General features: G+C 70.2%; 45 protein-coding genes and 1 pseudogene. 14 read left to right on the forward strand and 32 right to left on the reverse strand.

Translation table 11 applies throughout. The features are described from left to right. The 6 genes and pseudogenes from O3X23_RS36750 to O3X23_RS36775 form a co-directional block, all read left to right on the forward strand. Positions 1–2,284, forward strand: a pseudogene (locus tag O3X23_RS36750) (hypothetical protein); the annotation flags it as partial. A 103-nt stretch (positions 2,285–2,387) separates the two neighbouring features. Beyond that, the gene (locus O3X23_RS36755; protein ID WP_138357149.1) at positions 2,388–3,326 is read left to right on the forward strand and encodes a cellulose-binding protein; all 939 of its coding nucleotides are present in this window, start codon (positions 2,388–2,390) and stop codon (positions 3,324–3,326) included. A 113-nt stretch (positions 3,327–3,439) separates the two neighbouring features. After that, entirely contained in the window at positions 3,440–4,456 is a 1,017-nt protein-coding gene (locus tag O3X23_RS36760; RefSeq protein WP_269277227.1) for an ABC transporter ATP-binding protein, read from the forward strand. A 2-nt stretch (positions 4,457–4,458) separates the two neighbouring features. Further along, on the forward strand, positions 4,459–5,232 hold the full coding sequence (locus O3X23_RS36765) for an ABC transporter permease (protein WP_269277230.1): 774 nt from the start codon (positions 4,459–4,461) through the stop codon (positions 5,230–5,232). 120 nt (positions 5,233–5,352) lie between these two features. Further along, positions 5,353–6,639: an ABC transporter ATP-binding protein gene (locus tag O3X23_RS36770; RefSeq protein WP_269277233.1), complete on the forward strand. Its 1,287-nt coding sequence runs from the start codon at positions 5,353–5,355 to the stop codon at positions 6,637–6,639. Next, a complete protein-coding gene (locus tag O3X23_RS36775; protein WP_269277237.1) occupies positions 6,636–7,529 on the forward strand; it encodes an ABC transporter permease subunit in 894 nt (297 codons plus the stop codon). Before O3X23_RS36770 ends, O3X23_RS36775 begins: the two co-directional genes overlap by 4 nt. Before the next feature lie 12 nt (positions 7,530–7,541). Here the strand turns inward: O3X23_RS36775 and O3X23_RS36780 are convergent, their stop codons facing one another. Continuing rightward, positions 7,542–7,868, reverse strand: a complete 327-nt coding sequence (locus O3X23_RS36780; RefSeq protein WP_269277240.1) for an ATP/GTP-binding protein — start codon at positions 7,866–7,868, stop codon at positions 7,542–7,544. Positions 7,869–8,053: 185 nt separating this feature from the next. Between O3X23_RS36780 and O3X23_RS36785 the strand changes: the two genes are divergently transcribed. Then, positions 8,054–9,082, forward strand: a complete 1,029-nt coding sequence (locus O3X23_RS36785; RefSeq protein WP_269277243.1) for an LLM class flavin-dependent oxidoreductase — start codon at positions 8,054–8,056, stop codon at positions 9,080–9,082. Positions 9,083–9,122: 40 nt separating this feature from the next. On the opposite strand, the gene O3X23_RS36790 is transcribed toward O3X23_RS36785, so the two are convergent. Then, positions 9,123–9,515 carry an SCO5389 family protein gene (locus tag O3X23_RS36790; RefSeq protein WP_138357354.1) on the reverse strand — a complete coding sequence of 131 codons (393 nt, stop codon included), beginning with the start codon at positions 9,513–9,515 and terminating at the stop codon, positions 9,123–9,125. Positions 9,516–9,739: 224 nt separating this feature from the next. Between O3X23_RS36790 and nucS the strand changes: the two genes are divergently transcribed. Continuing rightward, on the forward strand, positions 9,740–10,402 hold the full coding sequence (gene nucS / locus O3X23_RS36795; RefSeq protein WP_269277248.1) for an endonuclease NucS: 663 nt from the start codon (positions 9,740–9,742) through the stop codon (positions 10,400–10,402). A 94-nt stretch (positions 10,403–10,496) separates the two neighbouring features. Here the strand turns inward: nucS and O3X23_RS36800 are convergent, their stop codons facing one another. From O3X23_RS36800 to O3X23_RS36815, 4 genes are all read right to left on the reverse strand, one after another. After that, positions 10,497–12,872: an ATP-binding protein gene (locus O3X23_RS36800; protein ID WP_269277251.1), complete on the reverse strand. Its 2,376-nt coding sequence runs from the start codon at positions 12,870–12,872 to the stop codon at positions 10,497–10,499. Positions 12,873–13,085: 213 nt separating this feature from the next. Further along, the gene (locus tag O3X23_RS36805) at positions 13,086–13,385 is read right to left on the reverse strand and encodes an STAS domain-containing protein (RefSeq protein WP_138355950.1); all 300 of its coding nucleotides are present in this window, start codon (positions 13,383–13,385) and stop codon (positions 13,086–13,088) included. Between the two features lie 130 nt (positions 13,386–13,515). Beyond that, positions 13,516–14,364 (reverse strand): 3-hydroxyacyl-CoA dehydrogenase family protein, encoded by an 849-nt coding sequence (locus tag O3X23_RS36810; protein WP_269277254.1) that lies wholly within the window; start codon positions 14,362–14,364, stop codon positions 13,516–13,518. A gap of 80 nt (positions 14,365–14,444) precedes the next feature. After that, complete coding sequence (locus tag O3X23_RS36815; RefSeq protein ID WP_269277258.1) at positions 14,445–15,146, reverse strand: TetR/AcrR family transcriptional regulator; 702 nt, start codon at positions 15,144–15,146, stop codon at positions 14,445–14,447. A 79-nt stretch (positions 15,147–15,225) separates the two neighbouring features. Here O3X23_RS36815 and O3X23_RS36820 point away from each other — a divergent pair, with 79 nt between their 5' ends. Genes O3X23_RS36820 through O3X23_RS36830 form a run of 3 tightly spaced genes read left to right on the forward strand, consistent with a single transcriptional unit; the run spans position 15,226 to position 17,403 of the window. Further along, positions 15,226–16,011 (forward strand): ABC transporter ATP-binding protein, encoded by a 786-nt coding sequence (locus O3X23_RS36820; protein WP_269277261.1) that lies wholly within the window; start codon positions 15,226–15,228, stop codon positions 16,009–16,011. A gap of 13 nt (positions 16,012–16,024) precedes the next feature. After that, the gene (locus O3X23_RS36825; protein ID WP_269277264.1) at positions 16,025–16,816 is read left to right on the forward strand and encodes an ABC transporter permease; all 792 of its coding nucleotides are present in this window, start codon (positions 16,025–16,027) and stop codon (positions 16,814–16,816) included. Positions 16,817–16,830: 14 nt separating this feature from the next. After that, complete coding sequence (locus O3X23_RS36830) at positions 16,831–17,403, forward strand: cob(I)yrinic acid a,c-diamide adenosyltransferase (protein ID WP_269277267.1); 573 nt, start codon at positions 16,831–16,833, stop codon at positions 17,401–17,403. A gap of 22 nt (positions 17,404–17,425) precedes the next feature. On the opposite strand, the gene O3X23_RS36835 is transcribed toward O3X23_RS36830, so the two are convergent. Beyond that, positions 17,426–17,971 carry a hypothetical protein gene (locus O3X23_RS36835; RefSeq protein ID WP_269277270.1) on the reverse strand — a complete coding sequence of 182 codons (546 nt, stop codon included), beginning with the start codon at positions 17,969–17,971 and terminating at the stop codon, positions 17,426–17,428. Between the two features lie 165 nt (positions 17,972–18,136). On the opposite strand from O3X23_RS36835, the gene O3X23_RS36840 reads away from it, so the two are divergent. From O3X23_RS36840 to O3X23_RS36850, 3 genes are all read left to right on the forward strand, one after another. Continuing rightward, complete coding sequence (locus O3X23_RS36840) at positions 18,137–19,348, forward strand: sensor histidine kinase (protein ID WP_269277273.1); 1,212 nt, start codon at positions 18,137–18,139, stop codon at positions 19,346–19,348. Beyond that, the gene (locus O3X23_RS36845) at positions 19,345–19,995 is read left to right on the forward strand and encodes a response regulator (RefSeq protein ID WP_269277276.1); all 651 of its coding nucleotides are present in this window, start codon (positions 19,345–19,347) and stop codon (positions 19,993–19,995) included. The genes O3X23_RS36840 and O3X23_RS36845 overlap by 4 nt, the downstream gene beginning before the upstream one ends. Before the next feature lie 150 nt (positions 19,996–20,145). Then, the gene (locus tag O3X23_RS36850) at positions 20,146–22,167 is read left to right on the forward strand and encodes a glycoside hydrolase family 18 chitinase (RefSeq protein ID WP_269277279.1); all 2,022 of its coding nucleotides are present in this window, start codon (positions 20,146–20,148) and stop codon (positions 22,165–22,167) included. 109 nt (positions 22,168–22,276) lie between these two features. Here O3X23_RS36850 and O3X23_RS36855 read toward each other — a convergent pair whose 3' ends face one another. From O3X23_RS36855 to O3X23_RS36975, 25 genes are all read right to left on the reverse strand, one after another. Beyond that, positions 22,277–22,729, reverse strand: a complete 453-nt coding sequence (locus O3X23_RS36855; RefSeq protein ID WP_269277281.1) for a DUF2550 domain-containing protein — start codon at positions 22,727–22,729, stop codon at positions 22,277–22,279. A 98-nt stretch (positions 22,730–22,827) separates the two neighbouring features. Continuing rightward, the gene (locus O3X23_RS36860; protein WP_269277283.1) at positions 22,828–23,202 is read right to left on the reverse strand and encodes a F0F1 ATP synthase subunit epsilon; all 375 of its coding nucleotides are present in this window, start codon (positions 23,200–23,202) and stop codon (positions 22,828–22,830) included. 164 nt (positions 23,203–23,366) lie between these two features. Further along, a complete protein-coding gene (gene atpD / locus O3X23_RS36865) occupies positions 23,367–24,809 on the reverse strand; it encodes a F0F1 ATP synthase subunit beta (RefSeq protein WP_269277286.1) in 1,443 nt (480 codons plus the stop codon). Between the two features lie 5 nt (positions 24,810–24,814). After that, positions 24,815–25,741 carry a F0F1 ATP synthase subunit gamma gene (locus tag O3X23_RS36870; protein ID WP_269277289.1) on the reverse strand — a complete coding sequence of 309 codons (927 nt, stop codon included), beginning with the start codon at positions 25,739–25,741 and terminating at the stop codon, positions 24,815–24,817. A gap of 2 nt (positions 25,742–25,743) precedes the next feature. Next, positions 25,744–27,315, reverse strand: coding sequence for a F0F1 ATP synthase subunit alpha (atpA, locus tag O3X23_RS36875; RefSeq protein ID WP_269277292.1), 1,572 nt, complete (start codon positions 27,313–27,315; stop codon positions 25,744–25,746). A 124-nt stretch (positions 27,316–27,439) separates the two neighbouring features. Then, a complete protein-coding gene (locus tag O3X23_RS36880; protein ID WP_269277295.1) occupies positions 27,440–28,255 on the reverse strand; it encodes a F0F1 ATP synthase subunit delta in 816 nt (271 codons plus the stop codon). Continuing rightward, positions 28,252–28,797, reverse strand: coding sequence for a F0F1 ATP synthase subunit B (locus O3X23_RS36885; protein ID WP_269277346.1), 546 nt, complete (start codon positions 28,795–28,797; stop codon positions 28,252–28,254). Before O3X23_RS36885 ends, O3X23_RS36880 begins: the two co-directional genes overlap by 4 nt. Before the next feature lie 35 nt (positions 28,798–28,832). Beyond that, complete coding sequence (gene atpE, locus O3X23_RS36890) at positions 28,833–29,084, reverse strand: ATP synthase F0 subunit C (RefSeq protein ID WP_269277298.1); 252 nt, start codon at positions 29,082–29,084, stop codon at positions 28,833–28,835. Positions 29,085–29,159: 75 nt separating this feature from the next. Further along, positions 29,160–29,969 (reverse strand): F0F1 ATP synthase subunit A, encoded by an 810-nt coding sequence (gene atpB, locus O3X23_RS36895; RefSeq protein WP_269277301.1) that lies wholly within the window; start codon positions 29,967–29,969, stop codon positions 29,160–29,162. A gap of 222 nt (positions 29,970–30,191) precedes the next feature. Beyond that, on the reverse strand, positions 30,192–30,605 hold the full coding sequence (locus O3X23_RS36900) for a hypothetical protein (protein WP_269277305.1): 414 nt from the start codon (positions 30,603–30,605) through the stop codon (positions 30,192–30,194). A 260-nt stretch (positions 30,606–30,865) separates the two neighbouring features. Continuing rightward, entirely contained in the window at positions 30,866–32,170 is a 1,305-nt protein-coding gene (locus O3X23_RS36905) for an MraY family glycosyltransferase (protein ID WP_269277309.1), read from the reverse strand. 159 nt (positions 32,171–32,329) lie between these two features. Further along, on the reverse strand, positions 32,330–33,631 hold the full coding sequence (gene glyA, locus O3X23_RS36910; RefSeq protein ID WP_269277311.1) for a serine hydroxymethyltransferase: 1,302 nt from the start codon (positions 33,629–33,631) through the stop codon (positions 32,330–32,332). 146 nt (positions 33,632–33,777) lie between these two features. Further along, on the reverse strand, positions 33,778–34,425 hold the full coding sequence (locus O3X23_RS36915) for an arsenate reductase/protein-tyrosine-phosphatase family protein (protein WP_269277315.1): 648 nt from the start codon (positions 34,423–34,425) through the stop codon (positions 33,778–33,780). Next, positions 34,422–35,069 carry an L-threonylcarbamoyladenylate synthase gene (locus O3X23_RS36920; protein ID WP_269277318.1) on the reverse strand — a complete coding sequence of 216 codons (648 nt, stop codon included), beginning with the start codon at positions 35,067–35,069 and terminating at the stop codon, positions 34,422–34,424. The genes O3X23_RS36915 and O3X23_RS36920 overlap by 4 nt, the downstream gene beginning before the upstream one ends. Positions 35,070–35,130: 61 nt before the next feature. Beyond that, a complete protein-coding gene (gene prmC, locus O3X23_RS36925) occupies positions 35,131–35,976 on the reverse strand; it encodes a peptide chain release factor N(5)-glutamine methyltransferase (RefSeq protein WP_269277321.1) in 846 nt (281 codons plus the stop codon). A gap of 66 nt (positions 35,977–36,042) precedes the next feature. After that, on the reverse strand, positions 36,043–37,131 hold the full coding sequence (gene prfA, locus O3X23_RS36930; protein ID WP_269277323.1) for a peptide chain release factor 1: 1,089 nt from the start codon (positions 37,129–37,131) through the stop codon (positions 36,043–36,045). A gap of 108 nt (positions 37,132–37,239) precedes the next feature. After that, positions 37,240–37,467: a 50S ribosomal protein L31 gene (gene rpmE / locus O3X23_RS36935; RefSeq protein ID WP_138355974.1), complete on the reverse strand. Its 228-nt coding sequence runs from the start codon at positions 37,465–37,467 to the stop codon at positions 37,240–37,242. A gap of 211 nt (positions 37,468–37,678) precedes the next feature. Further along, positions 37,679–38,758 carry an LCP family protein gene (locus tag O3X23_RS36940; RefSeq protein ID WP_269277328.1) on the reverse strand — a complete coding sequence of 360 codons (1,080 nt, stop codon included), beginning with the start codon at positions 38,756–38,758 and terminating at the stop codon, positions 37,679–37,681. A 253-nt stretch (positions 38,759–39,011) separates the two neighbouring features. Further along, positions 39,012–41,117, reverse strand: a complete 2,106-nt coding sequence (rho, locus tag O3X23_RS36945) for a transcription termination factor Rho (RefSeq protein WP_269277330.1) — start codon at positions 41,115–41,117, stop codon at positions 39,012–39,014. A gap of 373 nt (positions 41,118–41,490) precedes the next feature. Beyond that, positions 41,491–42,414, reverse strand: a complete 924-nt coding sequence (thrB, locus tag O3X23_RS36950; protein WP_269277334.1) for a homoserine kinase — start codon at positions 42,412–42,414, stop codon at positions 41,491–41,493. Between the two features lie 264 nt (positions 42,415–42,678). Further along, positions 42,679–43,743, reverse strand: a complete 1,065-nt coding sequence (gene thrC, locus O3X23_RS36955) for a threonine synthase (protein ID WP_269277349.1) — start codon at positions 43,741–43,743, stop codon at positions 42,679–42,681. A gap of 57 nt (positions 43,744–43,800) precedes the next feature. After that, positions 43,801–45,093 carry a homoserine dehydrogenase gene (locus O3X23_RS36960; RefSeq protein WP_269277337.1) on the reverse strand — a complete coding sequence of 431 codons (1,293 nt, stop codon included), beginning with the start codon at positions 45,091–45,093 and terminating at the stop codon, positions 43,801–43,803. A 112-nt stretch (positions 45,094–45,205) separates the two neighbouring features. Further along, entirely contained in the window at positions 45,206–46,597 is a 1,392-nt protein-coding gene (lysA, locus tag O3X23_RS36965; RefSeq protein WP_269277340.1) for a diaminopimelate decarboxylase, read from the reverse strand. Positions 46,598–46,611: 14 nt separating this feature from the next. Beyond that, positions 46,612–47,628: an ArgS-related anticodon-binding protein NrtL gene (gene nrtL, locus O3X23_RS36970; protein ID WP_269277343.1), complete on the reverse strand. Its 1,017-nt coding sequence runs from the start codon at positions 47,626–47,628 to the stop codon at positions 46,612–46,614. 153 nt (positions 47,629–47,781) lie between these two features. Continuing rightward, the gene (locus tag O3X23_RS36975; RefSeq protein ID WP_443048089.1) at positions 47,782–48,234 is read right to left on the reverse strand and encodes a response regulator; all 453 of its coding nucleotides are present in this window, start codon (positions 48,232–48,234) and stop codon (positions 47,782–47,784) included. Positions 48,235–48,335: the final 101 nt, after the last annotated feature.

Here is a 48,335-nt window from a genome sequence, read left to right on the forward strand (position 1 = left end):
GGAGTACCGGGCCAAGACCGTCGACCTCCAGGCGGCGGCGCGCAGGCTGCGCGGCGAGGCCGAGCAGCTGCGGGCCGACGCGGTCGCCGAGGGCGAGCGGATCCGCGGCGAGGCGCGCCGAGAGGCCGTCCAGCAGATCGAGGAGGCCGCCAGGACCGCCGAGGGCCTGCTGGCCAAGGCGAAGGCCGACGGCGACGAGATGCGCCAGGGCGCGTCCACCGAGTCCGACCGGATGCGGGCCGAGTCCACCGAGCGTGCCTCCGCGCTGAACAAGAAGGCCGAGGAGGCCCTGGAGCGGGCCCGCGCCGAGGCCGAGGTGCTGCGCGGCGAGGCCGAGCAGCAGGCCGGCCAGGTCAAGGACGACGCGGAGGCCGAGGCGCAGCGACAGCGCGGCGAGGCCGAGCAGACCGTGCTGCGGCTGCGCGCCGACGCCGAGGCGGACCTCGTGCGGCTGCGCGAGGAGGCCGAGCAGCGCGTCACCACCGCCGAGCAGGCGCTGCGCGACGCCCGCGGCGAGGCGGAACGGCTGCGCCGCGAGGCTGCCGACGAGGCGGAGCGGCTGCGGAACGAGACCGCGGAGCGGGTCCGCGTCCTGCAGGAGCAGGCCGAGGCCGAAACGGTACGGCTGCGGGACGAGGCCGCGTCCGACGCGTCGCAGACCCGCGCCGAGGCCGAAACCATCGCGGTGCGGCTGCGTACCGACGCCGCGACCGAGGCCGAGCAACTGCGCACCGAGGCGCAGGAGACCGCGGACCGGCTGCGCGCGGAGGCCGCCGCGGCGGCCGAGCGGACCGCCACCGAGGCCGCCGAAGCGCTGGCCGCCGCCCAGGAGGAGGCGGCCCGCCGCCGCCGCGAGGCCGAGGAACTGCTCGCGGCAGCGCGCGGCGAAGCCGACCAGGAGCGAGCCCAGGCCCGCCGCGAGAGCGAGGAACTGCTCGCGTCGGCCCGCACCCGGGTCCAGGAGGCCGGGGTCGAGGCCGACCGGCTGGTCGCCGAGGCCGCGTCGCGCGCCACCGAACTGGTCACCGCGGCGGAACAGACCGCCCAGCAGGTTCGCGACGCCGTCGCGCATCTCCACGAGCAGGCCGACGAGGAGATCGCCGGGCTGCGCTCCGCCGCCGAGCACGCCGCCAACCGGCTGCGCACCGAGGCCCAGGGCGAGGCCGACCGGCTGCACGCCGACGCCAACTCCGAGCGGGAGCGCGCCGCCGAGGACGCCGCACGGATCCGCCGGGACGCCAAGGAGGAGACGGACGCCGCCAAGTCGCTGGCGGAGCGCACCGTTTCCGAGGCGATCGAGGAGTCCGAGCAGCTGCGCACGGAGTCCCGTGACGACGCCAACCGCCGCCGCACCGAGGCCGCCGGCCAGGCCGACCAGCTGATCACCAAGGCCCGCGAGGAGGCCGAGCGCCTCGGCATACTCGCCAAGGACGCCCTGGAGAACGCCGAACGCGAGTCGGAGGCGACCCGCACGGAGTCCGACCGGATCCGCGACGAGGCCCGCGAGGATTCCAACCGCCGCCGCAGCGAGGCCGCCGAGCAGGCGGACGAGCTGATCGCCAAGGCGCAGGCCGAGGCGGTACGGATCGGGGCGGCCGCCGAGGAGCAGTCCGACACGATGGTCGGCGCCGCCCGCGCCGAGGCCGAACGGATCTTCGCCGAGGCGACGCTGGAGTGCAACGGCCTGGTCGAGCGGGCCCGTACGGACGCGGACACCCTGCTCGCCGAGGCGCGCCGGGACGCCACGTCCATAAGGGAACGCACCGAGGACCTGCGCACGCGCGTCGAGTCCGAGGTCGAGGAGCTGCACGAGCGGGCCCGCAAGGAGTCCTCCGAGCAGATGCGGACGGCCGGCGAGCGGGTCGACAAGCTGGTCGCGGCCGCCACCGAGCAGCTCACCGAGGCCGAGGCGAAGGCCGAGGAGCTCAAGTCCACGGCCTCGTCCGAGGCGAGCAAGGTACGGATCGCCGCCGTGAAGAAGGCCGAGGGGCTGCTCAAAGAAGCCGAGCAGAAGAAGGCCGACGCGGAGCGGGAAGCGGAGCGGGTCAAGGGGGAGGCCCGGGCCGAGGCGGAGCGTACGGTCAACGAGGGGAAGCGCGAGTTGGAGCTTCTGGTGCGCCGCCGACAGGACATCAATGCCGAGATCTCCCGTGTCCAGGACGTCCTGGAGGCGTTGGAGTCATTCGAGACCCCTGGTGCCGGGAAGAACGCGGTGACCGCCGGCGCGGGGGCCGGAACCACTCGTTCGGGGGGCAAGCGCAACGACGATGCTCCACTCGATTGAGCGGACATTCTGCATACCTAATAGGCAATGGCTCGGTGACACGCCGTCCGGGCCCCTAGGATTCCCTCTATCACCTCACCCGGTCTGAATTGACAGGAACCCCATGAGTGACACCTCCTCCCCCTTCGGCTTCGAACTCGTTCGGCGCGGATATGACCGCGGTCAGGTGGACGACCGCATCACCAAGCTCGTCGCCGACCGTGATAGCGCACTGACCAGGATCACCGCCCTCGAGAAGCGGATCGAGGAGCTACACCTCGAGACCCAGAACGCGCAGGCGCAGGTCAACGACGCCGAGCCGTCGTACGCCGGCCTCGGCGCCCGCGTCGAGAAGATCCTCCGCCTCGCCGAGGAGGAGGCGAAGGACCTTCGTGAGGAGGCCCGCCGCGCGGCCGAGCAGCACCGTGAGCTGGCGGAGTCCGCCGCCAACCAGGTGCGCAACGACGCCGAGACCTTCGCCGCGGACCGCAAGTCCAAGGCCGAGGACGAGGGCGCCCGGATCGTCGACAAGGCGAAGTCCGACTCCACGCAGCTGCGTGGCGAGGCCCAGAAGGACGCGCAGGCCAAGCGTGAGGAGGCCGACGCCCTCTTCGAGGAGACCCGTGCCAAGGCCGCCCAGGCCGCGGCCGACTTCGAGACGAACCTGGCCAAGCGCCGCGAGCAGTCCGAGCGTGACCTGGCGTCGCGTCAGGCCAAGGCCGAGAAGCGCCTGGCGGAGATCGAGCACCGCGCCGAGCAGCTCCGCCTGGAGGCCGAGAAGCTCCGTACCGACGCCGAGCGCCGCGCCCGCCAGACGGTGGAGACGGCTCAGCGCCAGTCCGAGGACATCGTCGCGGACGCGAACGCGAAGGCCGACCGGATCCGCAGCGAGTCCGAGCGCGAGCTGGCGGCGCTCACCAACCGCCGCGACAGCATCAACGCCCAGCTGACCAACGTCCGCGAGATGCTGGCCACCCTCACCGGTGCGGCGGTGGCCGCGGCCACCGGCCCGGCCGACGAGGAGCCGATCTCCCGCGGCGTCCCGGCGCAGCAGAGCAGGTAACACCACGAAGCGGGCATACCCACCCCGCTGATTCCCCGTCACACCAAACCCCCGTCCTCCTCGGATGGGGGTTTGGGCGTGACGGGGGTCCTGGTGAACATTAGGTTGGGACCATGATTGAACTGCAGGGGCTCACGAAGCGGTACGGGGACAAGACCGCTGTCGACAACCTCACGTTCACCGTGCGCCCCGGCGTGGTGACCGGCTTCCTCGGGCCGAACGGCGCGGGCAAGTCCACGACGATGCGGATGATGCTGGACCTGGATGCGCCGACGGGCGGCAGCGTCCTCATCGACGGTCAGCACTACCGCGAGCTCAGCGAGCCGCTGAAGTACATCGGCGCGCTGTTGGAGGCCAAGGCCGTGCACGGCGGCCGCACCGCCTACAACCACCTGCTGTGCCTGGCGCAGTCCAACAGGATCCCGGTCAGCCGGGTCGACGAGGTGCTGGATACGGTCGGGCTGACGTCGGTCGCCCACAAGCGCTCGAAGGGCTTCTCACTCGGGATGGGGCAGCGGCTCGGCATCGCGGCCGCGCTGCTCGGCGACCCCGAGATCCTGATGTTCGACGAGCCGGTCAACGGGCTCGACCCCGAGGGCATCCACTGGATCCGCAACCTCATGAAGGATCTGGCCGCCAGGGGACGTACGGTCTTCGTCTCCAGCCACCTGATGAGCGAGATGGCGCTGACCGCCGAGCACCTCATCGTCATCGGCCGCGGCCGGTTGATGGCCGACACCTCGATGGCCGACTTCATCGACAAGAACTCCCGCTCGTTCGTCCGGCTCCGGACCCCCGACCAGGAGAAGATGCGCGACGCGCTGGCGGCCGCGAACCTCACCCCGGTGGTGACGCAGGACGGCGCCTTCGAGATCCAGGACGGTGACGCGGCGCAGATCGGCGAGCTGGCGGCCCGCCATCAACTGGTCCTGCACGAGCTGAGCCCGCAGCTGGCCTCCCTGGAAGAAGCGTTCATGCAGCTCACCGCCGATTCGGTGGAGTACCACGCGGGCGGGAGCGCGGGAAGCCCCGACGCCGCGGTTCCCGGCCCCGAGGCCGGCGCACCGCAGTGGGGCGCCGGCTGGACCGACGGCTCAGGCAAGGCCCCCCGTACCGGAAAGGACTCCTGACCATGGCGTCACCCAGCGCTGTCCTGCTGTCGGAGTGGACCAAGGTCAAGACGGTCCGCTCGACGGTGTGGACCCTCATCGCCGCCCTGCTCGTCACGCTGGTCATCAGCGGGCTCTTCGCCCTGATCACGAACAATCAGTGGCACACCCTCAGCGCCCAGGACCGGGCCACGTTCGACGCGACCAACCTGAGCTTCTCCGGCCTGTGGCTGGGCCAGCTCGCGCTGATCGTCTTCGGGGTCCTCGTCGTGACCAGCGAGTACAGCACCGGAATGATCCGGGCCTCGCTCGCCGCGGTCCCCCAGCGCGGCCTCTTCTTCTTCGCGAAGATGGTGATCACGACGGGTCTCGCGTTCGTCGTCGGCATGGCCACCAGCTTCATCTGCTTCTTCGTGGGACAGGCGCTGCTGGGCGACCACGGCACCACGATCGGCGCACCGGGCGTGCTGCGCGCGGTGTTCGGCGCAGGCCTCTACATGACGATGATGGTCCTGTTTTCTGCGGGCGTGTCCATGATGTTCCGCAGCCCGATGCTGTCGCTCGGCATCCTGATGCCGTTCTTCTTCCTCATCTCCATCATTCTCGGCAACGCGCCGGTCGTGAAGAAGGTGGGCAAGTACCTTCCGGACCAGGCGGGTCAGAAGATCATGCAGGTGGTGCAGCCTACCGACAGCGACGTCCCTTACGGCCCCTGGGGCGGGATGGCCATCATGGCCGTCTGGGTGATCGCCGCGCTGCTCGGCGGCTACCTGGTGCTCAAGAACCGCGACGCGTGAGCGACCTGCGAGCGTACCGGCAGGGGTACCGGAAGGACACCCCTGCTGGAACCGTTCACGCCCCTGTAGCCTCCTAAACCTCACGGGGGCACGTGCCCCGGTTGAATGCGAGGGGCAAGCATGATCGAGGCAACGGGCCTCACCAAGCGCTACGGCGCGAAGACGGCTGTGTACAACCTGTCGTTCCAGGTCCGATCGGGTGCCGTGACCGGCTTCCTCGGACCGAACGGCTCGGGCAAGTCCACCACCATGCGGATGATCCTGGGCCTGGACGATCCGTCGGCGGGGCACGTCACCATCGGCGGCCAGCCGTACCGGCAGCTGACGAACGCCCCCCGCAGGGTCGGCGCCCTCCTCGACGCCAAGGCCGTGCACGGCGGCCGCAGCGCGCGCCAGCACCTGCTGTGCCTGGCGCAGTTGTCCGGCATCCCGGCCCGCCGGGTGGACGAGGTGCTGGGCGTCGTCGGGCTCCAGGACGTCGCGTCGCGCCGTTCCAAGGGCTTCTCCCTCGGCATGGGCCAGCGGCTCGGCATAGCCGGCGCCCTGCTCGGCGACCCCGAGGTGCTGCTCTTCGACGAACCGGTGAACGGCCTGGACCCGGAGGGCATCCTCTGGGTCCGCAACCTCATGCGGAAGCTCGCCTCGGAGGGCCGCACGGTCTTCGTGTCGAGCCACCTCATGAGCGAGATGGCGCTGACCGCCGACCACTTGATCGTGATCGGCCGCGGCCAACTGCTCGCCGACATGAGCGTCAAGGACTTCATCGACCGCAACTCGACCGCGCACGCCACGGTCCGCACCCCCGATGACGCCGGGATGCGCGACAAGCTGTCGAAGGCGCTCAGCGAGGCCGGCGGCCACGTGCAGCCCGAGCAGGACGGCACGTTGCGCGTCACCGGCCTGGAGCTGCCGCGGATCAGCGACCTGGCGCACGAGATCGACGTACGCCTGTGGGAGCTCTCGCCGCACCAGGCCTCTCTGGAAGAGGCGTACATGCGGATGACGAGCGGCGCGGTGGACTACCGCTCCACGCAGGACCCGCGCCAGGGACTGCAGCAGCCCGGCCCGCACCCGCAGCAGGGCTACCCGCCGCAAGGCCCGTACCCGCCGCAGGGTTACCAGCAGACCGGCTACCCGCAGCAGGCGCCCGGCGGCTGGGGCCAGCCCCCGGTGCACCAGGCGCCGCAGCAGCAGTACGCGCAGCCGCAGCCCTACGCCCAGCCGTACGGCCAGCAGCCCGCGGGACCGCCGCAGCAGCCGCAGCCGTACGCGCCGGCCAACGCCCTGCCCGCGCAGCCGCCGGCCGCTCCGGCCGCACCCGCCGCTCCGGCCGCTCCGGCCGCGCCTCCCGTGGCTCCCCCCGCCGCTCCCAGCCTCAACAAGTCCGACAGCGAGGACGCCCGATGACCGCCCCCGTCCCCGCCCCCGGCGCCCCCTACACGTACGCCCAGCAGTACACGTCCCCGATCGCGGTGCAGAACACCACGCTGGTGCACGCGCTGAAGTCCGAGTGGACGAAGATCCGCACGGTGCGCTCCACCGTGTGGACGATCAGCGTGATGCTCGTCGTCGTCATCGGCATCGGCATGCTGGTGACGTGGGCGATGAGCCAGGACGACTACGTCGGGGCGCCGCTGCTCAGCGGTGGCCTGTTCGGCCTCATGCTCGGCCAGCTCGCGGTGATCACCCTCGGCGTCCTGGTGGTGACGTCCGAGTACAGCACCGGCATGATCCGTACGACGTTCACCGCCTGCCCGAGCCGCTCCCGCGTGCTGACGGCCAAGGCGATCGTCTTCTTCGGCCTGTCGTTCGTGACGACGACCGCGGCCTGCGGGATCACCGCGCTCATCAACTCCGCGGCCCTGTCGGACCAGCGGGTCCCGGAGTCCGACTTCGACGACTCGGCGATGCAGGGTTCGATCGAGGCCGGCAAGGTCGTCGCCCACGCGGGCCAGTGGCTGGGAGCCACCGTCGGCGCCGGTCTGTTCGTGGCGCTTCTCGGCCTGCTCTCGCTGGCGATCGGCACGCTGCTGCGGCACTCGGCGGGCGCCATCACGGCCATGATGGGCGTGGTGCTCCTGCCGCTGATCCTGGCGCTCTTCATGTTCGCGGACAGCATGCACCCGCTGCGCGACTTCCTGATCAAGTACTCGGCGCTCAACGGACTCGCGTCCATGTACCGCATCCCGATGGACGGCGGCACCAGCACCGGCTGGCCGGGGCTGGGGCTGCTCGCGATCATCACGGCCGTCGCTCTGGGCGGCGCCTACGCCGTACTGGCCAAGCGCGACGTCTGACACCCGCTCCGCTCAGTAGCGCGGCGCGTTACGGGACCGCTGCACCCTCGTGGTGCGGCGGTCCTTCGCGTTCCAGCACGCCCGGTGCCAGTGTCTGCGGTCGTCCACGCCACCGCCGTACTCCGGCCAGGCCACCAAGTGGCCGACGGCGGGCGGGATCTCCTGGTCGCATCCCGGGCACCGGTAGCTCTTGCCCGCGGCGCTCCCCGCGATCGGCCGCACCGACCACTCCTCGCCCTGCCAGGTCTCGGTACGCTCGGAACCCCGGCCCGGACCCGGTTCCCCGGGACGGTCGGCGGAGCTGTCACCACCGCGCGGGTGGTTTCGACGCGGCGACATGGGACACCTCGCGGTTCGTTCGGTCGGGGCAGCTCATCCCAGGGTACGCGGCAGGTGAGGGGAGGGTCGTACCCCCGATTCCGCCCCCGGCCCGGCCTCTGTTGCCGAAAATCATGAAATCGCTGCGGCTGGCCGTGCCTTTGGCACGTGTCAAGCGTTAGTGCCTGTAGAGGAGGGAGTGACCGATGCGCGTTGGGACTTTTGTTCTCGCAGCTCAGTTTCCCGGTCAGGGTCAGGGGGAGGTGCTGCACCGGGCGGTGCGGTCGGCCGAGCTGGCCGAGTCCGCGGGGCTGGACGCCGTGTGGCTGGCGGAGCACCATTTCGTTCCCTATGGAGTCTGCCCGTCCGCGGTGACGCTCGCGGCGTTTCTGCTGGGCCGTACCAGCACCATCGGGGTGGGCACGGCGGTCAGCGTGTTGCCGACCGCCCATCCAGTGGCTCTCGGCGAGCAGGCGGCCCTGCTGCACATAACCTCGGGCGGCCGCTTCACCCTCGGCGTCGGGCGAGGAGGCCCGTGGGTGGACCTGGAGGTCTTCGGCGGCGGCATCGAAGCCTTCGAGCAGGGCTTCCCGGAATCACTCGACCTGCTGACGCGCTGGCTGCGCGAACCCCGCGTCGGGGCGGACGGGCCCCGCTACTCGTTCCGCGAGGTGCCGGTCGTACCGCGCCCCGACGAGCTGGACGAGCCGGGCCCGCCGGTCATCGTCGCCTGCACCTCACCGAACTCCGTCCGGCTGGCCGCGGAACGCGGTCTGCCGATGCTGCTCGGGATGCACTGCGGCGACGAGGAGAAGGCCGGGATGGTCGAGCTCTGGCAGCTCACCGCGCGGGCCGCCGGGCTCTCCCCCGAGGTCATCGCGGCGGCCGGCGCCGAGCACGTGTCAGCGGGCGTCGTCCAGATCGCGGACAGCCGTGCGGACGCCGTGGAGGCGCTGGTGAAGTCGATGCCCGGCTGGCTGCAACGCGGCCTCGCGGCCCACCAGACCGTGGACGGCAGTGCACGCGCTATGCGAAACCCGCTCAGCTACACGGAGTTGCTCTGCGATCTCCACCCGGTGGGCACGGCACGGCTCTGCGCCGACCGGCTGGCGGCCACTTCCGAGCGGACGGGGATCACGCGCTTCGCCCTGCTGGTGGAAGGTTCGGGAGATCTGGCTGTCACCGAGGAGAACGTGGTGCGGCTGGGCAGCGACGTGCTCCCGCAATTGGCCTGAACTTGAGAGCGGGAGCACGCGGACCGCTGTCACAAATGGATCAGCAGTCCCTGAATTCCGGTGACTGGTTGAGCAGTTGGGAGCGCACGGAAGTAAACTTTCCGTAACTCCCGTCAACGGCCGGGTCGAGCGGGAATACCGCTACCCGGTGGCAGTTCTGAAACGCGAGTCGGACCCCGAAATGACGCTGCAGGGCACCCCGTATCGCGTCACTCGCCAGAGCGCGCAAGAGCTGTCCGCGCGCCTGCTCGTCCGGCGGCGGCACCTGGTTGTCGGCGAAAGAACCCCCGTCAACCTTGAGTTGCGCCACCAGTGAACTGATCATCTCCCATGCGTACGGCAGGGAGGTCCGGACGCAGTCGACGAATTCCTTCTCGTCGACCTCGCCTCGCTCGGCCTGTTCGAGGAGGGCCGGTGAGACGTCGAGCGACATGGGTACTCCTCTCGTGACCCCGCGATGTGCGGAGCCAGACGGACATGGACCGGAAACCGTCCGAGCTTCTCCCGCACGACGGCTTCCACATACAACGGTAGGCGGCGGGGTCCTGAGGCACCAGGAGGTAGCGCGCACAACCGGCCAATTTTCAACAGTGGCCCTGACCCGTCTGTTGAGGGCGAATCGCGCGCGGGGTGGGGTGTCGAGTAGCGTTGCGCACCATGCGCCTCGTCATTGCCCGCTGCTCCGTGGACTACGCGGGCAAGCTCTCCGCCCACCTCCCGTCGGCGACCCGTTTGCTCCTTGTCAAAGCCGACGGTTCGGTCTCCATCCACGCCGACGACCGCGCCTACAAGCCACTCAACTGGATGTCCCCGCCGTGCACCCTCAAGGTGGGCGACGACGGCGTCTGGACCGTGGTGAACAAGGCCGGTGAGCAGCTGATCATCACCATCGAGGAGGTCCTCCACGACTCCTCGCACGAACTCGGGATCGACCCCGGCCTCATCAAGGACGGCGTCGAGGCCCACCTCCAGGAACTGCTCGCGGACCGCATGGAAGTACTGGGCGTGGGATGGACCCTGATCCGGCGCGAGTACATGACGGCGATCGGCCCGGTCGACATCCTCTGCCGGGACGCCGAAGGCGGGACGGTCGCGGTGGAACTCAAGCGGCGGGGAGACATCGACGGCGTCGAGCAGCTCACCCGCTACCTCGAACTCCTGAACCGCGACCCGCACCTCGCCCCGGTGAAGGGCGTCTTCGCCGCCCAGGAGATCAAGCCCCAGGCCCGCGTCCTGGCCACCGATCGCGGCATCGGCTGCGTCGTCCTCGACTACGACGCGATGCGCGGCATCGAGGACGACAAACTCCGCCTGTTCTGATCGCAGCCCATTCCGCTCCCGAGCGGATCACGCTAGGCGCGTTACGCCCCGGCCCGCGGATTACCAGCGGGCCGGGGTTTGGCGTTGGTCGGCGCTAGCCGCCGGCGGGCGGGGTGATCGGCGGCGTGGTGGTCTCCGTGGGGGTCGCACTAGTTGACGTCGACGCGGACGGAGAGGTGGACGCTGTCGGGGAAGCGCTCGGAGAACCCGTCGGGCCACCGGTCGACGTCGACGGGGGCTTCGTGTGCCCCGTCGAAGGCGACGTCTGCGTGCCCGTGCCCGGTGCCGTCGAGGATCCGCCCGGCTTGCCGGACTTCGCGGGTACCCCGCCCGGGGTCGTCGCCGCGCCCGACGTCGGGGTGCCCGGCTTCGTGGACGTGGTGCCGTCCGTCGTCTGCTGGTCGGCGGGGAGGCCCGCGTTCTGGTCGTCCGGCTGGGCGGACTCGACCGGCTTCACGTTGTTCGGCACGTTGCGGTTCTCGCTGCCGCCACCACCCGAGCCGAGCGTGACGACCGTGCCGATGACCGCCGCCAGCGCGGCGGCCGCGCCCGCGGCGAGGATGTTGCGGCGGGGATTGGCGAGGGCCGCCCGTACGGTGCGGCGGGCCGCCGGTGCGCCGCCCGCGGCGAGTCGCTTGCTGATGACGGTGACGGGCGGGTCGTAGGTGTCGCGGGGAGCGGCGGAAGCCGCGAGGTGCGAATCCGGGCCCGCGCCGGGTATCTCCAGGCCGGCGACGGCCGGTACCAGCGCCGCGGAGCCGCTGGAGCGATCGTTGACGAGCGCGAGGGTCCGTCGGCCCACCAGGGTGCCCTGGCGGTCGGCGAGCGCCCCGCGCAGGGCTATGGACGCTTCCAGTTCGGCCCGCGCCCGGTCGAGGCCGCCGGTGCAGAGCGCGAGGACGCCCAGCTCGTGATGGAAGTACGCCTCTTCGGCCACTTCGCCGGCCAGCCGGGCCGATTCCTGCCCGATCCGCAGCGCCCGCTCCCAGGCGCTCCAGTGCAGCGCGCCGGCGAACGCGGGGGCTGCCGTGCGGGCGAGCAGGACGGCGTTGCTGGGGTGCCCGGCGTCGCGGCACGCGGCCATGGCGGCCAGGATCGCTTCGGCCTCGGAGGCGGCCCGCTCGGGGGCGACCGAGGCATGGCCCGCCCACCAGGTGTAGTGCTGTGCCGCGGCGAGTGCGCGGGCGGTGTCCTCGGTCTCGGTGGCGAGTCCTGCGGACAGTTGCTGACGCACCCCGGCGGCGAGCCGGTAGTGCGAGGCGACGGGGACGGCGAGGCCGCAGGCGGCTATCTCGCCGAGTGCGGCGTCACCGTGGGTGTCGCCGACGAGCGCGGGAAGGTGCGAGGGGTGCGGGCATTCGCCGTCGAGCGCGACGGCGAAGTCCAGCGCCTGCTGGGCCGCCTCGCTGAGCCGGGACGCGAGCAGTTCGGCGGGCGCGGCGCTCTCGGCGAGCGACGGCAGCGGTACGCGGTTGGCGGGCTCGGCGTCGAACGGTCCGCCGGTCTCGGGGTCCGACGTCCAGACGGAGTCGTCCCACTCCTTACCGGCCTCGATCGGGTTGCGCAGGACATCGCGCTGCCGCAGCAGCGCACCGGCCTGGAAGAAGCGCAGCGGCAGGCCCTCGGATTCGAACCACAGGTCAGCTGCCCAGGCGGCTTCCTCCTCGTCGAGCGGGCGCTTCACTACGTGCTCCAGCAGGGCCAGGCACGCGACGCGGGTGAGGCCGGGCAGGAAGACCTCCTCGATCTGCGAGTCGGAGGCCGGGGCCGCGACGTCGGGCGTCGCGGTGATCAGGAAGGCGCACTCCGGCACGGCGTTCAGCAGCTCTTCGAGCGCGGCGCCGCCGAATTCCAGGTCGTCCAGGACGACGATCGCGCCGACGTCGCTCAGCAGCTCCAGGAGGCGCGGGCGGTCGGGGCGGTACCCGTCGGCTTCGTAGACGAGGGAGAAGAGGTCCTGCAGCAGGTCGGCGGAGGTGCGGCGGTAGCCGGACAGCCGCAGTATCCCGTCGGGCGCGAGGTCGGCGCAGGCTTCGGCGACGACGTCGAGCAGCGAGCTGCGGCCGGCGCCGGACGGGCCGGTGACGCGCACCGAGCGGCCGCGGGCGAGCAGCCGGATGAGTCGCTCCCGCTCCTCGTCGCGCTCCAGCAGGGGCAGCTCGGGCGCATGCGGGCCCGGGGGCAGGGGCGGGCGGCGGGCCTCGGTCTGCCGCTGCCGGTCCTGCGCGCTGCGGAGTACGGGTGAGCGCCGCTCCTCCGGCGGGCACTGTGCGACTTCGCTGCCGTCCACCGGGTTGACGGTGAGCAGGAAGTCGCCCGCGACCACTTGGACGACCCGGGCGGGGCCCGGGCGTCCCGTGTCCCCTTCGGGCCACAGGGTCTCCCCGCCGAAGACGGGGGCAGGCTCGCGCGGCGGGCGCGGTATCCGCGCCAGCGCCATGGTGTCGTCGGCGGCAACCGGCTCGGGCACCGGTGCCGCGAGATCGTCTGGTCGACCGGAGTGTGGGTCCATCGTTTCCGCCCCCCATATGCGTCGCGTACGGGGTCGTGTCGGACCACCGTACGTCCGCTCGTCGGACCGGCCCGGTTCCCCTCCTCGACCCACCGTGTAGCGGGCCGGAAACCGAACTCTAAAGCCCCGGACAGTATTGCCGAAGGGCAGGGGCGCTGTGCCGCCCTTACATCACCTTTCAGCCTCGATCGCCAGGATTCGATGCAGTCGTGTGGCTACGAGCAGCCGCTGCATCTGTGGCGGGACGCCCCGCAGCACGAGCCGACGGTTGACCCGGCCCGCTCTTCGGTGCGCTCCCATGATCACGCCCAGTCCCGCGGCGTCCCACGAATCCAATGCTGTCAGGTCCAGCACAAGATCGCCGCAACCGGAGTCCACGGCGGTGTGCAGGACGGTACGGGCGTCCGCCGCACTGCGGACGTCGAGACGGCCTCCGACGACCAGCTCGGCATGGTCGCCCTGGATATGCATATATCGCTCCCGGTGGAGTGATGGCGTGATGGATTCCGCGATGGCTCACCACAACTGACGGTTCGTCGCATACAAACGTTGCCGTCCGTGAGGGAACCGCTACCGAATTCACTCCTGGGAGTGAATCGGGTTAGTACGTGTAGAAGCCCTGTCCGCTCTTCCGGCCCAGGTCGCCGGCGTCGACCATGCGGCGCATGATCTCGGGGGCGGCGAACTTCTCGTCCTGCGACTCGGCGTAGATGTTGCCGGTGGCGTGCAGCAGGATGTCGACCCCGGTCAGGTCCGCGGTGGTCAGCGGGCCCATCGCGTGGCCGAAGCCGAGCTTGCAGGCGATGTCGATGTCCTCGGCCGATGCGACCCCGGACTCGTAGAGCTTGGCCGCCTCGACGACGAGCGCCGAGATCAGCCGGGTGGTGACGAAGCCGGCCACGTCGCGGTTGACGACGATACAGGTCTTGCCGATCTCCTCGGCGAAGGCCTTGGCCGCGGCCAGCGTCTCGTCACTGGTCTTGTAGCCGCGCACGAGTTCGCACAGCTGCATCATCGGGACCGGCGAGAAGAAGTGGGTGCCGACGACGCGCTCCGGACGCTCCGTGACCGCCGCGATCTTGGTGATCGGGATGGCGGAGGTGTTGGAGGCGAGGATGGCGTCCTGGCGGGCGATCTTGTCGAGCGCCCGGAAGATCTCCTGCTTGACCTCGATCCTCTCGAACACCGCCTCGACGACGATGTCGGCGTCGGCGACGGCTTCCAGCTCGGTGGTGGCGGTGATCCGGGCGAGCGCCGCCTCGGCGTCCTCCGCGGTCATCCTGCCCTTGGCGACGAACTTTCCGTACGAGGCCTGGATGCCGCCGAGACCGCGGGCGAGCGCCTCGTCCGTGACGTCACGCAGCACCACGTCGTAACCGGCTGCCGCCGATACCTGGGCGATGCCGGAGCCCATGAGACCGGCTCCGATGACGGCGAGCTTCTTCGCCACGACACACACCTTTACGTTCGGGGATTCTGGCCGGACCTTAACGCCCGCTCACACCCCGGCGCAGTAGGAAGAGAGGCGGGTCACTCTGTGTCTTTCGTCGCATAGTTGAGGATCTCGTCGCTCAGCAGGGCTTCCATGACGTCCAGTTTGACCAGGACCACCCGCGAGACCTCGTTGGGTTCGCCGTCGCCGGCCATCGCGCGGCCGATGGAGCGCATCACCGTGTTCTGCAGCCAGGCGATCTGACCGGCGACCAGTTCGGGCATCAGATCGTCCTGGTCCGCACCGGTTTCCCGCTCCAGGGTGCGCGCCAGGTCGTCCTGCGCCAGGTTCTGCATCCGCCAGATCTTGGCCATCAGCGCGGGCGAGGAGTGACAGATCCGCATGAAGCCGGCGTAACCGGGGATCAGGCCCAGCGACGGCGAGACCATGACGAGTTCGTCGCGCAGGGTGCGGACCACGGCTCCCACCGCGGACTCGCCGGGCCGCCGGCCGCGCACGATGCCGGAGAGCCGTTGGACGACCTCGTCGTGCCGGTCGAAGAAGAGGTCGGCCTTGTCCGGGAAGTAGTTGTAGACGGTGTTGACCGACACGTCGGCCGCGTCGGCGATCTCGGCGATCGTCACCTCGTCGAAGCCGCGCTCGAGGAAGAGCCCGGTGGCCACGTCGGAGATGTACTGCCGGGTCTGCCGCTTCTTGCGCTCCCGCAGCCCCTCGGCACGCTCGTCGACCCGCTGCCCCTCGGCCCGCCGCTCCCCGGCCCGCGCTGTCCCGTCGTCCATAACCGCATTCTAGCTTCGATGGTGACTCATCAATTTTGGTGTCATTGCAATTTTTCCATCACTCTGGTTTTCTGGCCGCATGCCGACCCCGATCATCAGGACCGCCGGGCTCGCCCGGACCTTCCAGACCAAGCGCGGACCCGTCGAGGCCGTCCGCGGCATCGATCTCACCGTCGAACGCGGCGAGATCATCGGCTTCCTCGGGCCCAACGGCGCGGGCAAGACCACCACCCTGCGGATGCTGACCACGCTGCTGGCACCCACCGGCGGCAGCGCCACGGTCGCCGGACGCGACCTCGTGGCCGACCCCCGCGGAGTGCGGGCGCGGATCGGCTACGTCGCCCAGTCCGGCGGCGTCGACCCGGCGGTCTCGGTCCGCGAGGAGCTCGTCACCCAGGGCCGGATGTACCGGCTGGCCAAGGACGAGGCCGCCACCCGCGCCATCGAGCTCGCCGGCCGACTCGGCCTCGACGGGCTGCTCGACCGCAAGTGCGCCGCCCTGTCCGGCGGCCAGCGCCGCCGGCTGGACCTCGCCATGGGCCTCACCCACCGGCCCGAGATCCTCTTCCTCGACGAACCGACCACCGGACTCGACCCGGGCAGCCGCGCCGACCTGTGGGACCTGGTGCGCGCACTGCGCGCCGAGCAGGGCACGACCGTCTTCCTCACCACCCACTACCTCGACGAGGCGGACGCCCTCGCCGACCGGTTGGTGGTCGTCGACCACGGGCGGGTCGTCGCCGAGGGAACGCCACAGGCCCTCAAGGCCGAGCACGCGGGCTCGCCGGCCGCCACGCTCCAGGACGCGTTCCTCGCCATCACCGGGCGCAGCGCGCCGCAGGACACCACACCCGTCGCCGTCTGATCCGGAGCCCGCCATGTCCTCCCCCACCGCCACCGCACCCGCCGCCCGTCTCTCCCACCTCCTGTCCGACACCGCGCTGATCTTCAACCGGTACCTCCGGCAGACCGTGCGCTCCCGCCTCGGGCTGGTCTTCGGCCTGCTCATGCCACTGCTCTACCTGGTCTTCTTCGGGCCCCTGCTCCGGGATCTGCCACTCGGTGGGAAGGGGGACGCCTGGCAGACGCTCGTACCGGGTCTGATGATTCAACTCGGCCTGTTCAGCGCCGCGTTCTGCGGGTTCAGCGTCCTGGTCGAGAAGCAGCACGGGATCGTCGAGCGGATGCGGGTCACCCCGGTCAGCCGGCTCGCCCTGCTGCTGGGGCGCACCCTGAAGGACGTGCTCCAGCTGGTCCTGCAATCGCTCGTCCTGGTGCTGGCCGCGGTGGCGATGGGCCTGCGCACGTCGGTCCCCGGCGCCGTCATCGGCTTCCTGTTCACCGGGCTGCTGACGATCTCGCTGGCCTCGCTGTCCTACGCGCTGGCGATGCGGGTCAACAGCCCGCAGGAGTTCGCCCCCGTCATCAACGCCGTCAACATGCCCGCGATGCTGCTCTCCGGCCTGCTGCTCCCCATGTCCCTGGCCCCCGGGTGGCTGGACGCCGTCTCGCACTTCGTTCCGTTCCGCTATCTCGTGGACGCCGTCAGGGCCGCCTTCGTCGGCGACTACTGGTCGGGCACGGTCGGGGTGGGCGCGCTGGTCGCCGTCGGGTTCGCGGCCGTCTCCGTGACGGTGGGCACACGGGTCTTCACCAGGGCCGGTGCGTGACTACGCTCGGACGCATGGTCAATCTGACGCGCATCTACACCCGCACCGGGGACACCGGCACGACCGCCCTCGGCGACATGAGCCGCACGGCCAAGACCGACGTCCGGATCTCGGCCTACGCGGACACCAACGAGGCGAACGCCGCCATCGGCGTGGCCATCGCGCTGGGGTCGCTGCCCGCGGACGTCTCCGCGGTCCTCACCCGAGTGCAGAACGATCTCTTCGACGTCGGCGCGGACCTCGCCACGCCGGTGGTCGAGGACCCGAAGTACCCGCCGCTGCGCGTCGAGCAGTCGTACGTCGACAAGCTGGAGGCCGACTGCGACCACTTCCTGGAGGAGTTGGAGAAGCTGCGCAGCTTCATCCTGCCCGGCGGCACGCCCGGGGCGGCCCTGCTGCACGCCGCCTGCACGGTGGTCCGGCGGGCGGAGCGCTCGACGTGGGCGGCGCTGGAGGAGCACGGCGAGACCATGAACGCGCTCACCGCGACATATCTCAACCGGCTCTCGGACCTGCTGTTCATCCTGGCGCGGACGGCCAACAAGGAACGCGGCGACGTCCTGTGGGTGCCGGGCGGCGAGCGCTGACCGGAGCAGAGCCGGGCGTGGGTCAGCGGACCCCGGCCGGCTCGCGCTTGGGCCAGATCGTGTAGCTGGCGGCGATGATCAGGTTGATGCCGGTCACCATCGCCATCCGCAGCTGCCACTGCCGCAGCGCGTCCGTCCGGTCCGCGTGGCCGACCGCCCAGACGGCCGCCTGCAGCAGTGCGACGGCGATGAGCGCCGCGAGCGCGGTCCTGGCGAGGATCCGCCACTCGTGCGCGGCGCGCGCCCTGCCGTACTTCGGCGCCCCGGCCGGCTTCGGTCCGCCGGCGAAGCGGTGGGCGAAGTGGCCGTCGGCCCACGTCACCATGGAGTGGCCGTAGGCGACGGAGAATCCGATGTAGGCGGCGGCCAGCCCGTGCTTCCAGTCGGCGGTGGCGCCGCCGCGCAGGTCCAGGACGGTGGCGGCGAGCAGCACCACGTCCACCACCGGCACGCAGAGCAGCACCACCGCACCGGCCTTGGGCCGCCGCAGCGGGTAGCTCAGGACGAGCCCGGCCGCCAGCACCAGCCAGAAGCCGATCTCGCACGCGGCGATCACCGTGATGATCATTTCCCGGCACCTCTCCCTCGACTGCCTCCAGCCTCGCGGGCGGCCGGCCCGGCCGCGTCGTCGCCCGTGACGATCCCCGTCTGCATCCTTCGATGTACCGCCCGGCGTACCGCCCTACGACCGGCAGACGACGTTCCCGCCCCCGCGGCATGCTCTGATGGAGCCATGCCGCTGACCCTCCCCCGCCCGCACCCGGTCGACGTGCGCATCGCCGCCGCCGGGCTGCTCGGCGGCCTGGTGATGTGGTCGTTCGGCCTCTACACGTACTCGGGGCGGGGGCCGGACGTCCCGGCCTGGGCGACGCTGGTGCCGCTGACCGTCATGGCCGGCTGCGAACTGCTGCGCCGGGTCGCGCCGCCCGTGGCGATCCTCACCGGTGTCGTCGCCCTGAGCGCCGACATGATCCTCGGATCCCTGCTGGTCACGGTCCTGATGTTCACCGACATCGTCTACGCGGCCGTGCTGTACGGGCCGAAGCGCATGACGCGGTCGGTGCCGGCGGTGAGCATCGTCATGACGTCGGCGATCACCATCACCCTCGCGCTGACCCAGCGCAACGCGCAGGCACTGTCGGGCGGTCTGATCTGCGCGCTGATCTCGGTGGCCCCGGCCTGGAGCGGGATCATCGTCCGCCAGCACCGGGACAGCGCGGACGCGGCGACACTGCGGGCCGAGCAGACGACGCTGCTGGCCGAACTGGACCGGCGGCAGGCGGTGACGGCCGAGCGCGCCCGGATGGCGCGGGAGTTGCACGACATGGTCGCCAACCACCTCTCCGCGATCGCCATCCACTCCACCGCCGCGCTGTCGATCGACAAGCGCGAGGGCCCGGCCCGCGACGCGCTGGGGGTGATCCGGGAGAACAGCGTCCAGGGGCTGTCCGAGATGCGCCGGCTGATCGGGCTGCTCCGGGACACCGAGGGGAACGCGGCGCCGGCCACCGCGCCCACGCTGGGGGCGCTGGACGCGCTGCTGGAGCACGCCCGCGCCGGCGGCGCCGAGAGCGGGCTGACGTTCGCCCTGCGGGACGACCGCCCGCACGGCGCTCCCCCGCTGTCCACCCCCGTCGAGCTGGCGGCGTACCGGATCGTGCAGGAGTCGCTGACCAACGCCCTCAAGCACGCGGCGCCCGGCGAGGTCCTGGTCCTGCTGGAGCTGGCCGAGCGGGCCCTGGTCGTCACGGTCGGCAGTCCGTTCGGCGACCGGGACGGACCGCGGGCGCCCGGTTCCGGTTCCGGGCTGATCGGGATGCGGGAGCGGGCGGAGCTGCTCGGCGGCGCCTTCGAGGCGGGGCTGGAGCAGGCGGCGGACGGCGACGGCAAGGTGTGGCGGGTGCGGGCGGTACTGCCCGTCGACGGTGGGGGGAACGACAGATGATCCGTGTGGTGGTCGCCGAGGACCAGAGTGCCGTCCGTGCCGGGCTGGTGATGATCCTGCGCTCCGCCCCCGACATCGAGGTCGTCGGCGAGGCGGGCGACGGTGAGGAAGCGGTGCTGCTCGCCCGCGAACTGCGCCCGGACGTGGTGCTGATGGACATCCAGATGCCCCGGCTCGACGGCGTCGAGGCGACCCGGCGGGTGGTCGCCGAGCAGCTCGCGGACGTCCTGGTGCTGACCACCTTCGACCTGGACGAGTACGTCTTCGGGGCGCTGCGCGCGGGCGCCGCCGGCTTCCTCCTCAAGGACACCGACGCGGAGCGGCTGCTGGAGGGGGTGCGGCTGGTCGCGCGCGGCGACGGGATGATCGCCCCGGCGGTCACCCGCCGGCTCATCGGGGCGTTCGCGGGACAGCCGGCGAAACGGTCCGCCGACCCCGCCCTCCTGGACGTTCTGACCCCGCGCGAACGCGAGGTACTGGCGTGTCTCGGCAGCGGTGAGTCGAACGCCGAGATCGCGGTGCGGCTGGAAATGGCCGAGGCGACGACGAAGACGCACGTCAGCCGGATCCTGGCGAAGCTGGAGATGCGCAGCAGGGTGCAAGCGGCCGTCCTGGCCCAGGAGTTGGGTCTGGTCCAGACCTCTTGACCTATGGTCCAGACCTTTCTACTCTCACCTTCATAACTGATGGTGAGCGGACCATGACAATCACGCGATGAACAACCGTCGGAATGACTGTCGGGCGTGCTCTCCGGGCGGCGCAGGTTCCCCCTTTCCCCCCAACCTCGAGGAGCACCCTTGAGAACAGGAACCGCACAGCTCTTCCGGCGCAGACTGGCGGCGGTCGCCACCGCGCTACTGCTCCCTCTGGCCGCGATCGTGGGACTGGCCACCCAGGCGAGCGCGGCCGCGTCCGCCACCGCGACCTACGTCAAATCGTCCGACTGGGGCACCGGGTTCGGCGCCGGCTGGACCGTCAAGAACACCGGGACGACGACGATCACCTCGTGGACCGTCGAATGGGACTACCCGGCCGGCACCTCGGTCACCTCCTTCTGGGACGCGACCGTCACGCACACCGCCAACCACTGGACCGCCAAGAACGTGGGCTGGAACGGCACTCTCGCCCCCGGCGCCAGCGCCAGTTTCGGCTTCAACGGCGCGGGCTCCGGCAGCCCGAGCGGCTGCAAGGTCAACGGCGGTTCCTGCGACGGCGGTACCGTCCCGGGCGACAACCCGCCCTCGGCCCCTGGCGCCCCCACGGCCAGCGGCATCACCAACACCTCCGCCACCCTCACCTGGACGGCGGCCACCGACGACAAGGGCGTCAAGAACTACCACGTCATCCGCGACGGCACCACCGTCGCGACCGTCACCGGCCTCACGTACACCAACACCGGACTGACCGCGGGCACCGACTACGTCTACACCGTCAAGGCCCGCGACACCATCGACCAGACCGGCCCCGCCAGTAGCGCGACCATCGTCCACACCACGGGCGGAGGCGGCGGCGACCCCGGAGGCACGTACGCCAAGGTCGGCTACTTCGTGCAGTGGGGCATCTACGGCCGCGGCTACACCGTGAAGTCCCTGGTGACCACGGGCGCGGCAGCGAAGCTCACGCACATCAACTACGCCTTCTCCAACATCGACCCGACCAACCTGACCTGCATGAACGGTGTCACCAAGGCCACCACCCCCAACCCGCAGGACCCCAACCAGGGTGACGGCGCCGGCGACTCCTGGGCGGACTACGAGAAGGGCTTCAGCGGCGGCGAGTCCGTCAACGGCAGCACCGACACCTGGGACCAGCCGCTGGCCGGCAACTTCAACCAGATCAAGCAGCTCAAGGCGAAGTACCCCAACCTCAAGGTCAACATCTCGATCGGCGGCTGGACCTACAGCAAGTACTTCTCGGACGCCGCGAAGACCGCGGCCTCCCGGCAGAAGTTCGTGCAGTCCTGCCTCGACATGTACCTCAAGGGCAACCTGCCGGTGACCAACGGACGCGGCGGCCCCGGCGCCGCGGCCGGCGTCTTCGACGGCATCGACGTCGACTGGGAGTGGCCCGGGTCGCCCGACGGACACCCCGGCAACCACTACGCCGCCGCCGACAAGGCCAACCTGACCGCGCTGCTCGCCGAGTTCCGCACCCAGATGACGGCCCTGACGGCGACCACCGGCAAGAAGTACCTGCTGACCGCGTTCACGCCGGCCGACCCGAACAAGGTCGACCTCGGCTGGGACATCAGCGCCAACGGCATCTTCAAGTCGATGGACTTCGCCAACGTCCAGGGGTACGACTTCCACGGCTCCGGCAGCGACAACAGCTGGGAACCCAACCGCACCGGCCACCAGGCCAACCTCTACACCGACACCCAGGACCCCTACAGCACCCACTTCAGCGTCGAGGTCGCCGTCAACAAGTACCTCAACGCCGGGGTCAACCCGCGTCAGCTCACCGTCGGCCTCGCCTTCTACGGGCGCGGCTGGCAGCAGGTCGCCGACGGTGGCGCGCACGGTGAGTGGCAGGCGGCCAACGGGGCCGCGCCAGGACAGTTCCCCGAGGAGTCCGGCACCCGCGGGTACAGCAACCTGATCGCGTCGGTCGGCGGCCTCACCGTCTACCACGACGAACAGTCCGTGGCGACGTACGGCTACACCGGCGCCAACGGCCAGTGGTGGTCCTTCGACGACACCTGGTCGATCGGCAAGAAGAGCACCTGGATCAAGTCCAAGAACCTGCTCGGGGCGATGATCTGGGAGATGTCCGGCGACACCGGCACCCTGATGTCGTCCGTGGACAGCGGGCTCAAGTAGAAGCCCCCCGGCCGGGGCCCCGACAAGCCGCCCGTCGGCCTCCGGCCGGGGACACGAAGAAGCCCTCGACTGCCGTGCACGGCAGTCGAGGGCTTCTTACGTGAACATCTCAGGCCACATTCACCCGCTGGCCCGGCGGCGCTGCTTCCAGCCAGGCCAGGAAGCCCGTCAGGGCGTCCTCGCTCATCGCGAGCTCCAGCCGGGTGCCGCGGTGCGCGCACAGCAGCACGGTGGCGTCGGAGAGCAGTGCCAGTTCCTCCTGGCCCTGCGGGGGCCGGCGGCTGACCACCTCGATGGCGGGCCGGTCCAGCACGCGTCGCGGCCGGGGCGAGTACGAGAAGACCCGGAACCACTCGATCCGGTCACCGCTGTAGCGGGCCACACCGTAGACCCAGCCCTTGCCGGTGGACTCGGCCTCTTCCCCGTCGGCAGGGGCGGGTCGCAGACTGCAGTCGAAGGTGCCGCCGGGGCGCTGGAGCAGCCGCCGGCGCAGCCCGAAGACGAACAGTCCCAGCAGCAGCGCCGCCACAATCCCGCCGCACACCTGAAAAGCGAGGATCACGCCCACCGACCTCCTCGCCTAGAAATGCCTACTCGCCCCTACTGTGCCGGAGCCGCGGACCGCCCCATGGGCTGTCCGCGGCATCCAGGTATATCCGCTCAGTGACCGCTCGAAACGGCGGCCAGCCGGACCTCGGCGCGCCTTTCAGCGGCTGCGTCGGTGTCGGCCTTGGAACGCTCCAGAGCCCGCTCGGCACGCGCGACGTCGATCTCGTCGGCGAGCTCCGCGATCTCGGCGAGCACCGAGAGCTTGTTGTCGGCGAAGGAGAGGAATCCACCGTGTACGGCGGCGACCACGGTGCCACCGTCGTTCGTACGGATCGTCACGGGACCGGACAGCAGCACACCAAGCAGCGGCTGGTGGCCCGGCATGACGCCGATGTCACCGGACGGCGTGCGCGCGATGACCATGGTGGCTTCGCCGGACCAGACACTGCGGTCCGCTGCGACCAGCTCGACGTGCAGCTCAGCCAAGACGGCTCCTCGGTTCGGCACCCACCGCTTCCGGCGGGTGTTGGGTCAAAGAATAGTGGAGGTTTCCCCGGCGTTGCCGCCAAGGACCCGCTCCCGCGGGTGCGCGGAGGGTGAAAGGCGCTGTCCTACGCACCGTCCACCCCCCGCGCGTCGTGCCGCCGGACTCAGCTGACGCCGAGCTCCTTGGCGTTGCGCACCAGGTCCTCGATACCGCCGCACATGAAGAACGCCTGCTCGGGGAAGTGGTCGTAATCACCATCGGCGATGGCGTTGAACGCCGTGATCGACTCTTCGAGCGACACGTCGGAGCCATCCACACCGGTGAACTGCTTCGCCACGTGGGTGTTCTGCGACAGGAAGCGCTCGATGCGACGGGCGCGGAAGACGGTGAGCTTGTCTTCCTCACCCAGCTCGTCGATGCCGAGGATCGCGATGATGTCCTGGAGGTCCTTGTACTTCTGCAGGATGCCCTTGACGCGCATGGCGCAGTCGTAGTGGTCCTGCGCGATGTAGCGCGGGTCCAGGATCCGGGACGTCGAGTCCAGCGGGTCGACCGCCGGGTAGATGCCCTTCTCCGAGATCGGACGCGACAGAACGGTCGTCGCGTCCAGGTGGGCGAAGGTCGTCGCCGGGGCCGGGTCGGTCAGGTCGTCCGCGGGGACGTAGATCGCCTGCATCGAGGTGATCGAGTGACCGCGGGTCGACGTGATGCGCTCCTGGAGGATGCCCATCTCGTCGGCCAGGTTCGGCTGGTAACCCACCGCGGACGGCATACGGCCGAGCAGGGTGGACACCTCCGAACCCGCCTGGGTGTACCGGAAGATGTTGTCGATGAAGAAGAGCACGTCCTGGCCCTGAACATCGCGGAAGTACTCCGCCATGGTCAGACCGGCAAGCGCCACGCGGAGACGGGTGCCCGGGGGCTCGTCCATCTGGCCGAAGACCAGCGCGGTCTTGTCGATGACGCCGGACTCGGTCATCTCCTCGATGAGGTCGTTGCCCTCACGGGTACGCTCACCGACGCCCGCGAACACCGACACACCGTCGTGGTTGTTGGCGACGCGGTAGATCATTTCCTGGATCAGCACGGTCTTGCCGACACCGGCACCACCGAACAGACCGATCTTGCCGCCCTTGACGTACGGGGTCAGCAGGTCGATGACCTTGACGCCGGTCTCGAACATCTCGGTCTTCGACTCGAGCTGGTCGAAGGACGGCGCCTTGCGGTGGATCGGCCAGCGCTCCGTGATCTCGACCGTGGACGGGTCCACGTTCAGGATCTCACCGAGGGTGTTGAAGACCTTGCCCTTGGTGACGTCGCCCACGGGGACGGTGATGCCCGAACCCGTGTTGGTCACCGGGGACTGGCGGACCAGACCGTCGGTGGGCTGCATCGAGATGGTGCGGACCAGGCCGTCACCCAGGTGCTGGGCGACTTCCAGGGTCAGCGTCTTGAGCTCGCCGTCCTGCGCCGGGTCGGCGACGGTGACGTGCAGAGCGTTGTAGATCTCCGGCATCGCGTCGACGGGGAACTCCACGTCGACGACCGGGCCGATGACCCGAGCGACGCGGCCGGTAGCCGTGGCCGTTTCAGCAGTGGTGGTCATAGTGGTTAGTCACTCCCCGCGCTAGCGTCGGCGAGGGCGCTCGCGCCACCGACGATCTCGCTGATTTCCTGGGTGATTTCGGCCTGGCGGGCCGCGTTGGCAAGCCGGGAGAGCTTCTTGACGAGGTCTCCGGCGTTGTCGGTCGCCGACTTCATCGCGCGACGACGGGCAGCGTGCTCGGAAGCGGCGGCCTGCAGCAGCGCGTTGTAGATACGGCTCTCGACGTACCGCGGCAGCAGGGCGTCGAGGACGCCCTCAGCCGACGGCTCGAAGTCGTACAGCGGCAGGATCTCTCCCTTGCCGTGCGACTCCTCCTGCGCCTCCAGCGCCTCCGCGTCGAGGCTGAGCGGCAGCAGACGGTTGTCCACCGGCGACTGCAGCATCATCGAGACGAACTCGGTGAACACGATGTGGAGCTCGTCCACACCGCCCTCGGCCGTGTCCCGCAGCACCGATTCGATCAGCGGTGCGGCGATCGCCTTGGCGTCTCCGTAGGACGGCTGGTCGGTGAAGCCCGTCCAGGACTCCACGACCTTCCGCTCACGGAAGTTGTAGTACGCGACGGCCTTGCGGCCGACGAGGTACGAGTCGACCTCCTTGCCCTCCGAGCGAAGCCGCTCGATGAGCCGGTCCGCAGCCTTGATCGCGTTGGACGAGTACCCGCCGGCCAGGCCGCGGTCGCTCGTGATGAGCAGGACCGCGACCCGGGTGGGCGACTCGACCTCGGTGGTCAGGGCGTGCTTGGTGTTGGAGCCCGTGGCGACCGCGGTCACCGCGCGGGTGAGCTCGGTCGCGTACGGACCCGATGCCGCCACCTGACGCTGCGCCTTGACGATGCGCGAGGCGGCGATCATCTCCATCGCCTTGGTGATCTTCTTCGTCGCGGTTACCGACTTGATGCGACGCTTGTAGACCCTGAGCTGGGCTCCCATGCTCAGCCCTCACCCAGGAGCTTGCCGTCCGACGTCTCAAACTGCTGCTTGAAGGTGGCAACGGACTCGGCAAGCGCCTGCAGCGTGTCGTCGGACATCTTCGCGCCCTCGACGATGCTGTTCATCAGGCCCTTGTGCTCGCGGCCCATGTAGTCGAGGAGCTCCCGCTCGAAGCGGCGGATGTCCTCGACCGGCACGTCGTCCATCTTGCCGGTGGTGCCGGCCCAGATGGAGACGACCTGGTCCTCGACCGAGTACGGCGCGTACTGGCCCTGCTTCAGCAGCTCGACCATCCGCTTGCCGCGCTCCAGCTGCGCCTTCGACGCCGCGTCCAGGTCGGAACCGAAGGCGGCGAACGCCTCCAGCTCGCGGTACTGGGCGAGGTCGACGCGCAGACGGCCGGACACCTGGCGCATGGCCTTGTGCTGCGCGCTGCCGCCGACTCGCGAGACCGAGATACCGACGTTCAGCGCCGGGCGCTGGCCCGCGTTGAACAGGTCGGACTCCAGGAAGCACTGGCCGTCAGTGATGGAGATGACGTTGGTCGGAATGAACGCCGACACGTCGTTCGCCTTGGTCTCGACGATCGGCAGACCGGTCATCGAACCCGCGCCCATGTCGTCCGAGAGCTTGGCGCAACGCTCGAGGAGACGGGAGTGCAGGTAGAAGACGTCACCCGGGTACGCCTCGCGGCCCGGCGGGCGGCGGAGCAGCAGGGAGACGGCGCGGTAGGCGTCGGCCTGCTTCGACAGGTCGTCGAAGACGATCAGGACGTGCTTGCCCTGGTACATCCAGTGCTGGCCGATGGCCGAACCGGTGTACGGGGCGAGGTACTTGAAGCCGGCCGGGTCGGACGCCGGAGCCGCGACGATCGTCGTGTACTCGAGAGCGCCCGCCTCCTCCAGCGCACCGCGCACGGACGCGATGGTGGAGCCCTTCTGGCCGATGGCGACGTAGATGCAGCGGACCTGCTTCTTCGGGTCGCCGGAACGCCAGTTGTCACGCTGGTTGATGATCGTGTCGACAGCCAGGGCGGTCTTGCCCGTCTGGCGGTCGCCGATGATCAGCTGACGCTGACCGCGGCCGATCGGCACCATCGCGTCGACGGCCTTGAGGCCGGTCTGCATCGGCTCGTGCACCGACTTACGCACCATGACGCCGGGAGCCTGCAGCTCCAGGGCGCGACGGGCGTCCGTCTCGATCTCGCCGAGGCCGTCGATCGGCTGGCCGAGCGGGTCGACGACCCGGCCCAGGTAGCCCTCGCCGACCGCGACGGACAGGACCTCTCCGGTGCGTCGCACCGGCTGGCCCTCCTCGATACCGCTGAACTCGCCGAGGACGATAGCGCCGATTTCGCGCTCTTCGAGGTTCAGCGCGAGACCGAGGGTCCCGTCCTCGAACTTCAGCAGTTCGTTCGCCATGGCCGAGGGAAGACCCTCGACCTTCGCGATGCCGTCACCGGCTTCGCTGACCGTGCCGACCTCCTCGCGCGAGGCGGCGTCCGGCTGGTACGACTGGACAAAGGTCTCCAGCGCGTCCCGGATCTCCTCCGGCCGGATCGTGAGCTCCGCCATCTGGGTTCCCTGCTCTCCTTGTTGGGCCCGAAGTTTCCTGCGGGTGCCTGGGGGTCGTCCCCGGCAGGCACCTCGCTACGGCCCAACTCGGGCCGCGGTCATGCTCTTGAGTTGGTGGCTGGTCTCAGCCGGCCATCCGCCGTGCCGCCTCTTCGAGACGGTCGGCGATGGTGCCGTTGATGACCTCTTCGCCGACGCGCACCGTGATCCCGCCGAGGACCGTGGGGTCCACGTCGAGGTTCAGGTGCACCTGCCGGCCGTACAGCTTGGCCAGCGCGGCGCCGAGGCGCTGCTTCTGCTGGTCGGTCAGCGGTACGGCCGAGACCACCACCGCGACCATCCGATTACGGCGGGCGGCTGCCAGCTTGGACAGGGCTTCGAGCCCTGCTTCCAGGCTACGTCCCCGCGGGTGGGTGACAAGCCGGGCGACCAGCCGCTCGGTGACCGGGTTGACCCGGCCCTCGAGCAGCGAGCGCAGCAGCTCGGCCTTGGCCGAGGTCGCGACGACCTTGTCGGTCAGCGCGGCCCGCAGCTCGCTGCTGGCGGAGACGATCCGGCCGAAGCGGAACAGCTCGTCCTCGACGTCGTCGAGAGCGCCGGTGCGCTGGGCGGCGACCAGGTCGGCGGCGTAGGAAAGCTCCTCCACCGCGTCCGTCAGGTCGCGCGACCGGGACCAGCGGGAGCGGACCAGGCCCGACACGAGGTCGAGGGTCTCTCCGCCGAGCTGGCTGCCGAGCAGCTGCCCGGCCAGTCCCGCCTTGGCCTCGCCGGTCTTCGCCGGGTCGGTCAGGGCACGCCGCAGCGATCCCTCGCGGTCGAGCAGCCCCGTGACGGAGGCCAGCTCTTCCCCGAGCTTCGCAGCGTCGACGGACGTGTTGTCCGTCAGCGCGTCGAGCTGCTCGCGTCCGGCGGCCAGTGCCTCGCGGCTCGCGCCGTTCATCGCGTGGCCTCGGCCTTCTCCTCGAGCTCGTCGAGGAAGCGGTCGATGGTGCGGCTCTGCCGGGCGGTGTCCTCGAGGGACTCGCCGACAAGCTTGCCGGCCAGGTCGGTGGCGAGCTTGCCCACGTCCTGGCGCAGCGCCTGCGCGGCGGCCTTGCGGTCGGCCGCGATCTGCGCGTGGCCGGCCGTGACGATGTCCTCGCGCTGCCGCTGGCCTTCCGCGCGCATCTCGGCGATGAGTGCGGCGCCCTGCTCCTGCGCCTCCTGGCGCAGTCGCGCGGCTTCGTGCCGGGCCTCGGAGAGCTGCTCGCGGTACTGCTCGAGCGTCTGCTGCGCCTCGGCCTGGGTGGCCTCGGCCTTCTCCATGCCGCCTTCGATGGCCTCGCGGCGCTCGTCCAGAACCTTGTTGATGTTCGGGAGGAGCTTCTTGGCGAGGAAGCCGAAGACGATGGCGAAGGCGATCAGGCCGATGATGAGCTCGGGGACCGGCGGGATGAGGGGGTTTTCCGCCTCCTCGGCCGCCATCTGTACCAGGGCGATCACATCAGTGCCTTCCGTCAAAGGGGCTAGTGCCGTAATCAGCTGGTCGGGTAGACGAACGGCATGACCAGACCGATGAGGGCGAGCGCCTCACAGAAGGCGAAGCCGAGGATCTGGTTGGCGCGGATCAGGCCGGCAGCCTCAGGCTGACGGGCAAGGGCCTGGGTGCCGTTACCGAAGATGATGCCGATGCCGACGCCGGGGCCGATGGCGGCGAGGCCGTAGCCGATCGAGCCGAGGTTGCCCTTGATTTCGACGCCAGCGGCGAGGGTCTGCGCGAGAGCGGACATGCCGGTTCTTCCTTCTCTTTCACAAGCCGGTGGGGGTTGGCCACCGGACATCTGTTGGGCTGGGAGGAGCGGTGCTCAGTGGTGCTCGGCGAGCGCGCCCTGGACGTACGAGGTGGCCAGGAGCACGAAGACGTACGCCTGAACGGCCTGGATGAAGAGCTCGAACGCGGTCATGACGATCGTCATGAGGAACGAGACGCCCGCGTACGCGATGCCGATCTGGTTGAACAGGTACCAGCTGGCGATCGTGAACAGCAGCAGCAGGGTGTGGCCCGCGAACATGTTCGCGAAGAGTCGGACCGCGTGCGTGAACGGGCGGACCAGCACGTTCGAGAAGAACTCGATGGTCATCGACAGCGGCAGGACCTTGCCCAGCGTCGGGTCGTAGCCGGTGATGTTCTTGAAGCCGCCCACGAGGCCGTGCTTCTTGAACGTCAGGTACATCCACAGCACGTACACGATCCCGGCCAGGCCGACCGGGAAGGCGATGATCGCCGTCACCGGGAACTGGGCGACCGGGATGATCGACCAGAGGTTCATGATCCAGACGAAGAAGAACAGCGAGACCATCAGGGGGACGTACTTCTCGCCCTCCCGCTTGCCGAGCGTCTCGTAGACGATCCCTCGGCGGACGAAGTCGTAGCCCGCCTCGCCGATCATCTGGAGCTTGCCGGGTACCGGCTTCGGCTTGTTGAAGGCCGCCCAGAAGAACCCGACGATGAGCACTGTGCTCAGCAGGGCCAGCAGCATCGGCTTGTTGAAGTCGAAACCGCCGATGCTGAAGATCGGCTCGAAAAGGAAGGAGTGCAGGCCGGGAGCCGGGAAGCCGCACCCGTCGAAGATGTGGCAGTTGGTCTCGAAGGCGAGAACCTGATCAGCACTCACCGCGAGCTCCTTCAGCGTGGCGCATGGGTACGGCAACCTCGATGTGTCGGCGCGGCGTACAGCCACGGAACGGCACTGGACTGGTCTGGCAGAAATGGGGGCGGCTCATCGGCTTGACGCCGAGAGACTGTGCAGGCAGCTCCGCCACCCGCGCCAGCCGTGCCGCAGTTGAGACCGGACGATAGCAAATGAGCGGAGACGGCTTTACACCGGCCCTACGGTTCACGATGTGGACCCGGCGGAATCCGGCTCGACATACAGGATCTTCGCCTTCATATGGGCTCGGGCCTGTGCGGCGATCCAGACAAGAGTGGTGCCGAGGAGTGCGAAGGCGAACGCCCGCTGGTTGAACAGCTCGGTGTTCTTGAACACCGCGAGAACGATCGCGAGCAGCAGAATCTGGGTCGTGTACAGCGCGAGCCCCATCATCTGGAACAGCGCCGGGTACGACTTCGCCACTCGCTGCAGAACCAACAGGCCGATCGACATGAACGCGATCACCACGAACGCGCCGAAAGCGGCGCCGAGTGCTCCCTTGCCACCGGCGAGCACACCACTGACAACGACGGCGATGACACCGGCGGCGGCAGAGGGGACAGCGCAGTGAAGGAACATTCGGACGTCGTTGGACTGCATGGTGGCAGCTCCTCCGGCGGGAGTTGGGGGAAAGCGGCTGGTCGTCGGAGACGAGCGTAGACCCGGACCGAGGACGTGCCTCACGCCGGAAGACCGTCGTACTTGGGTCTTTCGGCTTGTTTCCCGGGTTTCGTGAACGGTATCACAAAGTATTTGATGCGGTCTTTACCTTGTAAGTGTGCCGCCTGTCACACGGAAGGAGTACTTGGCGTGTCGTCACGCTGACGTCCGGCCGGAAGTCTGGTACTGGGAACGGCCGGTTACCTGCGGCTGTCGACCGGGCGTCGGTCGGGCAGCCGGGAGCGGTCGCCGATGGCCGTCGAGCCGTGCACGCCGGCCGCTCCGCCGGAGCGGATCAGCTGCTCGGCGGCGGCCTGCGCGGCCCGCGTCGTACGGCGCTTGCCGCGGTAGCGGGGCGGCACGAACGACTCGGCCCAGCGCGGTGCGCGCGGGCGGAACCGGGGCAGCAGCAGCACGACCAGGCCCACCGCGCTGAGGACCATGATCACGAGCACGATCCACAGGCTGGAGGAGTTGAGCGAGAAGGCGACCGCGCCGAACGCGATGAGCGCCGACCAGAAGTACATGATCAGCACGGCCCGGCTGTGCGAGTGCCCGATCTCCAGCAGCCGGTGGTGCAGGTGACCGCGGTCGGCGGCGAACGGCGACTGCCCGTTCCAGGTGCGGCGCACGATGGCCAGCACCAGGTCGGCGGCCGGGATCGCGATCAGGGTGAGCGGCAGCAGCAGCGGCATGTAGACCGGCACCATGAAGTGCACGGTCTCCCGGGTCGACCCCGTCATGTCGGTGATCGCGTCCGGGTCCACCTGGCCGGTGATGGAGATCGCGGACGAGGCGAGGACCAGGCCGATCAGCATCGAGCCGGAGTCGCCCATGAAGATCCGGGCCGGGTGCAGGTTGTGCGGGAGGAAGCCCAGGCACATCCCGATGAGGATGGCACTGAACAGCGTCGCGGGCGCGGCCGCCTCGACGCCGTAGCCGTACCACATGCGGTACGCGTACATGAAGAACGCGATGGCGGCGATGGCGACCATGCCGGACGCCAGGCCGTCCAGGCCGTCGACGAAGTTGACGGCGTTGATGGTGATCACGACCAGCGCGACGGTGAGCAGCGTGGACTGGATCGGTGACAGCGAGACCGTTCCCACACCGGGGACCGGCAGCCACAGGATCGTCAGACCCTGGAGCACCATGACGCCGGCGGCGATCATCTGGGCGCCGAGCTTGATCAGGGCGTCCACGCCCCACTTGTCGTCCAGCACGCCCAGCAGCCAGATCAGGCCCGCCCCGGACAACAGCGCCCGCGGCTCGTTGGACAGCTCGAAGACGCTGCTGAGGTTCCACAGGTGGGAGGAGACCAGCAGACCCGCGCAGAGTCCGCCGAACATCGCGATCCCGCCGAGCCTGGGGGTCGGTTCCCGGTGCACGTCCCGCTCACGGATCTCCGGCATGGCGCCGGCCGCGATGGCGAACTTCCGCACCGGGCCCGTCAGGAGATACGTGACGGCGGCGGTCACACAAAGCGTCAGCAGATACTCGCGCACAGGGCTGCCTCCGGCAGGGTCGGCCGGGAGAAGCGGTGCTCCAGGGGCGTCGGGCAGGTCCTCACAGCGTCACACCTTAGTGGCGTCGTACTCGCAGCTGCGAACATCTGCGAAGACTCACAGGGTGCGGCCGTGGTTCCACGGACCCCGGAAAGCCGATCACGCCGGGTACGGCGGGAAGCCTCCGACGAGTCGGGCGATCTCCGCCGCGAGCCCGGATTCCTCGCGCAGCGCCCGCGCGATCAGCGACGCGACCTGCGGCATCTCCAGTTCTCCCATGCCCTGGGTGGTCACCGCGGCGGTGCCGATCCGAATGCCGGACCCGACGTCGGACGGCTGCGGATCGTACGGCAGCGCGTACTTGTCGAGGACGATCCCGGCGGCGGCGCAACGTCCCCTGGCCTGTACCCCGGTGACACCCAGGGGGGTGACGTCCGCGGTGATCATGTGGGTGTCGGTGCCACCGGTGGTGATCGTCATCCCCTCGGCGGAGAGCGCGTCGGCCAGCAGTCGCGCGTTGGCGACGACCTGGTGGGCGTACGTGGCGAACGCCGGGGTCGCGGCCTCGGCGAAGGCCGCCGCCTTCGCGGCGATGGAGTGCAGGTGCGGGCCGCCCTGCGAGAACGGGAAGACCGCCCGGTCGATCCGCTGGGCCAGATCGGCGCCGCACAGGATCAGGCCGCCGCGCGGCCCGCGCAGCACCTTGTGGGTGGTGGCGCACACCACATCGGCGTACGGCACCGGGTTGGGCGCGGCGCCGCCCGCCACCAGGCCCAGAGTGTGCGCGGCGTCCACGATCAGATACGCGTCGACCTCGTCGGCGATCTCCCGGAACAGCCGGTAGTCGATGTGCCGGGGGTATGCGATGGCGCCGCACACGATGGCCTTGGGGCGGTGCTCCCGGGCCAGCGCCCGGACCTGGTCGTAGTCGATCAGGCCACCGCCGTCCGGGGCCTCCGGCGGCGTCACGCCGTAGCCGACGAAGCGGAACCAGCGGCCGGAGAAGTTCGCCTGCGAGCCGTGCGTGAGGTGGCCGCCGTGCGGCAGCGCCATCGCGAGCACCTTGTCGCCGGGGACCAGCAGCGCCGCGTACGCGGCCAGCACCGCGGAGGAGCCGGAATACGGCTGAACGTTGGCGTGCGCGGCGCCGAACAGGCCGGTGGCGCGCTCCACCGCGAGCCGTTCCGCCACGTCGACCAGCTCGCACCCGGAGTGGTGGCGACGTGAGGGGTACCCCTCGGCGTACTTGTTGGCGAGCGGCGAGCCGAGCGCGGCCAGGACGGCGGACGAGGTGAAGTTCTCCCCCGCGATCAACTGCAGCGTCGTGCTCTGCCGTTCCAGCTCGGCCAGCAGCGCGCCCGCCAGCTCGGGGTCCTGCCGCCGCAGTGCGTCGAAGTCCGGCTGCCACGTCCGGGCGGCGAGCCGCGGCAGGGTTGGTGCGGTTGTTTCGGCGACCGGCATGGCAGGACTCCCGCAGGAGGGTCGGGTAACTGCACCCAACTGTAGGGGCGCCGTCGCCGCGGCGCCCGGCGAGCGCGGGATCCGGCCGGATCCGGCCATGCCCGCCCGTGCCCGGCCTGTCGGGGCCCTACCCGGGGACCGGGGACCTACCGGGGCGTCGGGGTGCGGATTCCGGTCAGCGCGGTGACGACCGGGTCCAGGGAGCTGTGGATCTCCTCGCCGATGTTGCGGAAGAACCCGATCGGGGCGCCGTAGGGGTCGTAGACCTCGTCGGCCTCGGCGCTCGGGGCCAGCAGCCAGCCGCGCAGCGCGGCGGCGGCACGGACCAGCGCACGGGCGCGGTCCGACACGGTGCCCTCGGGGAGGGTCGCGGGGTCTATCGCCCGCACCAACCGGGTGAACTCCTTCAGCGTGAAGGTGCGCAGCCCGGCCGCGTGCCCCATCGAGATGACCTGCGCGCGGTGGTCGCGGGTCGCGGTGAGCACCAGGTCGGCGTCGATGACGTGGTCGTCGAGCAGTTCACGGCCGATGAACCCGGACGCGTCGGCGCCGTACTCGGTGAGGACGGCGGCGGCGTGCGCCTCCATGGGCGCGCCTTCGTGCCCCCACGTGCCGGCGGACTCGACGAGGATGCCGTCGGCACCGTCGCCGAGGCGCAGCGTCAGCTCATGGCGGGTCAGCCGCTCGGCGATCGGCGAGCGGCAGACATTGCCGGTGCAGACGTGGAGGATGCGGAAGCGGTCGTCCCTTTGACCAGGCAGCCCCGGTATGCCACGCCTTTCGGGCGCGGTCAATTGCGCTCCTCCAGGTCGGGTACAACCTCGCGCAGCTGGTCGGCGCTGATCGCGCCGGCCCGCAGCAGCACCGGGATCCTGCCGGTCACGTCGACGATGGACGACGGGACGGTGGCGGGTGTCGGCCCGGCGTCCAGGTACACCGCGACGGAGTCGCCGAGCATCTCCTGGGCGGCGTCGCAGTCCTCGGGCGAACGGTGGCCGGTCAGGTTGGCGCTGGACACCGCGAGCGGCCCGGTGGCGGTCAGCAGTTCGATCGCGACGGGGTGCAGCGGCATCCGGACGGCGACGGTGCCACGGGTGTCGCCGAGGTCCCAGTTCAGGGACGGCTGGTGCTTGGCGACAAGGGTGAGCGCGCCGGGCCAGAAGGCGTCGACGAGCTCCCAGGCCAGCTCGGAGAAGTCCGTGACCAGGCCGTGCAGCGTGTTCGGGGAGCCGACCAGCACCGGGGAGGGCATGTTGCGGCCGCGCCCCTTGGCCTCCAGCAGATCGCCGACGGCCTGTGCGTCGAACGCGTCCGCGCCGATGCCGTACAGGGTGTCGGTGGGCAGCACGACGAGCTCACCACGCTTGATGGCGGACGTCGCTTCGCGCAGTCCGGCGGCGCGGTCGGTCGCGTCCGAGCAGTCGTAACGCCGTGCCATTAGCTGACCTCCAGGCTGTGCGCCGCCGCTGCGGCACCGTGCGTGCAGTTGACCCGCGCCATCATGGCGTCGCCTTGCGTGCGGTGGTGAAGCGGGGCCGGTTGTTCAGGTCGGGGTGGTCGGCGGCGTCGGCCCAGCCGGCGTCCTCCTTGAAGATCCACGGAACCTGACCCCCCTGGGAATCCGCGTGCTCGATCACGACGACGCCACCCGGCCGCAGCAGCCGGTGCGCCGTGCGCTCGATGCCGCGGATGGTGTCGAGGCCGTCCTCACCCGAGAAGAGGGCAAGTTCGGGGTCGTGGTCACGCGCCTCGGGCTGCACGTACTCCCACTCGGTGAGCGGGATGTACGGCGGATTGCTGATGACGAGGTCCACCTGGCCGTTGAGCTCGGGAAACGCGGCGAGCGCGTCCCCGTGCTCCAGCTGGACCTTGCTTCCCTCGATGTTCTTGCGGGCCCATTCCAGGGCCTTCTCCGACAGTTCCACGGCGTGCACGCGCGAGCGCGGCACCTCCTGGGCCAGCGCCAGCGCGATCGCGCCGGACCCGGTGCACAGGTCCACGATCAGCGGCTCGGCGACGTCCATGGCCCGTACGGCGTCTATCGCCCAGCCGACGACCGACTCCGTCTCGGGGCGCGGGACGAAGACACCCGGACCGACCTGCAGCTCCAGGTACCGGAAGAAGGCGCGTCCGGTGATGTGCTGGAGCGGTTCGCGGGCCTCGCGGCGGGCGACCGCCTCCCAGTAGCGGGCGTCGAACTCGGAGTCGGCGACCGAGTGCAGCTCGCCGCGCTTGACGCCGTGCACATACGCGGCCAGTTCCTCCGCGTCGAAGCGCGGGGACGGCACGCCGGCGTCGGCCAGCCGCTGGGCGGCCTGCGCCACCTCGGCGAGCAGCACGTTCACTGATTGCCCTCCTGTTAGCTCGCTGTGGCCGGTCAGCCGGCGCTTCGGCCGGTGTCGCGGCCGGTGTCAGCCGGCGTCGCCGGCCGCGGCCAGCTTGGCGGCGGAGTCGGCATCGACACACGCCTGGATCATCGCGTCGAGGTCCCCGTCGAGGACCTGGTCCAAGTTGTACGCCTTGAAGCCGACGCGGTGGTCCGAGATGCGGTTCTCGGGGTAGTTGTACGTCCGGATCCGCTCGGAGCGGTCCACCGTGCGGACCTGGCTGCGGCGCGCGTCGGAGGCCTCCTGGTCGGCTTCCTCCTGCGCGGCCGCGAGCAGCCTGGACCGCAGGATACGCATGGCCGACTCCTTGTTCTGGAGCTGGCTCTTCTCGTTCTGGCAGGAGACGACCAGACCGGACGGCAGGTGCGTGATGCGCACCGCGGAGTCGGTGGTGTTGACGGACTGGCCGCCGGGTCCCGACGAGCGGTACACGTCGATGCGCAGGTCGTTCGGGCCGATCTCGACCTCGACCTCCTCGGCTTCGGGCGTGACGAGCACGCCGGCCGCGGAGGTGTGGATCCGGCCCTGCGACTCGGTGGCGGGCACCCGCTGCACGCGGTGCACCCCGCCTTCGTACTTCAGCCGCGCCCAGACGCCCTGGCCGGGCTCGGTGGCCCCGTTGCCGCCCTTGGTCTTCACGGCGACCTGGACGTCCTTGTAGCCGCCGAGGTCGGACTCGTTCGCCTCGATGAGCTCGGTCTTCCAGCCGACGCGCTCGGCGTACCGCAGGTACATCCGCAGCAGGTCGCCGGCGAACAGCGCGGACTCCTCGCCGCCCTCTCCGGCCTTGACCTCGAGGATGACGTCCTTCTCGTCGTGCGGGTCGCGCGGTACGAGCAGCAGCCGCAGTTTCTCGGTCAGCTCGGCGCGCTGCTTGTCCAGCACCTTGAGCTCGGCCGCGAAGTCCGGATCGTCCTGGGCGTACTCACGGGCGGTCTCGATGTCCTCGCCGGTCAGCTTCCAGGAGCGGTAGGTGCCGATGATGGGCGTCAGCTCGGCGTAGCGCTTGTTGAGCTTGCGGGCATTGGCCTGATCCGCGTGCACCGCGGGATCGGCGAGCCGCTTCTCGAGGTCGGCGTGCTCGCCGATCAGTTCCTCGACTGCCTCGAACATCTGCTGTGCCTCTCCTGGACAACCCTGGACTGCTATCGGTACCGGACGACAAAGCGCCGGTCCGGTCCCCCGACGTGACGGGGACCGAGAACCGGCGCTTTCGGGTCGCTACTTCTGGGCGGACCCGGCGGCCTTCTTGCCGAAGCGGGCCTCGAAGCGGGCCACGCGGCCACCGGTGTCGAGGATCTTCTGCTTGCCCGTGTAGAACGGGTGGCACGCGGAGCAGACGTCGGCGCGAATCACGCCGCTCTTCTCGGTGCTGCGGGTCGTGAACGACGCGCCACAGGTGCAGGTGACCTGGGTCTCGACGTACTCGGGGTGAATTTCGCGCTTCAAGGGATGCTCCTAGGTTCGGGAGGGCGCCGGGTCGTGGAGCGGGTTTGCGTCACGTGAACCGGGGCCAGCGGTCCAGTCTGCCAGCACCGGCCGCATCTCCCAAAACGAGAGGCGGCCGGATTTCATTCCCGACGGCTCCGCGCGGCCGGGAAAACGCCCCGAACCCGTGCGGGAGCTGCGCGGGAGCCCGCCGGAAGGGTTCGGGAACGTTTCAGGAACCGCTTCCGACGACGCCCTTGGCATCAGTCTCGGCGGCGGCGGAGCCCTTGAGGGCGGCCGCCGGTATCGGCAGGTCCGACGTGAGCGCCTGCCACACGAGCGCGGCCTGGGCGTCCAGGGGCTCGACGCGGTTCTCGTCGCTCTTGGCGTACTGGACCGGCAGCGTCACCATGTCGATGTTCTCGGACTTCAGGCTGGAGAGGCTTCCCGCCAGCCCCTGGAGCCCGCTGATGGAGGCGAGCTCCGAGTCGGTGGTGATGGCCGTGGTGGCCTTGTCGGCGACCTTGTAGAGCTTCGCGGGGTTCGACAGCACGCCCAGACCGTTCGCCCGGTCCATGAGCGCCTTCATGAACGCCTGCTGCAGCTGTATGCGGCCCAGGTCGCTGCCGTCGGCCACGCCGTGCCGGGTGCGGACCAGGCCGAGCGACTGCTCGCCGTTGAGCGTGTGGGTGCCGGCCGCCAGGTCCAGGTGGCTGGATTTGTCGTGGATCGCCTTGGTGGTGGTGATGGGGACCCCGCCCAGGGCGTCGATCAGGCCCTTGAAGCCGGTGAAGTCGACCTCGATGTAGTGATCCATGCGGATACCGGTCAGCGACTCGACGGTCTTGACCGCGCACGCCGGGCCACCGAGCTCGTACGACTCGTTGAACATCACCTTGCGGGCCTCGGGAGAGGTGCCGCCGGCGGTCTTGGTGCACTCGGGGCGGGTGATCAGGGTGTCGCGCGGGATGCTCACCACGCTGGCGGTCCTGTGGCCCTCGTAGAGGTGCACGATCATCGCGGTGTCGGAGCGGGCGCTGCCCTCGTCCGCACCGTACTTGTCGTTGGCGCCGGCGCGGGAGTCGGAGCCGAGGACGAGTATGTCCTCGGAGCCGTTGTCGACCTGCGCGGGCCGGTTGTCACCGAGCGCCCGGTTGATGTCGACGCCGGTGATGTTCCCGTTGAGCTTGAAGTACAGGTATCCGGAACCGACGCCGCCCAGCACGACCAGGCCGGCGACGGTCCAGGCGGTTATTCGCAGCGGACGGCGGCCCGGGGCCGTGCGCCGCGCATCGCTCGTGTGGTCCGCCATGGCCCCTCAGTCCTCGTCCGTCGTCGGTGTGCGGCTACCCCCAGCTGTGTCGCTCAGGCGTGGCTTGTCCTGACCTGTCAGACGGTGATTCGTCCGACGTGGTTCCTGGCGAGTGTGCACGCCGAACATAAGAACGGGCTCTCAGGTCCCCCTTGCGGGGAGCCCGAGAGCCCGCTCTTACGCCTTCTCGCCCTTATGACAGCCCTTCTACGACGTATATCGCGTGACAGACGTCTCGAAAGGGGCGAACCCGTCAGTCGTTGTTGTTGCCCGGGGTCGTCTTGGCGATCTGCATCAGGAACTCGGCGTTCGACTTCGTCTGCTTCATCTTGTCCAGCAGCAGCTCGATCGCCTGCTGGGAGTCGAGCGCGTGCAGCACCCGGCGGAGCTTCCAGACGATCGCGAGCTCGTCGCGGTCGAGCAGGATCTCTTCCTTACGGGTACCGGACGGGTCGACGTCCACCGCGGGGAAGATGCGCTTGTCGGCGAGCTTGCGGTCGAGCTTGAGCTCCATGTTGCCGGTGCCCTTGAACTCCTCGAAGATCACCTCGTCCATGCGCGAGCCGGTCTCGACCAGCGCGGTGGCCAGGATGGTCAGCGAGCCGCCGTCCTCGATGTTGCGCGCCGCACCGAAGAAGCGCTTCGGCGGGTAGAGCGCGGTCGAGTCGACACCACCGGACAAGATGCGGCCGGAGGCCGGGGCCGCGAGGTTGTACGCGCGGCCCAGACGGGTGATCGAGTCCAGCAGGACGACCACGTCGTGACCCAGCTCGACGAGACGCTTCGCGCGCTCGATGGCCAGCTCGGCGACGGTGGTGTGGTCCTCGGCCGGGCGGTCGAAGGTCGAGGAGATGACCTCGCCCTTCACCGACCGCTGCATGTCGGTGACCTCTTCCGGACGCTCGTCGACCAGGACGACCATCAGGTGGCACTCGGGGTTGTTGACGGTGATCGCGTTGGCGATCGCCTGCATGATCATGGTCTTACCGGTCTTCGGCGGGGCCACGATCAGACCGCGCTGGCCCTTGCCGATCGGTGCGACCAGGTCGATGATCCGGGTCGTCAGCACACCCGGGTCGGTCTCCAGGCGGAGCCGGTCCTGCGGGTACAGCGGGGTCAGCTTCTGGAACTCGGGACGGCCACGACCGGAGTCCGCCGCCATGCCGTTCGCCGAGTCCAGCCGGACGAGCGCGTTGAACTTCTCGCGGCGCTCGCCGTCCTTGGGCTGGCGGACGGCGCCGGTGACGTGGTCACCCTTGCGCAGGCCGTTCTTGCGGACCTGGGCGAGCGAGACGTACACGTCGTTCGGACCCGGCAGGTAGCCGGACGTCCGGATGAACGCGTAGTTGTCGAGGATGTCCAGGATGCCCGCGACGGGGATCAGGACGTCGTCGTCGTTGACGGTCGGCTCGTTGCCGAACTGCTGCTGCTCGTCGCGGCGGTTGCTGCCCCGACCACGGCGGTCGCGGTAGCGGCCACGACGACGGCCGCGGCCGTCACCGAACTCGTCGTCGTCCTGCGCGTTCTGACCCTGGCTCTGGTCGCGGCCCTGGTCACGGCTCTGGCTCTGACCGCCCTGGCTCTGGTCGCGGCCCTGGCTCTGGCCCTGGCCCTGCGGGCTCTGGCCCTGGCCGCCGCCCTGGCTCTGGCCGCCCTGGTTGCCACCGCGGTTCTGGCGGTTGCCGCCCTCGGCGCCGCCGGCAGCGGCCGCACCGCTCTCATCGCCACGGTTGTTGCGGCGCTCGCGCTGCCGCTCCTGTCGCTCACGGCGGTCGTTCTGCCGGTCGCCGCGCTGACCGCGCTGGCGGTCCTGGCGGTCCTCGCCGGTCGCGGCCTTGCCGTCGGCGGCGCCCTTGCCCTCGGCGGTGTCCGCCACGGCCTCGGCACGCTCGCCGGCGCGCTCGTTCCTGGCAGCCTTGGGCTGCTCACCGGCGGGCTGGCCGGGAATGTCGATCTGCTTCGCCTCGGTCGGCGCGGCGGCGGCCGGAGCCGCGGCAGCGGGCTCGGAGCTCTCCACCGTGCGGGCCCGGGAGGTCGCCCGGCGCTTCGGCTTCTCGGCGACGGCCTCGGCCGTCGCCGTCCCGGCGACCGCGGCGGCCTTGGTGGGGGCGCTGGTGGCCCCGCCCTTGCCGGCCTGGGTGTCCTTGATCGTCTCGATCAGCTGGCTCTTGCGCATCCGCGCGGTGCCCTTGATACCGAGACCGGAGGCAAGCTGTTGCAGCTCTGCCAGGACCATGCCGTCGAGGCCGGTCCCCGACCGGCGGCGCTTGGGGGCAGCACCGGTGGCAGGCGCGGCAGCGGCGTCCGGAGCGGGCGCGGCGTCTGAACGCACGCCCATCAGATCGGTGGTGTCGCTCACGAAGGGTCCTTCCCTGGAGCGGACGTCGGCCTGTCTGGCTCGGCGACCGGTTGTGCTGTCCGGATCTGGGCGTTTCCGCTGCTCAGAGCCGGGGCGATGGTCCGCCTGATGGCGGCAGATAGACAAACATGGTTCCGGCGCGAAGGGTGAAGGAGATTATTCGCGCCGACTCCGGAGCGTGCTCGACACTGCTTAGGCGGGATGCTCAGGCGGTGTGGGAGGCTCCCGGAAGAGTGGCGGTCCCCAGAAGGGACACAGATCACTGCTGCGTGCACTTCGGCACCATTCGTGTGCATGGTCCGTCGAGTGCAGGCTTGACATTAACACTACCGGATCCAACAAACATTCCCCCTCTCTCCAACCGGCAATCGTGTCACTGCCCCACTGCGAGGGGCAGGACACAGGCCCCTGCCGCGTCGAGGGCCAGACGGTTCGCCGCCCACCCCTCGCCCGCGAGCCGGGAGACTTTGTCCGCGGCGCCTTCCTCGGTGAGCGCGAGGACCGTGGGTCCCGCTCCCGAGATGACCGAGGGGACGCCGTCAGCACGCAGCCGGTTCACCAGAGCCACGCTTTCGGGCATGGCAGGAGCACGGTAGTCCTGGTGCAGCCGGTCCTCGGTGGCGGGCAGCAGCAGCTCGGGACGGCGGGTGAGCGCCTCCACCAGCAGCGCGGCACGGCCCGCGTTGACCGCCGCGTCCACATGCGGGACGGTCCGCGGCAGCAGGCCGCGGGCGACCTCGGTCAGTACCGGCTTGGACGGGACGAAGACCACCGGGACGACGGAGGCCGCCGGATCCAGCCGGATCGCGCGGGCGGCACCGGACTCGGTCCAGGCGAGGGTGAAGCCGCCGAGCAGACAGGCGGCGACGTTGTCGGGGTGGCCCTCGATCTCGGTGGCCAGTTCCAGCAGCGCGGCGTCGTCGAGACGCTCGGGGCCGCCTATGGTCACCGCGCGGGCGGCCATGATCCCCGCGCAGATCGCGGCGGACGAGGAGCCCAGGCCGCGGCCGTGCGGGATGCGGTTGGCGCAGACCACCTCCAGGCCGCGCGGCTGTCCGCCGAGCAGGTCGAAAGCGGTCCGCATGGAGCGCACCACCAGGTGCTTCTCGTCGCGGGCCAGGTTCTCGGCGCCCTCGCCCGCGATGTCCACATGCAGCCCGGAGTCGGCGACCCGGACCACGACATCGTCGTAAAGGCCCAGCGCCAGGCCGAAGGCGTCAAAGCCGGGGCCGAGGTTGGCGCTGGTCGCGGGGACGCGCACTCGGACCGCGGCGGCGCGGAACGCGGGACCGGCCATCGTTCGACGATTCTCCTTGTACTGGTGCTTGTTTCTTGTGCAGAGGTGCTGTTCTGCCCCGGAATGCCGAGCCATTGGCGATGTACGGCGGGGCTGCGATTGCGGCAGGAGCGGCAATGCCTGTGGCATGAACCGGATCGGCACACTGCGGCGCCGGTAGGGGTCAGCCTATCGAAGGAAGGTTCTGCTGCGACATAGGGCGCACGAACAGCGCGTGATGCGTGTCGCGAGCTTCTTCGTGCGCCCCTGCGCTGCGGCGCCGCGTCAGACCAGTCCCAGCTTCTCCGCGGCTGCGTCCGCGTCGACCGCCACGGTGACCGGCTGGGGCGCGCCGGCGACCGCCCAGTCCGGGTCCTTGAGGCCGTTGCCGGTCACGGTGCAGACGATCCGCTGCCCCGGGTCGACCTTGCCCTCTTCGAGCGCCTTGAGCAGGCCGGCCACCGACGCGGCCGAGGCGGGCTCCACGAAGACGCCCTCCTTGGCAGCCAACAGCCGGTAGGCGGAGAGGATCTGACGGTCGGTCACCGCTTCGATCAGACCGCCGGACTCGTCCCGCGCCTCCTCGGCGAACTGCCAGGAAGCCGGGTTGCCGATCCGGATCGCGGTCGCGATGGTCTGCGGGCTGCGCACCGGAGCACCGTTGACGATCGGCGCGGAACCGGCTGCCTGAAAGCCCCACATGCGCGGCTTGCGGGTGGAGATCTTGTCAGCCGCATACTCGCGGTAGCCGCGCCAGTACGCGGTGATGTTGCCCGCGTTGCCCACCGGAAGCAGGTGGAGGTCGGGCGCGTCGCCAAGCGCGTCGACGATTTCGAACGCGGCGGTCTTCTGGCCCTCGATACGTACCGGGTTGACCGAATTGACCAGCGCCACCGGGTACTTCTCCGACAGTCCGCGCGCCAGGTCCAGGCAGTCGTCGAAGTTGCCGTCGACCTGAAGGATCTTGGCACCGTGGATCAGCGCCTGGCCCATCTTGCCCAGCGCGATCTTGCCCTGCGGCACCAGGACGGCGCAGACCATCCCGGCGCGCACCGCGTAGGCGGCCGCCGAGGCGGAGGTGTTGCCGGTGGAGGCGCAGATGACGGCCTGGGCGCCCTCTTCCTTGGCGCGGGTGATCGCCATGGTCATCCCGCGGTCCTTGAAGGAGCCGGTGGGGTTGGCGCCCTCGACCTTGAGGAACACGTCGCACCCGGTCAGCTCGGAGAGCAGCTGCGCGGGAACGAGCGGAGTGCCACCCTCCAGCAGCGTGACGACCGGGGAGTCCGCAGCGACCGGCAGCCGGTCGCGGTACTCCTCGATGATGCCGCGCCACTGGTGGGTGCCGGACATTCGGGGACCCGCGGTGGAGCCGCTCGGAGATTCGGTGGTGACAGCGTTCATAGTGGGTTACTCCCCTTCCACGCGCATGATGCTGGCGACGCCGCGTACGGTGTCGAGCTTCCGCAGTGCCCCGACGGTCGCCGACAAGGCGGCGTCGGGCGCACGGTGAGTGACGACGACGAGGGACGCTTCGCCGTCCTTGCCCTGCTGGCGGACCGTGTCGATCGACACGTCGTGTTCCGCGAAAACGGTGGCGACCTGGGCGAGAACGCCCGGTTTGTCCGCCACGTCAAGGCTGATGTGGTAACGGGTGACCACATCGCCCATCGGGCTCACCGGCAGTTGCGTGTACGCGGACTCGCCGGCGCCTGTGGTGCCTGCCAGTTTGTTGCGGCAGGCGGCCACGAGGTCGCCGAGTACGGCGGAGGCGGTGGGTGCGCCGCCCGCGCCGGGACCGTAGAACATGAGCTGACCCGCGGCCTCCGCCTCGACGAAGACCGCGTTGTACGCCTCACGGACGCTCGCCAGCGGATGGCTGAGCGGGATCATCGCCGGGTGGACCCGGGCGGTGACGGACCTGCCGTCCGTGGTGCGCTCGCAGATGGCCAGCAGCTTGACCGTGCAGCCCATCCGCTTGGCGGACGCGATGTCGGCGGCGGTGACCTCGGTGAGGCCCTCCCGGTACACGTCGTCCATGGTCACACGGGTGTGGAAAGCGATGCCGGCCAGGATCGCGGCCTTGGCGGCGGCGTCGAAGCCCTCCACGTCGGCGGTCGGGTCGGCCTCGGCGTAGCCGAGCGCGGTGGCCTCGTCGAGCGCCTCGGAGTAGCCGGCGCCGCTGGAGTCCATCTTGTCGAGGATGAAGTTGGTCGTACCGTTGACGATGCCCATCACCCGGTTGATCTTGTCGCCGGCCAGCGACTCGCGCAGCGGGCGGATCAGCGGGATGGCACCGGCCACCGCGGCCTCGTAATAGAGGTCGACCTTGTGCGCGGCGGCGGCGGCGTGCAGCGTCGCGCCGTCCGCGGCGAGCAGCGCCTTGTTGGCGCTGACCACGGACGCGCCGTGCTCGAAGGCGGTGGTGATGAGGGTTCGGACCGGCTCGATGCCGCCGATCACCTCGATGACGACGTCGATGTCGCCCCGTTTGACCAGGGCGGTGGCGTCGGTGGTGAGCAGCTCCGCGGGCACGCCGGCGCGCACCCGGTTGGGGCGCCGCACCGCGATCCCGGCCAGTTCGACGGGGGCTCCGATTCGCGCGGCGAGATCGGCGCCCTGCGTCGTCATGATGCGCGTCACCTCTGAGCCGACCACACCACAGCCCAGCAGCGCCACCTTCAGCGGACGCGTACGCATCATCCGACCTCGTTTCTCACATCTCTCGGGGTAGGACCAGTCTCACGCACCGGACGCGAGAATCCATCTCCTGTCCGGTGCGTGAGACCAGCCCCGCTATTTTTGAGATTTCACTTCAGCCGACGTCAAGACGCAGGAGATCGTCCTCCGTCTCCCGTCGCACAATCACCCGTGCCCCGCCATCATTCACGGCCACGACGGGTGGCCGCAGAGCATGGTTGTAATTGCTCGCCATGGAACGGCAGTACGCCCCCGTCGCCGGAACGGCGAGCAGATCGCCGGGCGCGAGGTCGGCGGGCAGGAACGCGTCCTTCACGACGATGTCGCCGGATTCGCAGTGCTTGCCGACGACCCGCGCGAGCATCGGCTCGGCCGTGGACGTCCTGGACACCAGGGAGACGCTGTACTCGGCGTCGTACAGCGCGGTGCGGATGTTGTCGGACATCCCGCCGTCCACACTCACATACGTCCGCAGACCCTCCAGCGGCTTCACGGTGCCCACTTCGTACAGCGTGAACGCCGTCGGGCCCACGATCGCCCGGCCCGGCTCCACGGACAGCCGCGGAACGCCCAGCCGGTTCGCGTCGCACTCGCGGGTGACGATCTCCCGCAGCGCCCTGGCGATGTCGTGCGGCTCCGCCGGGTCGTCCTCCGACGTGTACGCGATGCCGAGGCCGCCACCCAGGTCGATCTCGGGCAGCTCCACGCCGTGCTCGTCACGGACCGCGGCGAGCAGCGCCACCACCCGGCGCGCGGCGACCTCGAAGCCGGCCATGTCGAAGATCTGCGAGCCGATGTGCGAGTGGATGCCGACCAAATCCAGTGCGTCGAGCTTCAGGACCCGGCGCACCGCCTCGGCCGCCTGCCCGCCGGCGAGCGCCAGCCCGAACTTCTGGTCCTCGTGCGCCGTCGCGATGAACTCGTGCGTGTGCGCCTCGACGCCGACGGTCACCCGGATCTGCACCCGCTGGCGCTTGCCGAGCCGCTCGGCGACGTGCGCGACCCGGACGATCTCCTGGAACGAGTCCAGGACAATCCGGCCCACACCCACCTCGATGGCGCGCTCGATCTCCTCCAGCGACTTGTTGTTGCCGTGCAGCGCGATCCGGTCGGCCGGCATCCCCGCCGACAGCGCCACCGCCAGCTCCCCGCCGGAACACACGTCGAGGTTGAGCCCCTCCTCGAACAGCCACTTCACGACCGCCCGCGAAAGGAACGCCTTCCCCGCGTAGAACACGTCCGCGCCCTCACCGAACGCGTCGCGCCAGGCGTGGCAGCGGGCCCGGAAGTCGGCCTCGTCGAGGAAGTAGGCGGGCGTCCCGAACTCCTCGGCGAGCGCCCGCACGTCCAGCCCGCCGACCTCGGCGGCGCCGTCGGCGTTACGGGTGACCGTACGGGCCCACACGCGCGGATCGAGGACGTTCAGGTCGGCGGGGGGCGCGGTGTAATGCCCCTCGGACATCACGTCGGCGTGGCGGGGCCCGGCGGGGTGGGCGGATCTACTCACGGGACTCTGTCTCCTCAGAGGTGTTCTGGCGCGCTGATACCGAGCAGGGCCAGGCCGCCTGCCAGCACCGTGCCGGTCGCTTCGGCGAGCGACAGCCGGACACGGTGGGCGGCCAAGGGTTTCTCGTCGCCGCGCGGCAGCGGCGGGCACTCGTCGTGGAAGCGGAGGAAAGCATCGGCGAGCCGCTCCAGGTGGCGGGCGACCCGATCGGGGGCGCGGTGCCGGGCAGCGGTCTCTATGACACGGGGGTAGTCGGCGATCAGGCCGAGGAGGTCCGTCTCCGCAGGATGGTGAAACGTACCGTCCGAGGCGTCGGAGGAGGGTTCGATGCCCAGATCGTGGGCGTTGCGCAGCAGTGCCCGGCTCCGGGCGTGCGCGTACCGGACACGGAAGAGCGGATTGGCGGCGCGCTGCGACAGCAGTGCCGCCGCGTCCAGGGCCGGCGCGTCGTCGGCCGGGGGGCGCAGCAGCGCCCAGCGGGCGGCGTCCTCGCCGAGCAGCTCGCAGAGCTCGCGGCGGGTGGCGCCGGCGGGACGGGGGCGGACGGGCTCGGCGGTGGGGGGGACGTGGGCGGCGGGGGTGACCTGGGCGCCGCAGACGCGGAGCAGCCGCGTCAGGACCTCGGCGGTAACGGCGGCGCGGGGCTCGCCGTCATGGACGGGGTTCGCGTACGTACCGGCGAGCGCGTCGCTGTGGCCGTACGCCGCCCCGCGCTCCAGCACCATGCGCACCACGTCCCCGTAGGCGGCTGCTTCGAGCGTGATGTTCAGGAAGCCGGGGCCCGCGATCACCACCTGCGCGATGCCGGGCTCCGCCGCCAGCCGCTTGCGCAGCACCTCCGCGACCTCCCGCGGCGGACGGCCCGCGGCGCCCGCGAGCTGCAGCGCGACATTCGTCGCGTAGTCGCCGCACCCGGGCCGGGGCGGCCGCTGCACGCTGATCCGGTCCGGCACCGCCACCCGCAGCTCATCGGCCGCGACGGCGCGGCGAACCGTGCTCAGCACAGCACGGGAGAGCTCGGCGGGGGTCACACGGAAAGGGTAGGCGAGGAGGGGGGTACCCACGCGACCGGGTTTCTCCGGGATGGCGCCGCCCCGGCCCGGCCGGGGTCTCAGCTCACCGGCTGCAGGGCGTTTCCGTCCACCGTTGCCAGCAGCCCCGCTCACCCGCTGCCGGGATTCCGCTCAGCCGCTGCCGGGAGCGGCGGCCGCCTGGCCCTCGGTGGGCGCGCCCTCACTACCGGGAGCGCCGGGGGCGCCCGGCCCGCCGAGGGCCAGCCGCCGCACCATGTTCACCAGATCGGAGGGCTCGAACGGCTTCCCCAGGAACGCGTCCACCCCGGCGGCCACGCCGCGCTCGACCTCGAGCTGGGTGCACGCGCTGACGATCGCGATCCGGATGTCCCGCGTCCGCGCGTCGGACCGCAGCCAGGCGGCGGTCCGCAGTCCGTCCAGCCGGGGCATCACCACGTCGAGCGTGATCACATCGGGCTGCACGCGGTGCACGATGTCCAGGCATTCGGCACCGTCAGCCGCGGTCACGACCTCGAAGCCCTCCAGCTCGAGATTGACCCTGATCAGCTGCCGGATGACCTTGTTGTCGTCGACGACAAGCACCCGGCCGGAGATGCCCGGCACATCTCGAAGAGTAGGCGGGGCCATCGCGATCCGTCCGCGATTTGCCCACTTCTTCCCCGTGAGAGGGACCTTTCCCAACCCCACCCCCCCCCCCCCCCCCC

Source organism: Streptomyces sp. H39-S7 (assembly GCF_027158205.1).
Taxonomy (GTDB): domain Bacteria; phylum Actinomycetota; class Actinomycetes; order Streptomycetales; family Streptomycetaceae; genus Actinacidiphila.

What these genes read in the sequence shown, in the direction of transcription:
- O3X23_RS36755 (WP_138357149.1), top strand. Translation starts at nt 2,388, where the DNA reads ATGAGTGACACCTCCTCCCCCTTCGGCTTCGAACTCGTTCGGCGCGGA.
- O3X23_RS36760 (WP_269277227.1), top strand. Translation starts at nt 3,440, where the DNA reads ATGATTGAACTGCAGGGGCTCACGAAGCGGTACGGGGACAAGACCGCT.
- O3X23_RS36765 (WP_269277230.1), top strand. Translation starts at nt 4,459, where the DNA reads ATGGCGTCACCCAGCGCTGTCCTGCTGTCGGAGTGGACCAAGGTCAAG.
- O3X23_RS36770 (WP_269277233.1), top strand. Translation starts at nt 5,353, where the DNA reads ATGATCGAGGCAACGGGCCTCACCAAGCGCTACGGCGCGAAGACGGCT.
- O3X23_RS36775 (WP_269277237.1), top strand. Translation starts at nt 6,636, where the DNA reads ATGACCGCCCCCGTCCCCGCCCCCGGCGCCCCCTACACGTACGCCCAG.
- O3X23_RS36780 (WP_269277240.1), bottom strand. Translation starts at nt 7,868, where the DNA reads ATGTCGCCGCGTCGAAACCACCCGCGCGGTGGTGACAGCTCCGCCGAC.
- O3X23_RS36785 (WP_269277243.1), top strand. Translation starts at nt 8,054, where the DNA reads ATGCGCGTTGGGACTTTTGTTCTCGCAGCTCAGTTTCCCGGTCAGGGT.
- O3X23_RS36790 (WP_138357354.1), bottom strand. Translation starts at nt 9,515, where the DNA reads ATGTCGCTCGACGTCTCACCGGCCCTCCTCGAACAGGCCGAGCGAGGC.
- nucS (WP_269277248.1), top strand. Translation starts at nt 9,740, where the DNA reads ATGCGCCTCGTCATTGCCCGCTGCTCCGTGGACTACGCGGGCAAGCTC.
- O3X23_RS36805 (WP_138355950.1), bottom strand. Translation starts at nt 13,385, where the DNA reads ATGCATATCCAGGGCGACCATGCCGAGCTGGTCGTCGGAGGCCGTCTC.
- O3X23_RS36815 (WP_269277258.1), bottom strand. Translation starts at nt 15,146, where the DNA reads ATGGACGACGGGACAGCGCGGGCCGGGGAGCGGCGGGCCGAGGGGCAG.
- O3X23_RS36820 (WP_269277261.1), top strand. Translation starts at nt 15,226, where the DNA reads ATGCCGACCCCGATCATCAGGACCGCCGGGCTCGCCCGGACCTTCCAG.
- O3X23_RS36825 (WP_269277264.1), top strand. Translation starts at nt 16,025, where the DNA reads ATGTCCTCCCCCACCGCCACCGCACCCGCCGCCCGTCTCTCCCACCTC.
- O3X23_RS36830 (WP_269277267.1), top strand. Translation starts at nt 16,831, where the DNA reads ATGGTCAATCTGACGCGCATCTACACCCGCACCGGGGACACCGGCACG.
- O3X23_RS36835 (WP_269277270.1), bottom strand. Translation starts at nt 17,971, where the DNA reads ATGATCATCACGGTGATCGCCGCGTGCGAGATCGGCTTCTGGCTGGTG.
- O3X23_RS36840 (WP_269277273.1), top strand. Translation starts at nt 18,137, where the DNA reads ATGCCGCTGACCCTCCCCCGCCCGCACCCGGTCGACGTGCGCATCGCC.
- O3X23_RS36845 (WP_269277276.1), top strand. Translation starts at nt 19,345, where the DNA reads ATGATCCGTGTGGTGGTCGCCGAGGACCAGAGTGCCGTCCGTGCCGGG.
- atpD (WP_269277286.1), bottom strand. Translation starts at nt 24,809, where the DNA reads ATGACCACCACTGCTGAAACGGCCACGGCTACCGGCCGCGTCGCTCGG.
- O3X23_RS36870 (WP_269277289.1), bottom strand. Translation starts at nt 25,741, where the DNA reads ATGGGAGCCCAGCTCAGGGTCTACAAGCGTCGCATCAAGTCGGTAACC.
- atpA (WP_269277292.1), bottom strand. Translation starts at nt 27,315, where the DNA reads ATGGCGGAGCTCACGATCCGGCCGGAGGAGATCCGGGACGCGCTGGAG.
- O3X23_RS36880 (WP_269277295.1), bottom strand. Translation starts at nt 28,255, where the DNA reads ATGAACGGCGCGAGCCGCGAGGCACTGGCCGCCGGACGCGAGCAGCTC.
- atpE (WP_269277298.1), bottom strand. Translation starts at nt 29,084, where the DNA reads ATGTCCGCTCTCGCGCAGACCCTCGCCGCTGGCGTCGAAATCAAGGGC.
- O3X23_RS36900 (WP_269277305.1), bottom strand. Translation starts at nt 30,605, where the DNA reads ATGCAGTCCAACGACGTCCGAATGTTCCTTCACTGCGCTGTCCCCTCT.
- glyA (WP_269277311.1), bottom strand. Translation starts at nt 33,631, where the DNA reads ATGCCGGTCGCCGAAACAACCGCACCAACCCTGCCGCGGCTCGCCGCC.
- O3X23_RS36920 (WP_269277318.1), bottom strand. Translation starts at nt 35,069, where the DNA reads ATGGCACGGCGTTACGACTGCTCGGACGCGACCGACCGCGCCGCCGGA.
- prfA (WP_269277323.1), bottom strand. Translation starts at nt 37,131, where the DNA reads ATGTTCGAGGCAGTCGAGGAACTGATCGGCGAGCACGCCGACCTCGAG.
- O3X23_RS36940 (WP_269277328.1), bottom strand. Translation starts at nt 38,758, where the DNA reads ATGGCGGACCACACGAGCGATGCGCGGCGCACGGCCCCGGGCCGCCGT.
- thrB (WP_269277334.1), bottom strand. Translation starts at nt 42,414, where the DNA reads ATGGCCGGTCCCGCGTTCCGCGCCGCCGCGGTCCGAGTGCGCGTCCCC.
- thrC (WP_269277349.1), bottom strand. Translation starts at nt 43,743, where the DNA reads ATGTCCGGCACCCACCAGTGGCGCGGCATCATCGAGGAGTACCGCGAC.
- O3X23_RS36960 (WP_269277337.1), bottom strand. Translation starts at nt 45,093, where the DNA reads ATGATGCGTACGCGTCCGCTGAAGGTGGCGCTGCTGGGCTGTGGTGTG.